We start from the raw sequence: 55,441 nt of genomic DNA, 5'->3' as shown, positions 1-55,441 counted from the left end.
TGAGGGTGGCGCGCAGCAGCCCGTCGGCCCCGCGCTCGACCTCGACCGGGACGTCCCCGGCCGCGGTCGCGAAGACGTACCGTCCGGGGCCGGTGTGCTCGGCGAGGGCGACGGCGGAGCCGACCGTCGCGTGCCCGCAGAACGGCACCTCGGCGAGCGGGCTGAAGTACCGCACCTGGTAGGTCCCTTCGGTCGGGCCGGCGGTCAGGAAGGCGGTCTCGGAGTACCCGACCTCGGCGGCGACGGCGAGCATCCGCTCGTCGGTCAGTCCGGTGGCGTCGAGCACCACGCCGGCCGGGTTGCCGCCCTCGGGGCGGGTGGCGAAGGCGGCGTAGCGGAGGATCTCGGGAGTGGCGTCGTCGATCATGACCGGACGAACGCGCCGGGTGCGCGGACTGTTCCCGCCCACCGCGGCGCTTCCCCGCACGGCAGCACTTCCTCCCGCCTCGGCGCCTCCGCTCACCGCAGCACCGCCTCCAGGAAGTCCGAGCCGAGCCGGGCGCTGCCCGCCAGGTCCAGCTCGTAGAGCATGTACCGCCCGCGCCGCCTGGTGGTGAGCAGCCCGGCCCTGCGCAGGACCGCCAGGTGCCGGGACACCTCGGGCGCGCTGAGCTGCCAGGCCGAGGCCAGTTCGCCGGTGGTGTGCGGGCCGCGGGCCATGGTGCGGGCGAGGCGCAGCCGCACGGGGTGGGCGAGCGCCTCCAGGCGCTGCTGCACGAGGGCGAGCGAGACGGGCTCGGGCAGGCCCGCCTCGGCGACGGGGTACTGGAGGACGGGCCGCCAGCCGCGCGCGTGCACCACCAGGAGGTGCGGGCGCCCGAAAGCGGTGGGGATGAAGGTGACGCCGCCGGCCTCGGTGCCGCTGGTGGTGTTGTCCTGGAGCTTGTCGATGACGATCCGGCGCCGCCCGTCCACGCTCTGGTCGAGGGAGACGGAGGGCGAGACGTCGGCGAGCGCCTCGGCGAGGCCGCGGCGGGCGAGCAGGTCGGCCTTGCGCCGGGCGTCGGCGGCGAGGTCGGGCAGGACGCGCTGCCAGGCGTCGGCGAAGAACGCGGACCGGCAGTCCTCCAGCAACCGCCGCACCAGGCCCCGGACGGCCGGCGGGTCGGCGAGCAGCCGGTCGGCGAAGGCGGCCTGCCGGGGGCCTCGGGCGAGGGCGAGTTCCCGGGCCCGCTCGTTGGCCTCCGGGTCGGTGAGCGGGGAGCCCATCCGCCGGGTGAGCCGGGAGGAGCCGCAGGTGGTGATGAGGGCGGCGGCGACGTAGAGCTCGTCGTCGATCCGGTCGACGGCGTCGAGCTCCTCCGCGAGGGTGGCGCCGGGCAGGCCGGGCACGAGGAAGTCGGCGCGCGAGGAGCGCCAGAGGAAGTCGGCCTCCAGCAGCCGCTCGGACAGCTCGGGCGGGATCACGGTGGCGGTGCAGCCGGCCCAGCCCTGCAGCGCGGGGTGGTGCGCGGGCTCGGCGAGCACGTGCAGCATGGCGTTCAGCTCGCCGAGCGGGGAGGGCGTGAAGAGCAGGCGCTCGTCGGGCAGGCCCGTGATGTCGATGGTCAAGCTCACACCGGGGATCCTGCCACCCGCCGTCGACCGGGCTCCCGCGGATTGACGGGAAGCGTCAATCCGCGTGCCCCGCGGTCCGACCCGGGCGGACGGTACCGGCCATGAGCCTGATCCGGGAGAAGTCCGTCCACGACCGCACCGCCGACCGCCGCGGCGGGCCACCCGCTCCGCCGGCCGGCCCGGGCCGCCGGAGCCCGTCCGCGCTGCTGGGCCTGCTGACCGCGGCCGGCGGGCCCCGGTACGCCGTCGCGCTGGCGGTGGACGCGGTGGGCGGCGGCCTGCTGCGGCCGTTCCTGCTGCTGTACGGCGTCGGCATGCTGCACCTGGGCGCGGGTGCGGCCGGGCTGGCGCTCTCGGCCGGGATGCTGGCGGGCCTGCTGGTGGTGCCGCTGACCGGCCGGTGGATCGACCGCGGCGCCCGGACGCTGCCCGCCGCCGCCACCCTGCTGCTGCGGGCGGCGGGCGCGCTGACGCTGCTGCTCGCGGACGGCCTGCCGGGGTTCACGGCGGCGGCGGTGCTGTTCGGGGTGGGCAGCCAGTCCTGGCCGACCACCCACGCGGCGGTGGTGAGCACCCTGACGGAGGGCCGGCTGCGGGATGCCGCGCTGGCCGCCGGGCGGTCGCTGCGCAACGCCGGGATGGGTGCGGGCGCGCTGCTGGCCACGCTGGCGGTGAGCGGCGGGGCGGGCGCGATCCGGCTGCTGGCCGGGGTGACGGGCGCGGCCTGCCTGGGCGCGGCCGTCCTGGTGGGCTCGCTGCGGGTGCGGGCTCCGCGCCTGGACCGGCCGGCGGACGCGCCGGAGCGGGCGGAGCCGCTGCGCCGGATCACCCTGCTGGGCGTCGCCAACCTGCCGTACGCGTTCTGCTTCGACGTGCTGGAGGTGGCGCTGCCCGCGCTGCTGGTGCTGCGGCTGCACGCCTCGCCGGCCTGGTCCTCGGGCATCTTCGTCGGCAACACGGTGCTGGTGATCGCCCTGCAGCTGGCGCTGGTGCTGCGGCTGGCGGACCGTCCGCGGCACGTCGTGCTCGCCGCCTCGGGGGCGCTGCTGGCGGTGTCGTACCTGGGCTTCTGGGCGGTCGGTTCGCTGGGCGGCGTGCCGGGCTCGGTGGGCATCGCGGCGGTCTCGGTGCTGTACACGCTGGGCGAGATCCTCTACACCGGCTCGGGCACGGCGCTGGTGGCGTCCGTCGCCCCGCCGCACCTGCTGGGGCGGGCGCTGGCGCGCTGGGAGCTGTCGGCGGGGGTGGGTCGGGCGGCGGCCCCGGCCGTGCTGACGGCGCTGCTGGCGGGCGGTTCCGGGGAGCTGTGGGTGCCGCTGGCCGCGGCCACCGCGCTGGGGGCGCTGGCGGTGCTGCGGCTGGGTCCGGCCCACTGACCGGAGGGAGTGCCGGGGAGGACCGGAGGAGGGCCGGAGGAGGGCCGGAGGAGCGCCGCGCCGACGGGCCGGCGCGCCGGGAACGCCCCGGTGGGATGATCGGCTGCATGGCCCTGACCCCGCACCAGCAGCACCTCCGCGACCGGATCATGGCCGCCGGGGTGACCGCCCCGCCGGAGCCGTGGCGGCCGGTCGGCCGGGGGCTGATCGCGGTCGGCGGGCTGCTCGGCATCGGCTTCGCCGTCCACCCCGAGAGCGGGCACGACCTGGTGCTGACGGTCTCGCACGGCGGCCACGGCCTGTTCGACGCGGTGACCGGCCTCAAGCTGGCCCGCGACCACGAGCCCGCCGAGGACCCGGACGGCCTGGACCTCTCCTGCCCCGGCCTCGGCCAGGTCGCGGACGTGCGCATCCCGGTCGCGGGGACGTGGGGCGGCGGGCTGCACACGGCCGCCGAGGGCGGCTGGCACATCGAGGTGGTCGCCCCGGAGTGGCCGCACCACCGGGTGCTGCTCGCCAGCGGCCGCGGGCCGTGGCAGGGCGAGCACGGCGAGAGCTGGTGGCTGGTCCTCGACTCCGACCGGTCCGTCTTCCGCGCGGCCGGCTTCTCCCCGACCGGCCGGACCCTCGCGGTGGCCACCAGCAGCGACCTCACGCTCTGGAGCCGCCAGTAGGTGTTCCGGCTCCGGATGCGGACGGGCCGCGGACCGCCGATGCTGACGGCGAGGCGTGCCCGGCCAGAGGAAGGACACCGAACGTGAGCGAACGCAGTGAGCGGACCATCGAGCGGTGCGAGGTGGGCGCATGAGTGCACTCGACTTCGAGATCGTCGACACCCCCGACAGCTCGCTCAACAAGACCTCCGTCCTGGTCACCGGCCCGGAGGACGCCCTGCTGGTGGACGCCGGGTTCACCCGTTCGGACGGGCGCCGCCTGGTGGAACGGATCGGGGCGAGCGGCAAGCGGCTGACCACCGTCTTCGTCAGCCACGGCGACCCGGACTTCTACTTCGGCGCCCAGGAGGTCCAGGACGCCTTCCCGCAGGCCCGCTTCCTGGCCACCGCCTCCACCGTCGAGCACATCCAGGAGACGTACGAGGCCAAGCTGCGCGCCTGGGCGCACCTGGGCCCGGAGCTGCCCACCCGGCTGGTGCGGCCCGAGGTGCTGCACGGGGACGAGCTGGTCTTCGAGGGCCACCGCTTCGAGCTGCGCGGCGCCGACTTCCACCTGCCGGACCGGCACTACCTCTGGCAGCACCACCACCGCGCCGTGCTGGGCGGGGTGCTGCTCTTCGAGGGCCTGCACGTGTGGACGGCGGACACCCCGACCTCCGCCCAGCGGGCCGCCTGGATCGACCTGCTGGACGGCATCGAGGCGCTCCACCCGACCTGGGTGGCGGCCGGCCACCGGGTCGCCGGCGCGCCCACCGACCTGAACGCCGTCGACCACACCCGGGCGTACCTGCGAGCCTTCGAGACCGAGATCGGCCGGGCCCCGGACGCGGCCACCGCCAAGGAGTCGCTGGAGCGGCGCTTCCCGAAGCTGGGGCTGCGGATCGCGGTGGACATCGGCACCAAGGTCGCCATGGGCGAGATGGCCTGGGGGTGAGCGGACGATGATCGAGATCCCCCGGGACGTCTCCTCCTTCGCCGAGTCGTCCGCCCCCGCCGACGTGGTGCGCCGCCAGTACCTGGCGTCCGCCCGGGGCGACCTGGCCGCGCTGCGCGCCACCCTGGCCGACGACGTGGAGTGGACCGAGATGGCCGGCTTCCCGCTGGCCGGCACCTACCGCACCCCGAAGGGCGTCACCGCCCATGTGATGGAGCGGCTGGCCGCCGAGTGGGACGACTGGACGGCCCACGACGACACCTATGTGGTGGACGGCGAGACCGTGGTGGTGCTGGGCCGCTACACGGCGGTCCACAAGACCACCGGAAAACCGCTCGCCGTCCGGATCGCCCACCGCTTCACCGTGCGCGGCGGCCGGATCGTGCGCTTCGAGCAGTTCACCGACACCGCACTGGTCAGGGAGGCCATGACCGGCTGAGGCCCGACCGGGGTCGCATTCACTCGTACGGGCGAGCGCGGCGCGGCGCGCCAGGCGCGGTCTCGACAGACCACCCGCACGGCGGCAGGCTGACCCCGATCACGGCCGGAGAACGAGGAGTCGAGCATGGCGGGCACGGACACCGGGACCACCGGAGCGGACGGCGGGCGGCAGCGCCCGGTCGTCATCGTCGGGGCGTCCCTGGGCGGCGCGAAGGCGGCCGAGGCGCTGCGCGAGGCCGGGTACCGGGGCGGCATCGTCCTGATCGGCGACGAGCACGAGCGCCCGTACGAGCGGCCGCCGCTGTCCAAGGGCTACCTGCTGGGGAAGACGCCCCGGGAGAAGATCTACGTCCACCCGCCGCAGTGGTACGCGGAGCACGACGTCACGCTGCGCCTGGGCACGGCGGTGGCCTCGATCGACCCGGCCGGGCACACTGTGACGCTCGCCGACGACGGCCGGGTGGAGTACGCCAAGCTGCTGCTGACCACCGGCTCGGTGCCGCGCCGGCTGCCGGTGCCCGGCGCGGACCAGGACGGGGTGCTCTACCTGCGCCGGGTCGAGGACAGCGACCGGATCAAGGCGGCGCTGCGGCCGGGGGCCCGGATCGCGGTGATCGGCGCGGGCTGGATCGGGCTGGAGGTGGCGGCCGCGGCCCGGGAGGCGGGCGCCGAGGTGACGGTGCTGGAGGCGCTCGAACTGCCGCTGCTGCGGGTGCTCGGCCGGGAGGTCGCCCAGGTCTTCGCCGACCTGCACCGGGAGCACGGCGTGGACCTGCGCTTCGGCGTCAAGGTGGCCGAACTGACCGGCGAGGGCGGCACGGTGAACGGCGTGAGGCTAGCGGACGGCACGACGGTGGCCGCCGACGCGGTGGTGGTCGGCATCGGCATCTCGCCCGCCACCGGCCTCGCCGAGGCGGCCGGGCTGGAGATCGACAACGGCGTCAGGACCGACCGGCACCTGCGCACCTCCGACCCGGACGTCTACGCGGCCGGCGACGTCGCCAACGCCTACCACCCGCTGTTCGAGCGGCACATCCGGGTCGAGCACTGGGCCAACGCCCTCAACCAGCCGCAGACGGCCGCCCGCGCCCTGCTCGGGCAGGAGGACGCCGTCTACGACCGCGTTCCCTACTTCTTCACGGACCAGTACGACCTCGGCGCCGAGTACGTCGGCTACGTCGAGCCGGACGGCTACGACCGGGTGGTGTTCCGCGGGGACCCTTCCACCCGCGAGTTCATCGCGTTCTGGCTGTCCGGCGGCCGGGTGCTCGCGGGGATGAACGTCAACGTCTGGGACGTCACCGACCCGATCCGCGAACTGGTGCGCTCGGGACGGGTGGTGGACACCAAGGCACTGGCCGACCCGAACGTGCCGCTCGGGGACGTGTGACCGACCGGCCGGCGGTCACCCCACCGGGACGCCGGGGTTGACCAGGCCCCGGCCGCCGGTGACGGTGTTGCCCGCGCCGATCGTGACCTTGCACGTCGCCGCGTCGTAGTCGGTCACGTCGATCGCGTACCGGTCCGGGCCGGTGGCGCCGGTGAGGTCGGAGCGGTTGCCCCGGAAGACGGTGCCGCAGCCCCAGCCCGGCCGGAGGCTGTGGGTCTGGTAGCCGTCGTCGGTGGTGCGCCGGCCGGTGTTGTTCTCGATGACGTAGTCGTTGCCCTTGACGTCGACCCAGGAGTCGTCGGAGTTGCGCCCGGTGAGGCCGTCGCCGTCGAAGGTGTTGCCGGAGACCAGGCCGCCGGTGGTGCCCTCCTTGAGGTCGACGTTCTCGCCCCCGATGTTCGGGCCGAAGGTGTTGCCGGTGATCCGCACGTGGTCGCTGCGGTCGGTCAGGGTGTTGGCGGTGCCGACGTAGACGCCCTCGCCCATGCCGTCCCGGCCGAGGCCGGTGTCGTGGATGCGCGAGTTGCGCAGCGTGCCGTAGGCGCTGGAGTTGCGGAAGTGCACGCCCTCCATGGTGGTGTGGTGGACCGTCACGTCGTCGAGGACCACGTGGTCCGCGGAGTCGGCCATGATGCCCTTCTGGGCGCCGGTGACGGTCAGCCCCTGGACGGTCCAGTAGCTCGCGCCGTCGAGGTGGAGGCCGTAGCCGCCGCCGGTGGGGGTGGTGAGGACGGCCTTCGCCGAGCCGGTGAGGGTGACCGGGGCGGCGGCGGTGCCGGGGGCGGTGGCCTTGAAGTTGCCGGAGTAGGTGCCGTCGGCGAGCTGGATGGTCCGGCCGGGCACGGCGGCGGCGAGCGCGCTCTGGAGCTGCTTGGCGGTGGTGACCTTGACGACGGCCGCGACGGCCTCGGGGGCGGCCGGGTGGGCGGCCACGGCCGCGGGGGCGGCGCAGCCGAGGGTGAGGACGGTGAGCGCGGCGAGGGCGGCGGGGCGCTTGGTCACGGACGGTGCTCCTTGCGGTGGTCGGGGCCGGGCGGGGCGGCGGGCGGCGGGCGGCCCGGTGGTGGCAGGAACATGCCGTCGCTCAGCGTGGACTGGACCATTCCGGGACGTCAAGAGCGCCCCGGCGGCGTGATACTGGAGCCCTGGGGGACTCTCGGACAGGGAGGCGGCGGTGGGCGGAACGGCCGGGTTCGCCGTGGTGGTGTTCGGTGCGCTGGGCGGCGTGGTCGCCTACCTCGCCGGGGTGGTCGGCCTGCGCGAACTGCGGCGGCTGCGCCGGGTCGGCGTTCCGGTGCGGGCGCTGGTGCGCGAACGCGCACCGGCACCGGAGGACCGCGCGCTGCCACCGCGGCCGCTGCTCCAGTTCGAGACCGAGGACGGCCGGGTGGTCGAGGTCTTCTCCCCCGTCCCCTCCACCGCCCGCCACCCGCTGCCGGACGGCGGCTTCGTCCCGGTCCGCTACGACCCGGCGGACCCGCGGCAGGTGCTGGTGGACGGGCGGGAGCGGGCCGGGCTGGAGTACGGGTTCCTCGCGCTCGGGGTGCTGGTGGTGCTCGGCTCGATCACCCTCGGCGCCGCGGTGCTCTGAACGGTCCGAACGGGGCGGCGCACACGGGCGGGCGGGCCGCACCGGCGGGCGGGCCGCGCACGGCTCCGCGGGCAGCCCGCCCGGCGCGCTCAGACGGTGGCGGCGGTGGTCGCCGCCACGGTGGCCGCGATGGAGACGGCGGCCATGGTGACTTGCACGGCCCGGATCGCCTCGCGGACGGACTCGGCCGCCCCGTCACCGGCGGCGATCTCGGCGAAGCGCGGCTCGACCTGCTTGCGGGGCAGCTCGGGGAAGGCCAGCCGGTGCAGCCGGGAGCCGTGCAGCAGGGCCACCAGGGCGGCGGTGCGCAGATCCGGTTCGGCGCCGTTCAGTACGACCGCGGCCAGCCGCCCGCGCAGCTCCCGCTCCACACTGCCGTCCGCCTCCGGGTAGCGGCGGACCGGGAAGAGGCCCAGCGCCCGGCGCCGCTCCTCGACCACCAGGCCGCGCTCGCACAGCCGCCCGACCGTGTCGGCGACCGCCGTGGACCGGTCCTTGGTCAGCCAGTCGCCCGCCTTGGCCTTGCCGGAGCGGCGGCCGGCGGCCCACGCGTCGAGCCGGGCCAGCCGGCCGTCCACCAGCGGCTCCCCGGTCGGGGTCCGGTCGGCGACGGTGAGCCGGCCGTCCTCGATCGTGACCCGCCCGGCCAGCACCAGCTCGGCCAGGATGCCGCCCGCGGCGGCCCAGGCGGCGGTGGGGGCGTCCTTCGCCACGCCGGACTCGTCGTCCAGCGAGAGCAGCATCAGCTCCTCGGCGAGGGTGACGTGCATCGGGTGTCCCTTCCTCTCTTCTCCGTGTCGCGGTTCACCGACCCGCCGGGGCCTCAGCCGCGCAGGGCTTCGACCAGACGCCGGGCCCGGGTGTCCTCCTCCAGCAACGCCCGGAGCAGCCGATCAGTGCCCTGACCTGCGATCTCGGTCAGATAGGCCTCGACCGCGCGCGGGTCGGCGGGCAGCGTCACCCCACCGGAGTCGAGCGCGGCGTGCGCCCGGGCGTAGTCGAGGCCGAGCCCGGCGAGCAGCTCGCCGGCGCCGTCCTCCGCCGCCAACCCCGGCTCGTGGCAGGCCACTTCGTGAACGGCCAGCAGCGCGAGCAGGACGTGCTCGGTGCCGGGCGTCCGGCGGCCGAGGCGCTCGGCCTGGGCGTCGGCCTCCGGCCGGATCCAGGCCGCCGGGCCGGACGGGCCCGGCTGCAGCAGGCGCTTCCAGCGCGGGGCGCGGTGGCCGCGGCGGGCCAGCAGCGTCTCCCGGGTGGGGTGGAGCAGCGGGTCGAGGCCACCGCCCTGGCGCACGGCACCGTCGAGGCGGTCCAGGACGGCCTGCGGCGCGACGCCGGCCGCGCGCAGCAGTTCGGCGGCGCGGGTCCGGTCGCCGGGCCCGGCGCCGTTCGCGCCGTTCGCGTCGCCATTCGTGCCGTTCGCGCCGTTCCCATCGCCGTGCCTGTCGCGCCCGTCGCCGTGCCCGTCGCGCCCGTCGGCGAGCAGGGCGCGCAGCAGGTGTACGGCCGTGCAGGCGGGTTCGCCGTCCCGGCGGGCGTGCTCCGTCGCCACGGCGAGTGCCCTGGCGGCGGCCCCGCTCAGCGGCCGGCCGTCCGCCCCGGCGGCGCCGGGCGTCTCCCGGTCGGGCACGACGCCGGGCACGACGCCGGGCCCGTCGTCGGCCGTCCAGCGCCCCTTCCGCTCCCGGACCAGGGCACGCAGGGTGTCCGCGCCCGCCCCGGCCGCGGCGAGGGCCGCACCGGCGGGGCCCGTCTCCCCGGCCACGGCGACCAGGAGGTGCTCCGTCCCCAGCGGCCCGTCCCCCGGCCCGCCGAGCGCGTGCCAGTCCGGCTCCAGCATGGTCGTGTCCATCGGCCCCTCCCACGACTGCGGCTTTACTCGAACTATATTCCCGCTTTTCCTTCTCTTGGGAATTTCCCGCACGTCAAGAACGCGTCAGGACGGCACCTGCGCAAGAACGCGGAAGACCGGGCGCCCGGGCGTTGTTGCCACCTGGTGCCATCGTGAGAACCACGCCCGCGAGAGGGGTGAGCACCATGGCCGACACGCTCCCCGGGCCGGGCCCGGTCCCCGAGGCCCAGGCCCCGCTGGACGCCTACTCCCTGATCGTCACCACCGTGGCCGCCACGCTGACCCCGCGGGTCGCCGCGCTGCAGGTCCCCCGGCGCGGCCGGGGCGGCTGGTTCAGCACGGCGCTGGGCTCGGCCGTGGTCTTCACCGAGGACGGGTTCCTGCTCACCAACGCCCATGTCGTCGGCCACGCCGACGCCGGGACGCTCGCCTTCGCCGACGGCACCACCTCCCCGTTCCACACCATCGGCGCCGACCCGCTCTCCGACCTCGCCGTGCTGCGCGCCGACGGGCCGACCCCGAAGCCGGTGGCCCTCGGCGAAGCGACCGGCCTGCGGGTCGGACAGCTGGTCGTCGCCGTCGGCAACCCGCTGGGGCTGGCCGGGACGGTCACGGCGGGCGTGGTCAGCGCGCTCGGCCGCTCGATCCCGGCCCGCTCCGGCAGCACCGCGCGGGTGATCGACAACGTGATCCAGACCGACGCCGCACTCAACCCGGGCAACTCCGGCGGCGCGCTGGCCACCGCGAACGGCGAGGTCGTCGGCATCACCACGGCGGTGGCCGGGAACGGGCTCGGCCTGGCCGTCCCGATCGACGCCACCAGCCGCCGGATCGTCGCCGCCCTGCTCGCCGACGGCCGGATCCGCCGCGCCTACCTCGGCCTCGCCGGAGTGCCCGCGCCCCTGCCGCCCGCCCTGCGCCACCGCACCGGGCAGCCCACCGGCCTGCGCATCGTCGAGGTGGTGCCCGGCGCGCCCGCCGACCGCGCCGGGCTGCACGAGGGCGACCTGCTGCTCACCGCCAACGACGAGCCGATGGGCAGCGCCCAGGCCCTCCAGCGCCTGATGCTGGCCGACGCCATCGGCCGCCCGCTGCCGCTGACCGTCCTGCGCGGCGAGGCCCTCGTCGACGTGCTCGCCGTCCCGACGGAGCTGCCCGTCGACGACTGACCGCGGCCCGGGACCCGGGCGGGAGCGGGGGCCGCGGTGACGGTGGGCACTACGCTCGGGCCGCACGCCGCATCACCCAGAGCGCCGGCCCGCCCTCCGGCAGCCGGACCTCCTCCAGCACCTCGAAGCCGAAGTGTCCGTAGACCGCCAGGTTCTCCTCCTTGGAGGACTCCAGATAGACGGGCAGCCCGTCCGCGTCGGCCTTGGCCAGTCCGGAGCGCAGCAGGGCGCCGCCCTGCCCCCGGCCCCGGGCGACCGGGTCGGCGCCGATGACCGCCAGGTACCAGTAGGGCTCCTGCGGCATGTTGGCGGCGGCCGCCCCGACGGAGCGCCGGAACGGCTCGGCCCGGTCGCCGAGGAGCCCCGCCAGCTCCCGGAGCGTCTCCTCGTCCGGGACCGCCTTGTCCTGCGCCCGCGGCGGCATCCAGAAGGCGGCCGCGTCCGCGGTCCGCTCGCACACGCCGTGTCGGCCGTACTGCCGGGTGAACAGCGTGGTGAAGTAGCCGCCCAGTCCCGCCTGCCGGGTGGCCCGGTCGGGGAAGAACCAGCACATCACCGGGTCGTCGGCGAAGGCCAGGGCCAGTAATCGGCTGATGGCCGAAGCGTCGTCGGGGGCCGCCGGCCGCGGCACGTTGGTCATCTGCATACGGACATCGTGCGCGCCCTTATCCCCGTCGTGGCGGCGAGGGTCGGTGGCACGGAAATCCGTTGGCACGGAAATCCGTTGGCGCCCGTGCGACCGGTGTGGTTACGCTGACGCCGTTCCGTACCGATCGACCCGGGCCACCGCCCGACCGGAGAGGGTGTCTTGATGTCCCGCCTCGCGCCGAGTGCGCCTCGCCACGCCGGCTGACGACCACCGCCCGACGAACCGTCGAGGCCACTCGGCCTGCTCTTGCTGCCATCGCAGAACCCCTCAGCAAGGAGCACCCCGGGTGTCCAGCACCTCCAGCACGCCCCCCGTCCTGAAGACCTCCACCTTCGCCTGCACCTGGTGCGGTCTGACCGTCTCCACCTGTGCCGCCGACGGCACGCGGCGCAACCACTGCCCGTCCTGCCTGCATTCACGGCACGTCCTCGACCACGTCGAGGGCGGCCCCAGTGAGTGCCTGGGCCGGATGTCGCCGATCGCCATCGCCGTGCTGCGCACCGGTGACTGGACGGTCGTCCACCGGTGCGTGCGCTGCGACGAGCTGACGTCCACGCCCGTCCGCACGGACGACAACCAGCTCGTCCTGATGCGGATGGCCGTCCGGCCGCTCGCCCAACCGCCGTTCCCGCTCGAAGCGTTCGGCACCCTCTGAACCGCGCGGAGAAGAGGGGAGCACCGAACCGTGCCACGACACAGGAACACCGGCGGCCGGGGCCGGCGGGAACGCCGCCCGCAACGGTACAAGGACGTCCTGCACGGACGGGGCGGCCACCGGGCGCGCTCCTTCCGCTGCGTGGGCTGCCGGTTGGACGTCCCGGTGGACGCCCCCGGCAGCGCCCACCGCAACCACTGCCCGAACTGCCTGGCCAGCCGTCATGTCGACGGCCGGACACCGGGTGACCGGGCGGCCGACTGCGGCGGCCGGATGACCGCGCTGAGCCTGTCGGTCCGCGCCGACGGCGAGTGGATGATCATCCACCAGTGCCTGTCCTGCGGCGAGTTGAGCGCCAATCGGATCGCCGGGGACGACAATGCCCTGACCCTGGTCCGGCTCGCCCTCAGGCCCCTGCGGGACACCACCCTGGCCCACCGCACCCTGCTCACCCTGTAGGCGCGCGCCCCGCAACGGTCCGTCCGAACGGGCGGACCGTCCATGGGCGGCGCCTCAGCGCGGGCCGTCGGGGCGCGGCGGGAACACCCGTACGGTGCGGCGCGGGAGGGCCGCGGGCAGGGCCGCCAGCAGCGCGGCGGCGGTGAACAGCGCGTAGTGCCCGACCTCCGGCCCGGGGCCCGCCCAACCGAGTTCGCCGTGGCGGTGTTCGGAAAAGGCGTTGTGGCAGAGCCAGGCGGCCAGGCCGATCAGCGGTGCGTCCACCGGCCGGGAGCGGCGGCCGACCAGAGCACACAGCACCAGGTGGGCGAGGTACGGCAGCGGGCCGGCGTGCAGTTCACCGACGGCGCCGAGGGCGAGCGCCAGAGCGCCGCCGGCGAGCAGCGCGACGGCGCCGGAGGTGCCGTCCGGGAACCGGTCGAGCACCGGGCGGCAGCGCCGCCCGCCGGGCCGGGCCGAGTACATCCGCACCGCGGACTACCGCCGCATCGAGGCGAGTTCGCGCTCGGTGGCGACCGGCAGGTGCCACCGGGTGCGCCGGTGCAGGGCCTCCAGGTCGTGCAGCAGCTCGGGCACCGGGACGGTCAGCACCGGGCAGCCCGCCCGCCGGGCGCAGTGGCCGGGCACCGATCGCCGCAGCCGGCGGTGCAGCGGGCCGCCGCTGCGCCCGAGGACCAGCAGGTCGTCCGGCCGGTCGGCGATGTGCAGCAGGGCCGGTCCGGTCTCGCCGCGGACCACGACCGGGCTCAGCGGCACGCCGGGGTCGGCGCCGCCGAAGGCCTCGTCGAGGGCATCCCGCAGCCGCCGTTCGGCGGCCTCCCGGACGGCGGCGAGCAGCGGCGGGCAGGGCGAGCGCCGGTAGCCGTGTTCGCCGCCGGGCGGCTCCCAGGCGAGCACCGGCACCAGGACGGCGCCGCGGTCGCGGGCCTCGGCGACGCCGCGGTGCAGGGCGGCCAGGCTTCCCAGCGACCCGCTGACCCCGACCACCACCCTGGGGGCGGCCTTCGAACTCCCGTTGCCGTGCATGATCCGTCCTCGTGTGGTCGTGTTCGCCGTCGTCCTCCACCCAACCGCCGCTACAGGGGCTGACCTGCTCTCCTTGACGGCTTCCTGACGTTCCGGCCGGTGTTCCCAACGCGCTCCATACGCGGCCCGCCGGGCGTCCGGACCGTCCGGGCCGTCCGGGCCTCACCCGTTCGGCCTACTCAACAGGCGAGGAGCACCGCCGGATGGGTGGATGGAGACGGCCCGCCGGGATGCGGCATGCCCGACGGGCGGTTCGATGCCGAACGTTCCAGGGAGCACGGTCTTGTACTACAGCAGCGGCAACTACGAGGCGTTCGCCCGGCCGAGGAAGCCCGAGGGGGCCGAGCGCAAGCGGGCGTGGTTCGTGGGGTCGGGGCTCGCGGCGCTGGCCGGGGCGGCCTTCCTGGTCCGGGACGGGCAGGTACCCGGCGAGCGGATCACGATCCTGGAGCGGCTCAAGCTGGCCGGCGGCGCGCTGGACGGGATCGAGGTGCCCGAGAAGGGCTTCGTGGTCCGCGGCGGGCGCGAGCTGGAGGACCACATGGAGTGCCTGTGGGACCTCTTCCGCTCGGTGCCCTCGCTGGAGATCGAGGGCGCGTCCGTGCTGGACGAGTTCTACTGGCTCAACAAGGACGACCCGAACCTCTCCCTCCAGCGGGTCACCGAGCGCCGCGGCCAGGACGCCCGCACCGACGGCCTGTTCGCACTCGACGACAAGGCCCAGAAGGACCTGGTCCGGGTCTTCCTCGCGACCCGCGAGGAGCTGGAGGGCAAGCGGATCGACGAGGTCTTCTCCCGGCACTTCCTGGACAGCAACTTCTGGCTGTACTGGCGGACCATGTTCGCCTTCGAGGAGTGGCACGGTGCCCTGGAGATGAAGCTCTACCTGCACCGCTTCATCCACCACATCGGCGGCCTGCCGGACCTGTCCGCGCTGAAGTTCACCAAGTACAACCAGTACGAGTCGATGGTCCTGCCGCTGACCCACTGGCTGATGGACCAGGGCGTCCGGTTCCGGTACGAGGTCGAGGTCACCGACATCGACTTCGACATCTCCCCCGCCACCCGGGACGCCCCCGGCCGCAAGCAGGCCACCCGGATCCACTGGCGGGAGGCCGGCCGGGAGGGCGGGGTGGACCTCGGCCCGGACGACCTGGTGTTCACCACCATCGGCTCGCTCACCGAGAACTCCGACGACGGCGACCAGTACACCCCGGCCCGGCTGGACGAGGGCCCGGCCCCGGCCTGGGACCTGTGGCGCCGGATCGCCGCCAAGGACCCGGCCTTCGGCCGCCCCGAGGTGTTCTGCGGCAGCATCGCCGAGAGCAAGTGGGAGTCGGCGACCGTCACCACCCTGGACCCGCGCATCCCGCACTACATCCAGAAGGTCGCCAGGCGCGACCCGTTCAGCGGCGGCGTGGTCACCGGCGGCATCGTGACCGCCCGGGACTCCTCCTGGCTGCTGAGCTGGACGGTCAACCGCCAGCCGCACTTCAAGCAGCAGCCCGCCGACCGGATCGTGGTCTGGGTCTACTCGCTGTTCGTCGACCGCCCGGGCGACTTCGTGCGCAAGCCCATGCAGGCGTGCACCGGCGAGGAGATCACCCAGGAGTGGCTGTACCACCTGGGCGTGCCGGTCGGCGAGATCCCCGACCTGGCCGCGAACGCCGCCCGCTGCGTGCCGGTGATGATGCCGTACGTGACGTCGTTCTTCCTGCCCCGGCACGCGGGCGACCGGCCGGACGTGGTGCCCGAGGGCGCCGTCAACTTCGCCTTCATCGGCCAGTTCGCGGAGACCACCCGGGACTGCGTCTTCACCACCGAGTACTCGGTGCGCACCGGCATGGAGGCCGTCTACCGGCTGCTCGACGTCGAGCGCGGCGTGCCCGAGGTGTTCAACTCCACCTACGACGTGCGCAAGCTGCTCGCCGCCACCACCCGGCTCCGCGACGGCGCCGAACTCGACCTGCCCGGGCCGGAGTTCCTGCGCAAGCGGCTGCTGCGGCGGCTGGAGGCCACCGAGGTCGGCGAGCTGTTGCAGGAGTTCGGCCTGATCGAGGACGAGCGGAGGTAGCCGCCGGGGCAGCGGGGAGCACCGCCCCGAGGGCAGTGGCAGTGGCAGTGGCAGTGGCCTCGGGGCGGTGGCACAAGACATGGATGGTGCTATCGTCAGTAGCACTATGTTGCTGAAGCTGGACATCGGGGACACCCGACCGCTGCACGAACAGGTCGCCGGCGCGATCAGACGGGCCGTCGCCGAGGGCGAGTGCGCCCCCGGGGACAAACTGCCCCCGGCCCGGGAGCTCTCCCGGGCGCTGGGGGTGAACACCAACACCGTCCTGCGCGGACTGCGGACGCTGCGCGACGAGGGGGTGCTGGAGTTCCGCCGGGGCCGCGGCATCACGATCGCGACCGGCGCCGACACCCGCTCCGAACTGGTGGACCGCGTACGGCAGTTGGTCGAGGACGCGGCCCGGTTCGGCTACAGCAGGAACGATCTCGTGGACATGATCAGGGGGATGTCGTGACGGACGACGGCACAACGAAGGAAGCGACCACGGCGGAGCGACCGGCGGCTCGCGGTGCCCTCTGGGCCGCGACGGCCTGGTCCGTCGGCGTGCTGGCGCTGCTGATCGCCCTGCCGCTGGTGGCGCGCCACCGGCTGCCGGACCCGCTGGCCACCCACTGGGGCGGGCGGGAGCCGAACGGCTCGATGTCGCTGACGGCGGCCGCGCTGTTCCCGGCCGCGTTCTGGGCGGTCCTGGTGCTCACCTCGGTGGCCGTGCGGCGGTACTGGGCCGACCGGTCGCCCGGGGCGGCGGCGGCCACGCTGGCGGCCGGCGGGGTGCTGCTGACGGGGGCGCAGACCTCGATCGTGCACGCCAACCTCGACCGCGCCCGCTGGCAGGACGCCGCACCGATGGGCGTCGAGGTGGTCCTGATCCTGCTGGCCACCGGCCTCGCCGGGCTGCTGGCCCTGCTGGCCGGCCGCCGCTTCGGCGGCCGGCCCGAGCGGCTCCCGGCGGCCGGGGCGGATCCGCTGGAGATGCCCGCGGGCGAGCGGTTCGTCTGGCTCTCCCGGGCCGCCAACCCGTGGCTGCAGCTGGCCGCCGCGGTGTTCGCGCTGGTGACGGTGGCGGGAGTGCTGGCCGCCGCGAGCGGGGTCGCCGAGCTGGACTGGGCGCTGGTGGTGCCGTTCGCCGTCGTCTCCCTCGCGTGCCTCGCCTGCTCCTCGGTGCGGGCGCGGGTGACCGCCGGCGGCCTGACCGTCGGATTCGGCCCGTTCGGCCGGCCCGTGCGCCACTGGTCCCCCGCCGAGCTCGAATCCGCCCGCGCCGAGCAGCGCACCGCCGCGCAGGCGGGCGGCTGGGGCTACCGGATGAACCGGCTCGGCACCACCGTGATGCTGCGCGGGGGCGTCTGCCTGGTGGTCCGCACCCGTCAGGGCTCGGACTTCGCGGTCAGCGTCGACGACGCCGAGCGCGGGGCGGCCCTGCTCAACGCGCTGATCGCGCGCGCCGGGCAGCCGGCCGGCTGAACCGGTTCGGCGGAGGCGAAGGGGCGGTTCGGCCACCACGGCCGGACCGCCCCACCGCTTCCACTGCTCGCACCGCTCGCACGGCCTGCACGGCTCGCACCGCTTGCACGGCTCGCACCGCTCGCACCGCCGTCAGGACTCCCCCGCGCGCAGTTCGGTGGCGATCTGCCGCCGTCCCGCGACCAGCGTCTCCAGCACCACCCCGAGGCAGGCCACGAGCGCCAGTCCCGCCGTGGGCAGCAGCACCGGCAGCACCGCCGGGCCCAGGCCGTCGCCGGCCCTGGCGCCGATCAGGGTGGAGAGGTCGAAGGCCGGCCCGAGCAGGACGGCGGCCACCGCCGCGACCACCGCACCGCCGACGGCCGCCGCCAACGTCCGCGGCAGTGCCTCGGCGACGATCAGCGCCAGCCCCTGACGGGGCCGCAGGCCCATGGTGCGCAGCCGGGCGAGCACCGCCGTCCGGTCGGGCGCGGCGCGCAGCAGCGTCAGCAGGACCGCGAGGACGGCGAATCCGGCACTGGCGGGCGCCGCGTACCAGAACAGCCGCCCGGCGGCCTGCTGCAGCGGGTCGTCGGCGAGCTGCGCGGCGTACTCGCGGCTGCTGCCCACCGCGTAGGCGGGCGGCAGCCCGTGGTCGCCCTTGCCGTCCGCCGCGGCGTTCTCCGAGATGAGCTTGGCGAGGCCGGTCGCCTCGACCAGGCCGCGTTCCAGGAGGAGCGACCTGATCCGCCCGGGGTCGAGGCCGTCGCCCACGGCCAGCCACCCGGTCCACCGGCCGAGCTCCGGCAGGCGTTCCACCGCCGGACCGCTGGGCACCACGACGAAGGGCAGGGCCGGCTCCGGCAGCGCCGGGGTCGCGGTGACGATCCCGGCGACGGTGGTGCGCAGCTCGCTCGCGGTGGACAGGTGCACCGTCGGCGCGCCGGCGCCCAGTCGCGCGGCCAGGTCGCGGCTGAACAGCGCGGGCACCGGGGTGTCCGGGCCGCCGGGGGTGCCGGCGAGCTTCGCCGGGTCGAACTCGCCGGCCCCGAGGGTGCGGGCGATCTCGGCGTACGCGGTCGGCTCGGCGACCACCAGGGTCACCTTGGTGTAGTTGTTCGCGTCGGCGCCGACGAACAGCGCCCGGGGGTCCACCCGGACCGCCGTCGCGCCCCGGACCTGCGGAAGGTCGCCCGCGGCCTTGAGGAACGGTTCCGGCAGGGTCGCGTAGCCCGGGACGGAGACGGCGACGTCGCCGCCGGTCGCGAGGCGCGCGGCGCTCAGCCTGCCGCGGTCCACCGCGTCGAGCAGGGTGGCGCCGAAGCCGGTCGCGGTGACGGCGATCAGCAGGGCGAGCAGCGGCAGCGCGGAGGGCCGGCGCCGGCCGGAGTGGTCGCGGGAGGCCCGGGAGAGGCCGAGGAAGCCGATCAGGCCGCGGCCCCGGCGGGCCAGGGCGGCCAGTCGGCCGATCACCACGGGCTCGATCCGTGCCAGCAGCAGCCCGCCGGCGACGGCGAGCAGCAGCGGTGCGGCCACCAGCAGCGGATCCGCTCCCCGGTCGGGGTGGCCGACGCCGCGCCGGCGGACCTCGGCCACCGCCACCGCGGTGACGGCCAGCAGCGCGCCTTCGCCGATCAGCCGGCGCCACGGCCCGGTCCGCCGGGCGTGCGTCCGGAGCAGGGCGGCGCGCACCGGGAAGGCGAGCAGGGCGAACAGCGTGGCGACCAGGCCGGCCGCCACCGCGAAGCCCCACCGGGGGGTGGGCAGCAGCACCAGGGCGAGCACCGCTCCGAGTGCTGCGGCGGGCAGGACCGTCACCGCGCTCTCGCCGAGCAGCCGCAGCAGCACCCCGCCGCGCGAGCAGCCACGGGCCCGGAGCAGCCGCAGTTCGGCGGCCCGCCGGTCGGTGCCGAGCGCGGCGGCCAGGCAGAGCACCACGGCAGCGACGCCCGCGACGCCGGCCGGGCCGACCGCGCCCAGCGCCATCGCGGCCCGGTAGCGCTCGGCCGCCCAGGTGAGGACCACGGGCAGCGTCGAGACGACCCGCAGGTCGGCGCGCCCGGTCGCGGTGACCAGGGCGTCGGCCTCCGGCCCGGCCAGGAGGGGCGCGACGGCGGCGCGGGTCCGTTCCAGCCGGTCGGCGCGCAGCGGGGCGGGGTCGACGGAGACCCGCCAGAAGTTCTGGACGGACGGGCTCCAGGCGGTCAGCGCGCCCACGCTGCCGTCGTCGACGAAGCCGGTGAGCTCCTGCCAGTTGCCGTGCTCCGGGTCGAGCCCCAGGCAGGGGCGGTTCGGGCAGCCGATGCCGACCCAGAACGGGTCCGACGGGTCGTTCTGCCGGTAGATGCCGGTCACCACGGTGGTCCGCCGGCGGTCGGGGCCGCTGCTGCCGTTGTCGAGGACGTCTCCGACCTTGATGCCGATCGCCTCGGCGGCCGCCCGGCTCACCACCGTCGGCACCGGGTCGCCGGCCGCGGCGGGGCCGGGCCAGCTGCCCTCGGTCAGAGTGACCCGGTCGGCGAGGCCCTGCAGCCGGATCAGCAGGATCCTGGGCGGGATGTCCTGGCTCACCCGGTGGTAGCCCGGGTTGTACACCGGGTTGGTCTCGGTCCTGGTGCCGTGGGCCAGGCGGTCCGGTGCCAGCGCCACCGTCGCACCGACGCGCGCCACGATGTCCCGGTCGACGGCGTCGAGGGCGGCGGCGGTGTCGGTCGGGCGGGCCTTGGAGGCGTAGTGCAGGCTGGTCGCGTGGATGCCCTTCTGGCGCACGAAGTCCCGCAGCGCCGCGTCCGCGTTCCGGTCCGTGACGCGGGGGACGGCCACGGCCAGCAGGACGGTGACGAAGGCTAGGGCGGCCGTCAGCAGGGCCGCCGAGGGGCTGGCGCGCAGCCGGGTACGGACCCAGCGGGCCGGGCGGAGGGCGGTCCCGGCGGGGTCGGCCTTGGTGGTCACGGTTCCTCCACGAGGCGCAGCGGGACGGCGGCCGCCGATCGGCCGGGGTGGACACGGCGCACGGCGGCGCACGGGTCACCGGTGCGCGGGGCTCCGGCGACCGGACAGCGGACGATGTTGTCAGATCCGATCGCCGATCGGAAGGGAATCGCATAAATCAATTCCCGCTCGGTCAGTGACGATTGGGCTGGTGGCAGCCGCCTTCCCGGCTCTCCACGAAGGAGTTGAACCGGTGGAGCCGTCGCGGCCGTGGTGAATGGTGACCCGAGGTTCTCCGGACGGTCATTGAGGGCGTAAACCGCTCAAATCGGTGGTGCTTCGAACGCCGATGCGGGTACACAAGGTGACGGTCGCTCAGGTGTGTGGCGGCGCCCGTCCGACGCCGCCCCACCCCGTCCCCCGCGACCGGAGGAACAGCGGGCCGTGGAGCCCGTGGAAAGGCAAGGAGGCGTCCGTGACGCACGACTCGCGCACGCAGAACTCCCCCGGTGTCCGGCGGAGCATCCAGGACGTTCGAACCATCGCGATCCTTCGCCTCGGCATCGGCCTGATCGGCGTCCTGCTGCCGCCGGCCCTACCGTTCGGCAACTGGCTGGCCGCCGAGGTGACGGGGCGCGGCACCGACGACTTCTGGCCGGGCTCGATGAGCGCCGCCTACTACACCGACACCCGGAACCTCTTCGTCGGCGGACTGTGCGCCCTCGGGGTGTTCCTGATCTGCTACCGCTTCGACCGCCGGGACGACCGCTGGAGCACGGCCGCCGGGTTCTTCGCGGTCGGGGTCGCGCTGTGCCCGACGGCCCCGGCGGGCGCCTCCGGCGTCCAGCGCACCGTCGGAGTGTTCCACCTGGTCTTCGCCGGCCTGCTGTTCGTCATGCTGGCACTGTTCTGCCTCCACTCCTTCCGCAATCCCCGCTCCACCCAGCCGGCCCGGGTGAGCACGGCCTACCTGGTGGCCGGGGTGGTGATCCTGGTCGCCCTGGCGCTCTCCGTCCTGGCCGGGGTGACGGGCCTCGGCTCGGGCTGGTCGGTGCGGCCGCTGTACCTGTGCGAGTGGCTGGCGACATGGGCCTTCGGCATCGCGTGGATAGGCGCCGCACTCGAACTGGCGGCGCACGGCCGGGGCGACGCCGGGTCCGCCGCCGTCCCCCGTCAGCCGGGCGCCGAAGCGCTCGACCCGAAGCACCCGGAGGCGCGGGCCTGAGGCACCTGGAGGCACGGGCCTGAGGCACCCGGTGGCGCGGGCCTGAGGGCCCGTCATTCCGCCGCACCGGTCGACCGTTACCATGCGCACCATGGGCCGCCACCTCGGCGGTCACTGACGGACGCCCAGCAGCGGGAGAACGAGCATGGCGAACGAGATCCGGGCGGAGCGCGGTCCGCACGAGGATTACCCATCGGTGGACCTGCGGATGGACGTTCCGCACTCCGCCCGGGTCTACGACTACCTCATCGGCGGCAAGACCAACTTCGAGGCGGACCGGGTCGCGGCGCACGCCTCGGTGCAGGCCTGGCCGTCGCTGCCGATCTCGATGCGCACCACCCGCGACTTCATGCAGCGCTCGGTGCGCCGACTCGCCGAGCAGTACGGCGTGCGGCAGTTCCTCGACATCGGCACCGGCATCCCGACCTCGCCGAACCTGCACGAGATCGCCCAGGCGATCGCGCCCGGGGCCCGGGTCGGGTACGTGGACAACGACCCGATCGTGCTGACCCACGCACGGGCCCTGATGGACAGCACGCCCGAGGGCCGCACCTGTTACGTGGACGCCGACTTCCGCGACCCGGAGTCGATCATCAACAACCCCCGGCTGCGCGAGGTGCTCGACTTCTCGCAGCCGGTGGCGCTGTCGCTGATCGCGATCGTCCACTTCGTGCTGGACGAGGACGACCCGCAGGGCATCGTGCGCCGCTTCATGGACGCCCTGGCCCCCGGCAGCTTCCTCGCCCTGACGGTCTTCACGGGTGACACCGACCCGGTGGGCGTGGGTGGCGTCGGCCGCGAGTACAACGCGCGCGGCATCCCGCTCCAGATCCGCGACAAGGCCGAGGCCGAGGCGTTCTTCGAGGGCTACGAGCTGCTCGACCCGGGCGTCACGCTGGTGCACCACTGGCGGCCGGACGCCGACGCCCCGCCCGTCCGCGACCGGGACATCGCGATGTACGCGGGCGTGGCGGTCAAGCGCTGAGCTCCGACTCCTCGTGATCGAGTGCTGAATCGTTTCTGCGACGGGCCCGGCCGGCCGGGCCCGTTCCAGCAAGCCCGTCAAAGGCAGGCCCGTTCCAGCAGGCCCGTTCAGGCGGACACGGAGACCAGGCCCGCCTCGTAGGCCAGGATGACCAGCTGCACCCGGTCCCGGGCGTCGAGCTTGGCCAGCAGCCGTGTCATGTAGGTCTTGACGGTCGCGATGCTGAGCACCAGTTCGGCGGCGATCTCGGTGTTGGACAGACCCCGGCCGACCAGGGTGAGGATCTCCCGCTCGCGCCCGGTGATCGCCGCCAGCCGCCGCTCGGCCGCCACCGCAGCGGCGGCGGCAGGGGCGTGCCCACCGCCCCCGGGCCACTGCGGGCGGCCGGCGACGAACGCCCCGATCAGCCGCCGGGTGACGCCCGGCGCGATCAGCGCGTCCCCGGCGGCGACCACCCGCACCGCGCCGAGGATGTCGTCCAGCGCCATGTCCTTAACCAGGAAGCCGGACGCCCCCGCGTGCAGCGCCGCGTACACGTGCTCGTCCTCGTCGAAGGTGGTGAGCACCACCACCCGGGTCGGTCCGCCGTCGGCGGTCACCAGCCGGGTGGCCTCGATGCCGTCCATGCCCGGCATCCGGATGTCCATCACCACGACGTCCGGCCGCAGTTCGGCGGCCAGCCGGACGGCCTCCGCCCCGGTACCCGCCTCACCCACCACCTCGACGTCGTCCGTCTCCGCGATCACCATCTCCAGCGCGGCGCGCACCAACGGCTGGTCGTCCACCAGCACCACCCGGATCACGCGCCCGCCCCCTCGACCGGGACCGGCCCGGAGACCGGCACCGGCACCGGCACCGGCAGCCGGGCCGCCACCCGGAAGCCGCCGCCGGGCAGCGGCCCGGCCTCGAACTCCCCGCGCAGCAGGACGGCCCGCTCCCGCAGCCCGGCCAGCCCGAACCCGGCCCCGGGTGCCCGGCCCCGGCCCCGCCCCCGGTCGGTGACCTCGACGGACAGCTCCCCCGCCGTTCGGTGGTCCACCGTCACCACGCAGGCGCCCACGTCCGCGTGCCGCACCACGTTGGTGACCGATTCCTGGACGATCCGGAAGGCCGCCAGGTCGACCTCCGGCGGCAGCGGCCCCGGCTCGCCGTGCCGCCGGACCTCCACCCGCACCCCCGCCGCCGTGGTCGCCCCGGCCAGCCGGTCGAGGTCAGCCAGGCCCTGCGACAGCGTCGCCGAGGCCTCGCCGTCGGCCCGGCGCAGCGCGACCAGCATCCGGCGCAGCGCGGCCAGGGTCTCCCGCCCGGCGGCCTCGATCTCGCCCAGCGCCTGCGCGGCCCGCTCCGGCCGACGGTCGATCACCCGGCGGGCCGCCCCGGCCTGGAGGGCGACGATGCCGAGGCTGTGCGCGACGGTGTCGTGCATCTCGCGGGCGATCCGCAGCCGTTCGGCGGTGACCGCCTCCTCGGCCGCCCGGGCGCTGAGCGCCTCGGCGTGCTCCCGGTTCTGCCGCACCGAACGGCCGACCAGCCAGGCGACCAGCGCGAGCAGCGCGGCGCCGTCGGCCGAGCCGATGTGGGTGCCGGTGAAGATGCCCACCGTGCTGCCGCGCACCAGGCCGATGTGCAGCACCAGGAAGACCATGACCAGCGCGAACGCGGCCCGGGAGCTGCGCCGGGGCCGGTCGGCGGTGATCAGGCAGAGCGCGGTGTCCACGGCCAGCAGCGCACCGGGCGGCACCTGGGCGCCGCCGGCCCAGCCGTCGGTCTCGGTGAACGCGGCGACCAGCAGCAGGGCGACCGAGAGCACCGGCAGCCGCCGCACCAGCGCCGCGCCCGTGAAGGCGAGCAGCGTGTCGGCCAGGGTGAACGCCCAGCCGCCGTGCGCGGCGGCGCCGGGGTGCTGCGCGGCGGCGCCGCCGAGCCGTACGGCGGGGTAGCCGGCGGCCGCGCACCAGGCGAGAGCGACCCAGACCTCGGGCGGGACGCGCCGGAACAGCGGCGGGGAGGGGGTCGTGGACATGGTTCGAGATCGTAGCGACGGCCGCCGCCCGCCGTCATCCAGCCCTGGTTGTACGACCGCGGGTGACCTGCGGTGTCGACGCCGGTCCGATGCGCCCGGCCGGTTCCCCCGGGCACCGTGGACCCCATGATCGAAGTTACCGAACTGACGAAGCGCTACGGCCGCGGCCGGCACGTCCGCACCGCCGTCGACCGCCTCTCCTTCACCGTCCGGCCGGGCCTGGTCACCGGCTTCCTCGGCCCCAACGGCGCCGGGAAGTCCACCACCCTGCGACTGGTCCTCGGCCTGGGCGACCCCAGCTCCGGCACCGTCACCGTCGACGGCCGCCCGTTCCGCGGCAGGCCGCGCGGCCTGCGGCACGCCGGTGCGCTGCTCGACGCGGGCGACGCGCACGGCGGGCGCACCGGCCGGGCCCACCTGCGGGCGCTGGCCCGCGCCAACGCGATCCCGGCCGCGCGGGTCGAGCAGGTGCTGGAGGAGGTCGGGCTCGCCGCGGCGGCCGGGCGGCGGATCGGCGGCTACTCGCTGGGCATGAAGCAGCGTCTGGGCATCGCCGGCGCGCTGCTCGGCGACCCGCCGGTGCTGCTGTTCGACGAGCCGCTGAACGGGCTGGACCCGGAGGGCGTGCTCTGGGTGCGCGGGCTGTTCCGGCGGCTCGCGGACGAGGGCCGCACGGTCTTCGTCTCCAGCCACATGATGGCCGAGATGGAGCACACCGCCGACCACCTGGTGGTGATCGGACGCGGCCGGCTGCTCGCCGACGAGAGCCTCACCGGGTTCGCCGCCCGGACCGGCCGGGCCGCCGTCACCGTCCGGTCCGCCGAACCCGACCGGCTGGCGGCCGTGTTGACGGCGGCGGGCGCGGCCGTGCGGCCCGGCCCGGACGGCACCCTCGCGGTGACCGGCCTGGACGCCACCCGGATCGGTGAACTCGCCCTGGAACAACGCCTGTTGCTGCAAGCCCTGACCACCCGGGGCGCCTCCCTGGAGGAGGCGTTCATGGACCTGACCGCCGACAGCGTCGAATACCTCGCCGGAGAGCCCCGATGAGCACCCTGCCCACCCGCACCGCCGCCGAGCCCACCGGCACCGCCACCGAGCCCGGCCGCACCGCCACCGAGCCGCGCGCCCGCTTCGGCGACCTGCTGGCCGCCGAGTGGATCAAGCTCTGGTCACTGCGCTCGATCCCCTGGGTACTCGGCCTCGGCGCCCTGGCGAGCATCGCCGCCAACCTCAAGTCCGCGGTGTACACCCGCGACCACTGGACGCCGGGCGAGGGCGATCCGGCGGTCATGGCGCAGACCGCGCTGAACGACGCCTTCAACCTCGCCTCCGCCGACATCCTGCTGCTGGTCGCGGGCGGCCTCGGGGCGATCGTCATCGCGGGCGAGTACGCGACCGGGCTGATCCGCACCACCCTGGCGGCCGTGCCCGACCGCCGGGCGGTGATCCTCGCCAAGGCCTGCGTGCTGGCCGCCGTGCTGTTCGGCTACGGGGTGCTCACCGTCGGCGTCTCCTTCGGCGGGAGTCAGGCGATCCTCGCCGGGACCGGCTTCGGACAGTCCGTCACCGACCCGGCCGCGCTGCGGTACGTCACGGCGGCGGTGCTGTTCGGCCCGGTCTGCGCCCTGGTCGGGCTCGGCCTCGGCACCCTGATCCGGCACAGCGCGGGCGCCGTGGTGGGCACCGTCGTGGTGCTGTTCTTCCTCCCCTCGCTGGTCACCGAGCGCTACCGTTGGAGCGCCGACCTGCTGCACGCCCTGCCGATGCCCGCCTGGCAGCGGCTGGCCCGGACCACCCTGGCGGGAATGCGCCCGTCCGAGTACCCGGCCACCGTCACGGGCGCCTGGGTCACCTTCGCCGTGTGGTCGCTGGCCTCGGTGGCGGTCGCCGCGGCCGCGGTCCACCGCCGGGACCACTGACGGCCGGAAGGGCACCCCGAGCGGAAGGCCCGCAGCGAAGCGCCCCTCCGCGGAGAGGCGCGCAGCGAAGAGCCCCGCACCGGAAGGCCCCGGGCGGGGGCGCTCAGAACGCCGCGATGCTCCCCCGCGCCCGCTCGGCCCGGCTGAGCGCCCGCAGCACCGCCGCCCGGCCGTGCCGCCGGGCGGCCAGCCGGGTCAGCAGGACGACGACGGACTCGAAGGCCTCCGGCGGGAGTTCGGGGCCCGGTACTCCGACGCTGACCGCCAGGTCGTCGCCGTGGACGGCCAGTTCCATCGTCCGGGTGGCCAGCAGGTCGTCCAGGGTGAGCGACCACGGACCCCAGAACGGCAGCCGGACCGGCCGGGTGCCGTCCGCCGCCGCGAGCGTGCCCGCGAGCTCCGGCAGCACGGCGGCCAGCCGACGGTGCAGCGCGGCCGGACCGTCGGCCGCGAAGGCCTCGCTGCCCTGCCGGATCCGCACGTTGACGTCCGCGTCGAGCGCGGCACCGACCCAGGCCGAGCGGGCGTAGTGCTCCAGCAGGCCGACCACCGGCTCGGCCGGCACGGCGGCGGCCAGCAGCTCCGGCAGGCAGAGGACCTGGTAGGCCAGGTGCCCGGCGAGCCCGCCGACGCTCCACCGCGCCAGCGCGCTCGGCCGCTGCCAGGCCCCGGCCACCTCCGGGCGGCGCAGGAGCTCCTCGGCCGTACCGGCGGCGGCCAGGAAGTCCCTCCGGGCGCCCGTCACGGCCCGTTCCCCACTCGCGGCCCGGCAGCCCGGAAGCCGCCCCGGCCCGAGGCCATGTCGGCGACCGCCACCAGCAGCGCCGTCAGCACCAGCCCGGCCGCCACCGTCACGCCCAGCTGGAAGGCCAGCGCCCAGTCCGGGCGGGGGCCGGCCGCGTGGGCGAAGAACACCGAGCCGACGACGGCGATGCCCACCGCCGAGCCGACCCGCTGCGCGGTCTGCATCACCCCGCCCGCGCTGCCCGCCCGGGCCACCGGCACCTGCTGGAGGGTCAGCGTCTGGTTCGGGGCGATCACCAGCCCGCTGCCCACCCCGGCGACCAGCAGCGGCAGCGCCGTCGTCCAGCCCACCCGGGGCCCCGACCACAGCTGCACCGCCAGCGCCGAGGCCAGCAGCCCGGCCAGCACCAGCACCAGTCCGGCCACCACCAGCCGCCGCCCCAGCCGGCTCACCAGGCGCCCGCCCACCGCCGCGGACACCCCCGAGCCGACCGCGAACGGCGTGATCGCCAGGCCCGCCGTCAGCGCCGAGTAGTGCAGGCCCGCCTGGAGGTAGAGCGTGAAAATGAAGAAGATCGCGGTGAACCCGGCGAAGTACACCAGCGACAGCAGCGTGCCCGCCGCGTACGGCCGCACCGCGAACAGCGCCATGCTCACCAGCGGTTCGCGCCGCCGCCCGTAGTGCAGTTCCCAGCCGGCGAAGGCCGCGAGCAGCACCGCCGCCAGCGGCAGCAGCAGCCAGCGGGCCGAGCCGTGCCACTGCTGCGCCTGGACGAACGGCAGCAGCAGCGCGACCGTCCCGGCGCCGAGCAGCAGCACGCCTACCGGGTCGAAGTCCCGGTGCCCGGCCCGCTGGTCGGCGGGCGGGGGCGCCGGGAGCAGCCGGCGGGCGATCGGCAGCAGGGCGACGCCGATCGGCAGGTTGACCAGGAACACCCAGCGCCAGCCGTCCTGCGGGCCGACCAGGTGGATCAGCAGCCCGCCGAGCAGCGGCCCCACCGCGGTGGACAGCCCGATGGTGGCGCCGAGCGCGCCGAAGGCCCGGCCGCGCTCGGCGCCCTGGAACAGCACCTGGATGAAGCCGGACACCTGCGGCACCAGCACCCCGCCGGCCGCGCCCTGGAACAGCCGGGCCAGCACCAGCCACTCCTGGCTCTGCGCCGCCCCGGCGAGCGCGCTGGCCACGGTGAACAGCGCCAGCCCGGCGAGGAAGACGGCCCGTCGGCTGCGCGCGTCGCCGAGCCGCCCGGCGGGCACCAGCACCAGGCCGAAGGCCAGCGCGTAGCCGCTGAGCACCCACTGCAGGCCGCTGTCGGACATGTGCAGCCCGGCCCGTACCGTCGGCAGGGCGACGTTGACGATGCTGACGTCCAGCAGGGTCATGAAGCCGGCGACCAGGCAGACGGTGAGCGCCCGCCAGCGCCGGGTGGCGGCCCGGGCGCCCACGGCGGTGGCGCCGGGCCGGGGCGGGTGCACGCTGCTGCGCGGGGGGTCGGCGTTCATGGGGAGCCTCTTCCCGGGGCCGGGGCGTCCGGGTCGGTGGATGATCGCCGGTCGGCTTCGTTCGGCCCGTCGTCGGTCGGCTTCGTTGGCCCGTCGTCGGTCGGCTTCGTTCGGCCCATCGTCGCCCGGGCCTCCCGGGGCCGCCACCCGGGCCACCGCCCGCGCCCCCGCTCGGGCAGGCACTCGGGCCGGCACTCGGGGCGCCGCCCGGGCCGTCGCCGCCCGTCCTCACCCGAACGGCCGAACCGGATCGCGACCGCCGTCCGCACCCCGGAGGCTGACGGCATGACCGTCGCCACCGAGACCCCGCCCTCCGCCCCTCCGGTGCTGGACGTCCGGCAGCGGAACGTCGTCTTCGCCACCATCGTGCTCGGCATGCTGCTGGCCGCCCTCGACCAGACCATCGTCGGCACCGCCCTGCCCACCATCGTCGCGGACCTCGGCGGAGCCGCGCACATGTCCTGGGTGGTGACCTCCTACCTGCTGGCCGAGACGGTGGCCACCGTGCTGGCCGGCAAGTTCGGCGACCTGTACGGGCGCAAGCTGCTGTTCCAGGTCTCGGCAATCGTCTTCGTCGGCGGCTCGTTCCTGTGCGGGCTGGCCACCGACATGACCCTGCTGATCACCTGGCGCGCCGTGCAGGGCTTTGGCGCGGGCGGCCTGATGGTCACCTCCATGGCGCTGATCGCGGACGTCATCCCGCTGCGCGAGCGCGGCAAGTACCAGGGCGCGATCGGTGCGGTGTTCGGCGTGGCCACGGTGATCGGGCCGCTGCTGGGCGGGCTGTTCACCGACCACCTGTCCTGGCGCTGGGCGTTCTACGTCAACGTGCCGATCGCGGTCGTGGTGGTCCTCCTGGCCGCCCGGACCATCCCCTCGGTCCGCTCGGCGACCCGCCCGGTCGTCGACTACCTGGGCATCGTGCTGGTCGCGGTCGGCGCCGGCGCGCTGATCCTGGCGACCAGTTGGGGCGGCAACCAGTACGCCTGGAGCTCCGGGGTGATCATCGGCCTGTTCGTCGGCGGCGCGCTGGCGCTCGGCCTGTTCTGCTGGGTGGAGACCCGGGCCGTCGAACCGATGCTGCCGATGCGGCTGTTCCGCAACCCGGTGTTCACGGTCTGCTCGGTGCTCAGCTTCATCGTCGGCTTCGCCATGCTCGGCGCGCTGACCTTCCTGCCCACCTTCCTCCAGTACGTGGACGGCGACTCGGCGACCGTCTCCGGCGTGCGGACGCTGCCGATGGTGATCGGTCTGCTGATCGCCTCGATCGCCAGCGGCAACGCGGTCAGCAAGACCGGGAAGTACCGGGTGTTCCCGATCGTCGGCACGGCGGTGATGGCGCTCGGCCTCTACCTGCTCTCCCGGCTGGAGCCCGACACCGGCTCCGCACTGGCCTCGCTCTACATGTTCGTGCTCGGCGTCGGCATCGGGCTGAGCATGCAGGTGCTCACCATCGCCGTCCAGAACACCGTCGACTACGCCGACCTCGGCACCGCCACCTCCGGGGTGACCTTCTTCCGCACCATCGGCAGCTCCTTCGGCACCGCGGTGTTCGGCACCATCTACGCCAACAGCCTGCAGACCGAACTCGCCGAGGGGATCGCCACCGCCGCCCGGCTGACCGGCGCCGACCCGGCCGTGCTCAGCCAGGCCGCGCAGAGCCCCCAGGGCCTGCACCAGCTGCCCGCCGACCAGGCCGCGCCGATCGTCCAGGCCTACTCCGACGCCCTGCACACCGTGTACCTGTGGACCATCCCGGTGGCCGTGGTCGGCTTCGTGGTGGCGCTCTTCCTCAAACAGGTGCAGCTGCGCGACACCGCCCGGGCGGGCTCCACCGACATGGGCGAGGCCTTCGCCCAGCCGACCACCGCCGACTCCGACCCGCACCTGGAGTACTCGGTCTGCCGGATCGTGCGCGGGGTGGACCTCGACGCCGTCCGGACGATCGTCGCCGGCGCCGGCGCCCGGGTGGACCTGGCCGGGGCCTGGGCGCTGATGGAGGTGGCCGGCCACACCAGGGCCGTCGGCCACGCCTCGCTCGACCTCATCGCCGCCCGCAAGCGGGTGCCGCCCGAGGTGCTGGAGCCGGTCTTCGACCGGATGGCCTCCGAGGGCTACCTCCTGCGCGAGGGCGACGCCCTCTCCCCCACCGAGGCCGGCACCCACGAGGTCCGCACCCTCGCCCACGCCTGGTCCGACTGGCTCAACGCCCGCCTCGACGCCGACGCCGGCCGCCCCCGCAGCCCCCAACTGCGCGCCGCCGCCGACGCCATCGCCTGGCGCCTCCTGGTCGAGGACCTCACCAACGGCCTCCCCGCCCACGCCCGCCCCAAGGACGACGCGAAGGTCTAGCCCTACAGCCGGGAGGTGTCGAGCTCCAGGTCGAAGGGCGCCGGGAGGGGAACGGGCGTGCCGAAGGGGTGCGGCCCGCTCTCTGCGGCGTAGCCGAGACGGGTCGGCTCGCTGTACAGGGTGCAGCTGCGGTTCTGCCGGTCGATGAGGAGGTAGAACGGGGCGCCGTACTGACCGTAGCGGCGGCGCTTGACGACGCGGTCGGTCTCCGCGTTCGACGGAGAACTGACCTCGACGATCAGGAGGGTCTGATCGGGCAGCAGCGCGCCCTCGGTCTTCATCGCGAGTTCGGCGGGCACGATGGCCAGATCCGGGATGTACCAGTTCTCGCTACCGGGCAGATCGAGATTGCCGGAACCGGACACCAGGTCGAGTTCGTCCATCCGAGGCCCGAGCTGACGACGGACGAACTCGGCAGCGGACTCGTGCGCCCATGACGGCGACATAGGAGTGATGACTCCCTCGATGATCTCGGTCCGGTCGCCCGCGATGTGCCGGATCGCATACTTCAACGCCTTCTCGGGGTCGCTGACGGTGCTGTAGTCGCCAGGGACATGGGGTGCCGTACTCACAACGTGTCTCCTTCCTCCGTGATTCTCCCTCAGACCATGCCACCCTCCGGCCGACCGACCGGAATTGGACGTGCCCTGACCGCTCATGTCCGTGGGTTTCCGGTTCGCAGAGCGTTCTGCGCCCCCGCCCTGGAACGGGCGGGGGCGGCGGCGGTGGTGGGGTCAGCGGGAGGCTTCCGCCGGGATCGGGGCGGGGGCGGTGCGGCGGGAGGAGAAGGCGATCACGGCGAGGCTGGCGAGGGCGAGGGCGGTCACCGCCGAGAGCATCACGGTGTAGGAGGCCAGGGAGGAGAGCGCCGCGAGCACGGCGGGCAGCAGGAAGCCGGAGTAGCAGAGGGCGTAGTAGACGCCGGTGATGCCGGCCAGGTCGTCGGGGGTGACGAGGCGCTGGATCTCCAGCAGCCCGGAGACGACGCCGATGCCGTAGGCGGCGCCGAGGAGGACCGCCCCGCCGAGGCCGAGCAGCGGGGAGCGCACCGCCGCGTCGCCGGCGCAGACGGCCATGCCGCAGGCCATCAGCACCATGGAGACGACGACGCCGCGCGCCGAGTTCAGCGAGTCCAGGCGCTTGGCGAGGGGCTGGACCAGGGCGCCGGTGCCGAGGGTGAGGACGGTCAGCAGGGTCGCGTAGGCCAGCGACCAGTCGCCGAGCCGGTCGCCGACCAGCTGCGGGGTCACCGCGTACGCGACGCCGGCCGAGCCAAACACCCACGGGGCCATCGGCAGGACCACCCGCAGGAAGCGCCGGTGCCCGGCCGCCGGGACCTTGAGGTCGGCCCAGAGGCTGCGGACGGCGGCCGAGCGGGCCCGGGTCTCGACGGCCTTCGGGAGCAGGAACAGCGCGGGCAGGGTGACCAGCAGGTGGGCGAGGTACGGGGTGACCATCGGCCAGGGGCCCCACTGGGCGAGCGCGCCGGCCACGCCGGCGCCGAGGCCGAAGCCGACGGTGAGGGCGAGGGAGGCGCGGCGGGCGCCGGCGCCCTGGTCGGCGGCCGGGTCGTGCGGGGCCTGGGAGAGCTCCTTGACCCAGCTGGTGCCGACGGCCATCGCGATGCCGACGGCTGTGCCGGTGAGGAACCGCCCGGCGTAGATGGGGAGTTCGCCCGTGACGCCGCCGCACAGCACACCGCTGGCGGCGAGCGAGGCGACGACCGCGCCGATCATCAGCGGACGGCGCCCGTAGCGGTCCGAGGCCGCGCCGCCGACCAGCAGTCCGGGGACCAGCCCGAGGACGTAGGCCCCCAGGAAGGCGTCGACGGTGACCTCGGAGTAGCCGCCGAGGTGGCGGTACATCAGCAGCAGCGGGGTGAACTGGTTGCCGCCCCAGCCGCAGCAGAGCATGGCCAGGGCCGCGACCAGCCAGGGCCTCCCCCGACCGGTGGGCGCGACGGGACCGGCGGACGGTGGCCGGGTGGTGCTCATGGTGGTGCTGCTCCTTGTCGGATGGTGGTCCCGGCGGTCCGTCGGGGTGCGCGGCCGTCGCCGCGCGGGGGAAGAGAGGGAGGAGTGGCTCGGCGGTGCGGTGGCTCAGCGGTGCGCGTCCAGGTGGGCGCGCAGCGCCTCGGTGAAGCCGGCGGCGTCGCGGGCCGCGATGCGCTCGACCAGCGCGGTGTGCTCCTCGACCAGCGCGGCCAGCCGCTGCGGCCGCCGCTCCGGCCGCACCTGGAGCAACTGCACGGCCATCCGCCGCTGGCGGTCGCGCAGCGTCTCGTAGAAGCGCTCGGCGAGCGCGTTGCCGGAGGCCGTCACGATGCCCCGGTGGAAGGCCTCGTCGGCGTCGGCGAAGGCGCCGAGGTCGGCCCGGCGGGCGGGTTCGCGCTGCTGGTCGATCAGGTCGGTCAGCTGCCGCAGCAGGTCGTCGAGCGGCTCGGCGCGGCGGGTGATCCGGCGTACCGCGGTGCTCTCCAGCGCCTCGCGCAGCTCCAGCACGTCCTCGGCCTCGCCGGGGCCGACCGGCACCACGACGGCTCCGCGCTTGGGGAAGAGCTGGAGCAGTCCTTCGGCCTGGAGCCGCAGGAAGGCCTCCCGGACCGGGGTGCGGCTGAGCGAGGTGCGCTCGGCGATCTCGCCCTCGCTGATCAGCGTCCCGCCGGGGAGGCCGCCGCCGAGGATGAGGTCCTTGGTCAGTTCGTACGCGCGGTCCGCGGCCGGGACTCGGGCGGGGACCGGGACGCGGGCGGGAGGCGGGGTGTCGGCCATGGAGCACACCGTAGCACCATAGATGCAAGCTTAGATGCAAGGCCGCGGACGGGGCCGCCCGCGGGACGGAGCATCGGTTTCCGTACTGCTCAGGGCCGGAAGAATGCGCTTTCTCACCCCCTCCGCAGGACCGAGGATGGGCGGGGCCAACCAGCTCCTCGGGAGGAAAGCCGTGTCCCCTGTGTCGCCAGCCCTGTCGCCCGTCGACCCGGGCCTGCTGCCGCTCACCGCCGAGTTCCGCCCCGAGGGCCTGTCCGTCGGCGGGGTGCTCCTGGACGAGGCGGCCCGCCGGTACGGCACGCCGCTGTTCGTCTACGACGAGGAGCACCTGCGCCGCCGCTGCCGCGAGGCGGTGGCCGCCTTCGGCCGGGGCAACGTCGCCTACGCCTCCAAGGCCTTCCTGTGCACCGCGATGGCCCGCCTGGCCGCCGAGGAGGGCCTGCTGCTGGACGTCGCCTCCGGCGGCGAACTGCGCACCGCCCTGTACGCCGGGGTCGACCCGGACCGGATCGTGCTGCACGGCAACAACAAGGACGAGGCCGAGCTGCGCACCGCGCTCACCGTCGGCCTGCGCCACATCGTGGTGGACAGCTTCGACGAACTGGACCGGATCGAACGGCTGCACCACGAGGAGGGCCTGCCCCCGGCCCGGATCCAGCTGCGGGTGGCGCCCGGCGTCGCGGCCGGCGCCCACCAGGCCATCCGGACCGGCGGCCACGACTCCAAGTTCGGCTTCGGCCTGGCCGACGGCGCCGCCGCGGCCGCGGTGCGCCGGGCCGGGGCCTGCGCCGCCGTACGGCTGGAGGGCGTCCACGCCCACGTCGGGTCCCAGGTGCTGGACCCGGCCGAGCTGGCCGACGGCGCCGCCGCGGTGGCCCGGTTCGCGGTGGAGCACGGCCTGCGCCGGCTGACCGTCGGCGGCGGCCTGGGCGTGGCGTACCTGGGCGGGCAGAGCGCCCCCTCCTTCGCGGACTGGGCCGAGCGGGTCCGCGCGGCGGTGCGCGGCGCCGGCTGGAACGGCCCGGTGGGCGTCGAGCCCGGCCGGTCGATAGCCGCCCGGGCCGGGCTGACCCTGTACCGGGTCGGCACCGTCAAGCGGATCGAGGGCGTGCGCACCTACGTCAGCGTGGACGGCGGGATGAGCGACAACCTGCGCCCCGCCCTGTACGGCGCCCGCTACGAGGCCTTCCTGCCGCGCTGCCCCGAGGCGCCCCGCCCGCGGCGCGCCCGGCTGGTCGGCAAGCACTGCGAGAGCGGCGACGTGATCATCGACGACGCCGCGCTCCCCGTCGACCTCCGGGTCGGCGACCTGCTGGCGACCCCGGTGACCGGCGCCTACGGCTACGCCATGGCGTCCAACTACAACAAGCTGCCGCGGCCTGCCGTGGTCTTCGTCCGCGACGGCGAGGCCCGCGTGGTGGTGCGCCGGGAGACCGAGCACGACCTGCTCCGGCTGGACACCGCCGCCGACGGGACGGCGCGACCGACCGGGGAACCGGTGGCCGCCCTCCCGGCGCACACGGCCTAACCTGGGCCGATGCTGAACAGCGCCCGACTGCACGTCCTCCTGGAGATCGCCCGCCGGGGCACCATCGTGGCCGCGGCACAGGCCCTGCACCTGAGCCCGTCCGCCATCTCGCACCAGCTCGCCCGTCTGGAGCAGGAGCTGGGTGTCGCGCTGGTGGAACGGGCCCCGCAGTCCCTGCGCCTGACGCCCGCGGGTGTCCGGCTGGCCGAGCACGCCCAGGCGATCGCCGATCTGATGGCCGTCGCCCAGGACGACCTGCGGGCGCACGCCCAGGCCGCGGCCGGCGTGCTGCGGATCGGCTTCTTCGCCTCCGCCGGGCTGGACCTGCTGCCCCGGGCACTGGCCGCCTTCGCCGCCGGGCACCCGCAGGTGGAGCTGGAACTCATCATGGGCCAACCGCACGAGCTGGTCCCGGACCTGGAGGCCGGCCGGCTGGACGCGGCCGTCGTCTTCGAGCACCCGCTGGACCCGTGGTGCCGCCGGGCGGCGGTGGACGTGCGGATGTACTTCGACGAGCCGCAGCTGGTCGTGGTGCCGCTGCGGCACCGGCTCGGGCGGCGCTCGGTGGTGCGGCTGGCCGAGCTGGAGGGCGAGAGCTGGATCGGCACCCACGGCGGCAGCACCGGCGAGCCGGTGCTCGAACGCGCCTGCGCCGCCGAGGGGTTCCGCCCCCGGGTGCGCTGCCGCAGCGACCACTACCAGGTGACCATCAACCTCGCACGGGCCGGCATGGGCGTCGCGCTGATCCCGGCGCTCGGCCTGGCCGACAGCGCCGGGGTGCACGTGTGCCGGCTGGACCATCCGCAGCTGTACCGCCGGATCGGGGTGGCCACCCGGCCCACCAACCGCAATCCGGTGCTGCGCGCCTTCCTCGCCGAACTCGGCTCTGCCGCCGGGGAGATCAGGTCGCTGCTGGACATGCGGTGGGGCGCCTGACCTCCCCCGCGGCGCTGTACGGTTCCCGGCTCTGTGCGGCGGGCCGCGGCTGTGCGATGCTGCACCCGCCAGCACCCGTCCACCGAGGGGGAACCCGTGATCCGCCGGATCTCCGCACTCCTGGTCGCCGCCGCGGCCCTGCTGTCCGTCGCGGCGACGGCGGCGACGACCCACGACCGGCACGCCTCGACCTCCGTCGTCGCCGAGGAGGCCGAGGACTCCACCGCGGGCGGACACACGCCGAACCGCTCGGAGCCGACCGGCCGTTGAGCCCACCCGCTGGCTCAGGCGGGTCGGCTCAGGCCGGCCGGCTCTGGCGGTTCGGCTCAGGCCGGCCGGTTCAGGCGGGTCGCTGGGCCCAGGCCGCGAGGGCGCGGCCGACGTCCCGGATGGCGTGCACGGCGGCCCGTTCGGTGCTGGGCCCGAGCGCCACGTCCCAGTGCGCGACGACCGCGTAGGCCACCCGGCGGGCGCCCACGATGACGCCCGCGTCGGCCCGTACCCCGGTGTCCGTGCCGGTCTTGTTGGCGACCAGCAGGCGGCCGGGCAGCGGCTCGGGGAAGCCGGGGGCGAACGGGTCGTGGTCGATCAGCGCGGGCACCAGGCCGTGGTCGGTGTTGGCGCGCATCCAGCCGAGCAGCCGGGCCGAGGCGGCCGGGCCTGCCATGGTGCCCCGGACCGCGAGGGCCACCAGCCGGGCCAGGTCGCGGGCGGTTCCGGTGGCGAAGACCGGCGGGACGTCCGGCCCGCGCTCGTCGCGCACCCGGTCGTGCAGGGTGAGCCGTTCCAGTCCGAGCTCGCGTGCCAGCCGGGCGGTGGCCGGCAGGCCGACCAGCCGCAGCAGGGCGTTGGTGGCGGTGTTGTCGCTGACCGCGGCGGTCAGCCAGGCCAGATCCTCCACCGTCCAGTCGGGGCGGCTCAGCCGGCCGAGCAGGCCGGTGCCGCCGGTGACGTCCTCGGGGAGGATCTCCACCGGCTGTCCGGCCGTCAGTTCCCCGGATTCCAGCCGCCGGGCGACCTCGGCGAGCAGCAGCAGCTTGGAGGCGCTGGCGACGGGCAGGACGACGGTGTCGTCCACCCCGACCGCGCCGGCGTCGACTCCACGGTCCGCCTCGGCGGCGTCCACGTCGACGGCGGCCACCGCGAGGGTCAGCGGCAGCGCCGCGGAGCTGCGCGCGGCGGCGGCCACCTGGGAGAGGCTCATCGGACCCGCACCACCTCTCCGGCCCGGATCGCGGTCGGCCGGCCGCCGCGCACCGCGACCCGCCCGGCCACCACGACGGCCTCCACGCCCACCGGCGGCAGCAGCGGCCGCTCGAAGGTCGCGCCGTCCAGGACGGCCGCCGGGTCGAGCACCACCAGGTCCGCGACGGCGCCGTCCCGGACCACGCCGCGCCCGGCCAGCCGGAACCGTTCGGCGGGCAGGCCGGTCATCTTGTGCACCGCGAGCTCCAGCGGCAGCAGCCCCTGCTCGCGCCCGTAGTGACCGAGCACCCGGGCGAAGCTGCCCGCCCAGCGGGGGTGCGGGCGGCCGGGTTTGGGCACCCCGTCCGAGCCGATCATCGACAGCGGGCTGGCCAGCACCCGGCGGACGTCGTCCTCGCGCATCGAGTGGCTGATGATGGTCACCTCGCCCTGCGCCTCCAGCAGCAGGTCGCAGACGAGGTCCACCGGGTCGGCGCCGCGCTCGGCGGCCAGGTCGGCGATCCGGCGGCCCTCGGCCGTACGGCGGGCGGGCGCGGCGGCCACCGAGATCAGGTCCCAGCCGCCGTTGCCGACGGTGTTCTCCCAGCCCTCGACGCCGTGCGCGATGTCCGCCCGGATCCGGTCCCGCACCTCCTTGCTGCGCAGCCGCTCCAACAGCGCGGCCGGCCCGCCCTCGCTGGTCCACGGCGGCAGCATGGCGTGCAGCACGGTGCTGCCGGCGGTGTACGGGTAGACGTCGCAGAGCACGTCCACGCCCTCGGCGCGGGCCTGCTCCAGGCGCGGCAGGGTCCGCAGGGTGGCGCCCCAGGCGTGCCGCCCGGCGGTCTTGTGGTGGGAGACCTGGAGCGGGGCGCCGGAGCGCACCGCGATCTCCAGCGCCTCCTCCAGCGCCTTCTCCACCTGGGACATCTCGTCGCGCAGGTGCGTCACGTACGGCTTGCCGTGCCGCGCGGCGACCTTCGCCAGGGCCACGATCTCCTCGGTGTCCGCGTAGACGCCGGGCGGGTAGATCAGCCCGGTGGAGAGTCCGGCCGCGCCCTGGGCCAGTGCCCGGTCGAGCAGCCCGCACATGGCGGCCAGCTCCTGGCCGGTGGGCGGGCGGTCCTCGAAGCCCATCACTCCGGCGCGCAGCGTGCCGTGGCCGACCAGCGAGGCGATGTGGTTGCGGCGCAGTTCGGGCCGCTGGCCGGCGGCGAAGGCGTCGAAGTCCTCGGCGGGCAGCACCGGTCCGAGGCCGAAGGAGACCCGCAGGTGCTCGGCCAGTTCGGGCAGCCGCCCGGGCAGCGCCGGGAACAGGCTGATCCCGCAGTTGCCGCTGATCTCGGTGGTGACGCCCTGGAGCAGCGGGGCCAGCCGCAGCTCGTCCAGGGCGTCGCCGTCGGTGTGGGTGCCGCCGCCGAAGGGGGCGGCGAGCGCGTCCGAGTGGGTGTGGACGTCGATGAAGCCGGGGGTGACGACCCGCCCGGTGACGTCCAGGGTCTCGGCCGCGGTCACGGCGGTGCCGGGCGGCAGTACGGTGACCCGGCCGTCGGCGACGGCGAGGTCGGCCGGGCGGGCGGGCGCCCCGGTGCCGTCCACCAGGGTGGCGCCGCGCAGCAGCAGGTCGACCGGGGTCGTGGTCACGTCCGCTCCCATCAGTCCCATCGCTCCCATCAGAGCACCGTCGAGAGGAAGGCCCGGGTGCGGTCGTGCCGCGGGGCGGTGAACACCTCGGCCGGGCTGCCGGCCTCCACGACGGCGCCCTGGTCCATGAAGACGACCCGGTCGGCGACCTCGCGGGCGAAGCCCATCTCGTGGGTGACGACGATCATCGTCATGCCGCTGCGGGCGAGGTCGCGCATCACCCCGAGCACCTCGCCGACCAGCTCCGGGTCGAGCGCGGAGGTGGGCTCGTCGAAGAGCATCAGGGTCGGCTCCATGGCCAGCGCCCGGGCGATCGCGACCCGCTGCTGCTGGCCGCCGGAGAGCTGGGCCGGGTAGTGGTCGGCGCGGTCGGCCAGGCCGACCCGGGCGAGCAGTTCGCGGGCCCGGCGCTCGGCCTCCCCGCGGGGGCGGCCCTTGACCGCGATCGGGCCCTCCATGACGTTCTGGAGCGCGGTGCGGTGCGGGAAGAGGTGGAAGCGCTGGAAGACCATGCCGATCCGCTCGCGCTGGTGGCGGATGTCGCGCGGCCGGCGCTCGCGCAGCCTGCTGCCGGAGGCGCCGTACGGCTCGTAGCCGACCGGTTCGCCGTCCACCTCGATCCGCCCGGCGTCGATCTTCTCCAGGTGGTTGAAGCAGCGCAGCAGGGTGGACTTGCCGGAGCCGGAGGGGCCGATCACGCAGAGCACCTCCCCCGCCCGGACCTCCAGGTCGATGCCGCGCAGCACCTCCAGGTCCCCGAACCGCTTGCGCACCTTCCGGGCCGACAGGACCACCTCGGCGGCCGGCTTCCCCAGGTCCGTGGTCGTCACTTGACCTCCCCCTTCTTCACGCGCTTTCCCGCTCCGCCGCGCCCCGGGCGCAGGTTGGCCAGCACCCGGCGGTGCAGCGCCGGCGGGGCGCCGGCCGGGTTGAACCTCCGCTCCACCGCGTGCTGGGCGACGCTCGCGACGGTGGTGAGCACCAGGTACCAGATGGACGCGACGATCAGCAGCGCGATCACCTCGAAGTTGGCGAGGTAGAGGTGCTGGGAGACGGTCATCAGGTCGGCGCCGGCGATGACGGAGACCAGTGAGGTGGTCTTCAGCATCGAGATGAACTGGTTGCCGAACGGCGGGATGATCACCCGCATCGCCTGCGGCAGCACCACCCGGGTGAGGATCTGCCGGTTGGACATGCCCAGCGAGGCGCCCGCCTCGCGCTGCCCGGGGTCGACGCTCTGGATGCCGGCCCGGACGATCTCGGACATGTAGGCGCCCTCGTTGATCGACAGGCCGAGCAGCGCCGCCACGAAGCCGGTGATCAGGGAGTTGGACTGCCAGCTGACCAGCTTGGGCCCGTCGAACGGGATGCCGATGCTGATCTCCGGGAAGAGCAGCGCCAGGTTGAACCAGAAGATCAGCTGGACCAGCAGCGGGGTGCCGCGGAAGAACCAGGTGTACGCGCCGGCGGTGGTCCGCAGCACCGGGCTGTCGGACAGCTGCATCACCGCGGCCACCACGCCGATGACGATGCCCACCACCTGGGAGATCAGGGTGAGTTGGACCGTCACCCAGAGCCCTTCCAGGATCACGCCGTCGAACTGGTACTTGGCGACGATGTCCCAGTGCAGGTTGGGGTTGACGATGACGGTCCAGGCGAGCCAGACGGCGACGAAGGCGGCCGCCAGCACGGCGAACCAGCGTGCCGGGCGAGGCCGGCCGGTCACCTCGAAGGCCAGGTCGTCGTCGACGGGGCCCGCGGCGGCCGTTCGGGGTGCCGGGGCGGGCGTCGCGGGCTCGGCGGGCGTCGCGGGGCCGGCGGGGATCCCGGGGTCTCTCATGTCGGTGCTCATCTCGTCGGTGCCGCCGTTCTCACTGCGCCGCGTTGACGGTGGCGCGCTCCACCGCGCTGCCGCCGACCTGGTAGGTGTCCAGCACCTTGCGGTACTCGCCGCTCTCGATCAGCTCCTGGAGCGCCTTCTGCACCGCGTCGCGCAGCCCGGCGTCCTTCTTCGCGACCGCGATGCCCCACGGCGCCGTGCCGTACTGCTCCGGCAGCACCTCGTAGGAGCCGCTGTTCTGCACGAACATCTGCGCCACCGGGTAGTCCACGATCGTGGCGACGGCCCGCTCGCTGTCCAGCTGGAGCAGCCCGGTCGGGGCGTCCTCGCTCTGCGAGATCGCCATCCTGGTGGCGCACTTGGCGTTCTGCTGCTCGCCGATCTCCAGGTTGGAGCTGCCCTTGGCGAGGACCACCTTCTTGCCGCAGAGGTCCTCGATGGACTTGATGCCCTCGGGGTTGCCCTTCTTCGTCATGATCACGCCGCCGGTGCGGAAGTAGTCGACGAAGTCGACGGCCTGGCGGCGCTGCGCGCTGTCCGTCATGGAGGACATCACCAGGTCGTAGCGGCCGGCCTGGAGGCCGGGGATCAGGCCGTCGAAGGAGGAGTTGGCGAGCTCCAGCTTCAGCCCGAGCCGCCCGGCGACGGCGGCGGCGAGGTCCGGGTCGACCCCGGTCAGCTCGGTGGTGCCGGTCTTGTACATCTCCATCGGCGGGTAGCCGACGGAGGTGGCCACTCTGAGGACGCCGCTCTGCTTGTTCTTCGCCGGGAGCAGCTCGGCGGCGCTCTTCCCGGAGTTCTGTCCGGCCTGCGCCGCGCCGGCGGCCGGGGAGCCGCCCTGGTCGGAGCGCCCGCAGGCGGTGGCGGCCAGGACGACCAGGGACAGTGCGGCCAGACAGCGCAGGGAACGGGGGCGGTTCATCGGCTACTCCCTCGGGCGGTGACGGTGCGCCGATGCTGGCAGCCGGGTCCGGGTGAACGGAAGATGATGAAGCCATTGCTGCCTCACCAACGATTTTGGTACGGCTGACCGCCCTGTCCTGCGGACTTCCGGCCGTGCCCGGCCGTGCCCGACCGACCGGGTCAACCGGTCAACCGGTCAGCCGGTCAGCCGGTCAGCCGGTGAGCCACGGGGCCTCCGGCAGCTTGGCGTCCGCCTGCCGTCCGGTGAGCTCGACGGTGGTGGGGGTGCCCAGCCCCGGCATCCGCATCGTCACCCGGCGCAGCCCGCCGTCGCCGTCGACCCAGTAGGTCAGCGGCGAGCGGGCGCCGTCGGGCGCGGAGCCCTGCGCGCGCGGACCGGCGAAGCGGTCGTAGCCCTTGCCGTCGATCCGGTCCCGGCCCAGCCAGCGGGCCCCGGACTGGGCGAGCAGCAGCGGGTTGTCGGGGCGGTCCGCGCCGAGCTGGACCAGCAGGTTCAGTCCGGCGTCCAGCGGGTCCGCCGTGTAGGTCCGCGGTGACCAGCCCTGGCGCGGGATGCGCTCGGCCTGCTGCCAGGCCGGGGCATCGGTGGCAGTGGCGGTGGCGGTGTCGGTGCCGGCCCGGTCGGGGGCCAGCCCGAGGCCGCCGGTGTCCCAGACGATCAGGCCGTGGTCCAGCGGTCCGCTCGCGCCGGTGGTCCGGTAGCGGCCGACCCCCCGGTGGCTGCGGTAGTCGACGACCCCGTCGACCCGGATGGTGACGCCCCCGCCCTCCTCGGCCGTGAGCGTCACCGCCACCGGGCTCGCCTGGTAGAGGTTCAGGCGCGACAGGGCGAGCCGGCCGGCCTCGTCGGTGGTCACCGGGCGTTCGACGGCCTCGTCGGAGACCGTCCGGTAGACGGCCACGCCGCCCGCCGCGGCGCCGCACACCACGATCGCGATCAGGGCCTTGAGCCAGTGGGACCGCCGTGGTCCGCGGCCTTCGGCCTTCGTCCTGCGGGGCATGCAGCCGCTCCCTTTCCTCGGTCGGACACGACAGTCGGGCGGGCCCGGGGACCAACGGTCCCACGAACCCGCCCGATCGGGCCCGCTGCCAGGCCCCCTTCACGTACCCCGCGCGGGGCTAGCCGCGCCGGGCGGCCTTGCGCCTGCGGGCCATCAGCACCGTGGCGGTGCCGAGGGCGATCAGCGCCGCCGCGCTGGTCAACACGATCGGCATCCCTTCACCCGCACCGGTGTTGGGCAGGTGCCCGGACACCGGGGGCACCGGGGCCGGGGGCACCGGAGCCGCCGACGTCGGCGCCGGGGTCGGCGTCTCGGTCGGGGTGGGCGTCGGGGTCGGCGTCGGGGTGGGGATCAGCTTGTTGACGGCCGTCACCTCCACACCGGCGTCGAGGTTCGCCGAGGTCAGCTTGAGCGGCCCGAGGACGGTGACCTCCGGCGCCGCGTAGCCGTCCGGCGGGCTCAACTCCTGCCAGTAGTACGTCCCCGGCACGCCGGTGCCCTGGCAGATGCCGTCGGCACCGGTCGTGCAGGGCTCACCGACCTTGGTGTCGGGCTTGTCGCCGGTCGGCTGGAGCCCGTCGGTCCCGTTGGTCTCGTGCCACAGCTGGAACTTGGCGCCGGCCAGCGGTTTGCCGTCCTGGTCGTGCTTGACCAGGCGCAGCGCGCCCTCCTGCAGCCGGAAGCCGAAGTCGTAGGTGTGGTCGTTCTCGCCGGGGCCGCCGGTGGTCAGCGCCCGCTCCGGGAACCTGCCGTCCTTCGGAACGATGCCCTTGGAGTCGATGAAGTGGTTGTCACCGACGTCGTGGTCGGTCGGCACCCACTGGAAGAGGGGGCCGTCCTTGGCGTAGTCCGCCGGGTTGTCCAGCTTGATCGTGTACTTGGTCCTCGGCTTGAGGCCGCCCTCGACGTTGCTGTCGTCGAAGTAGTACTCGCCGCGCTTGGTCGTCTTCGTCGTACCGACGAGCTTCCCCGTCTCGTCGTACAGGTGGACGGTGGCACCCGGAACCGGCTTCTGGCCCGGCAGTTGGAGGCCGCTGCGCTCGGGGTCGTACCAGACCCGGTTGCCGATCTGGAGCGGAGCCTGGTCGCAGAGCACCTCCAGGTCGCCCATCGCGGCGCCCTTGCCGAACGGCGGGACGCCCGGGGCCGTGTTGAGCCGCACGCCGCCGTCCGCCTTGCCGTCGCGCTTCTGGAAGGCGCTGCCGTAACCGAAGGCCTTGCTGTCGCTGTCGTAGCCCGAGATCGCGATGGAGTCCTCGACCTTCGAGAACGCCATCCCGGCGTTGGCGGGGTTGTTGTGGCCGATCCGGCTGTTGTCGAAGAACCGCTGGCCCCGGGCGGTGGACCCGCAGCCCAGGTTGGTGTCCAGCACGTAGGTGCCGTTCACCGGGCAGGCCTTGAGGAGGTCACCGCCGGGCAGGACCATGGAGCCCTGGCCGGCCGTCGGGCCGGCCGCCGACTGGTCGCCGAAGCGGTCCCGGAAGGCGAGCAGCATCGAGCCGTCGGTCTCGAAGGCGATCTCGGCCACCGCCGGCTCGGGGTTGGCCAGGTAGTTGGCCCCGCAGGCATGGCCGTTCTGGGCGGTCGGGAAGGTGTCCTGCCACGGGAACCAGCTGGAGCCGGGGCACGGGGTGCCGACCGTGTTGCCGCGCGGGTAGTCGAGCGGCTGGTTCAGCACCGCCGACTTGAACGCGCCGGTGGCCAGGTCGAACGGCAGCACCACGGCCCGCAGGTCCGAGGCCTTGCCGGTGGACTCGCCCGAGCAGACGCCGCCGAGGAAGCCGGCGCCGTCCTGGATGCCGAGGCCGTACGGACGCCAGTCCCCCGGCGCCGGGCAGCCCGGGTCCGGGATGGCGTAGGCGGCCTTGGGCGTGGCCGCCGTCGCCGCGGTGGCGTCGTAGCGGTAGAGCTTGCGGTCGTGCAGGTTGACGACGAAGAGGTCCTTGCCGTCGTCGGTGATCTTGATGCCGCCGAGGCTCTCCTTGCCCGCCGCGGCCAGGAAGTCGTCGTCGTTGCCCGGGCTGTGCGGGGTGGTGCCCGCGTCCGGGACGGTGGCGAACAGCGTGGTCTTCTTCGTCGCCCAGTCGGTGACGTAGATCCCGCCCGGGCCGCCGGGACCGTAGCTGGTGGTCCGCTTGGCCTGGGCCGAGGAGAACACCCGCCGGTCGGCCTTGTTCCAGGCGATGCCGTACAGGTTGCCGGTCTGCCCGGCCGTGGCCACGTCGGTCAGGGTGAAGTCGGTACCGGCCGTTCCGCGGGAGTCGTACGGGAAGGACACCAGCGTGTGCTGGGCGTCGCCCTCCCGGGGCGGGTTCTGGCAGGTCGACACCAGCGGCGCGTTCTTCTGGCAGTAGTCACCCGGGCTCCAGAGCCCGGTGGTGATCTCCACCTTCTTGCCGCCGGAGAGGTCGACGAACTCCTCGTTGGAGCTCAGCTTGTTCGCCCCGCCGTCCAGGCCCTCGCGGGAGGCGAAGGCCGGGTAGAGCACGCCCGGCTTCGGATTCACCACCTGGACCCGGTACTTGCCGCCGGTCAGCTTAGTGGCGGCCGGTGCCAGCGTCACCGTGCCGTCCGCCGCCGTGGTGCCCTCGATGGAGACCCCGGCCTCGTCGGTGAGCGTCACCTTCACGCCCGCCATGCCCGATTCCAGCCCGGGCGTCCACACACCGTCGGTGTCCACGGCCCGGATCACATGGACCGCCACCGTGCCGTCACCGGTCTGGGGGAAGGCCGGAGGGGCCGCCGCCAGGGACCAGGAACCGGCCAGCACGGCCAGCGTCACCGCGCCGCCCGCGGTGCGAAGGCCCGTGGCACGGCGGCCGGGCGGGCCCGTCCGCCGCCCGCCGGGGCCGCGCGCGGCACCGGCGGTTCGTTCACTTGTCGTCGTCATCCCTGCTCTCATCGTCAAGTTGGGCCTGCCGCCCGACCTCATAAGCGAGTTCGAGAGTGGCGGAAAGCCGCCATTGTTAACGGGAGCCTAAAGGGACTTCACACAAGTTCGCCGGGGAACAAGGAACTTTGACCCGTCATCAGGCGTTACGAGACCGTCGCGGCCGTTCGGCCGGCCCCCGCCCGCACCCGGCTGACCAGCGGGGACCGTCCCACCACGCCCCGCCGCCGGCGATCGCCGCCCTCCCGCGCCGTTGACCGTCGAACACGCTTCCCGCCGGAACCCCGCACATCCGCCCCGACTCACCCACCCCACGCACAACTTGAGCAACGGTCGCGCACCGATTGGCCCCGGCGCGGGGCGGGCTGGCACGATGTCCGAATGCGCATTCTGGTCATCGGCGGCACCCGCTTCATCGGTTTCCACTTCGCCGAGGCGGCCCTGGCCGCCGGGCACGAGGTCACGGTGCTGCACCGCGGCCGCTCCGGCCCCGGACTGCTCCCGGACGCCACCCACCTGATCGCCGACCGCGACGCCGACCTGTCCGCGCTGCGCGGCCGCAGCTGGGACGCCACCGTCGACCTCTGCGCCTACTTCCCACGCCAGGTACGGGAGTTGGCCGCCGCTCTCGATCCCGGCGCGGCCGGGCGCTACCTGCTGGTCTCCTCGCTCTCGGTGTACGACACCCCGGCCGCCCCGGGCTTCGCCGAGGACTCCCCGCTGCTCCCCGCCGACGGCCCGGAGGCCGCGGAGGTCACCGCCGAGACCTACGGCGTCCTCAAGGTCCAGTGCGAGCGCGCCGCCCGGGAGGCCTTCGGCCCGCAGACGCTGCTGATCCGCCCGACGTACGTGATCGGCCCCCGCGACTACACCCACCGCTTCGACCACTGGGTGCAGCGCCTCGCCCGGGGCGGCGAGGTACTCGCCCCGGGCCGGCCGGACGCGCCGCTCCAGGTGGTCGACGTCCGCGACCTCACCGCCTGGATGCTCGGCCTCCTCGCACAGGGCGCCCGCGGCGCCTACCACGCCGCCACGCCCCCGCCGTTCGGCATGGGCGACCTCCTGGACGCCGTCGCCGCCGCGGTCGCCCCGCCCGGCACCACCCTCACCTGGGTGTCCGAGGACTTCCTGCGCGCCGCCGGCGTCCCGGAGCGCGCCCTGCCGCTGTGGCCCGCCGCCCCGGAGATCCGCGCCACCAGCACCGCCGATCCGGCCGCCGCCCTCGCCACCGGGCTGACCCTCCGCCCGGTGGCCGAGACCGCCCGCGACATCCGGCCGTTCGAGCCCCTGCCGGACGCCCTGGCCCCGGAGCGGGAGGCCGAACTCCTCGCCGCCTGGCACCGGCGGCAGGCCTGAGGGCCACCGCCACAGCCATCGCAGCCACAGCCGCCGCAGCCACCACCGCAGCCACCGGCACGGGGCCGACCGCCGCCCCGCAGCAGCCGGTCCGGCCCCGGCCCGGACATCTCCCGGGCCGGGGCCCACGCGCCGCCTCGCCCCCGTCCCGCTTCGCCCCCCGCGCCGCTCGGCCTGCGGGGCCGCTCAGCCCGCGACGGGCGGGTTGAGCCGGGCGAAGGCCTCCTGCCGGCGGTACGGGAAGTACGGGTACGGCGCGGTGCGCACGCTCGCCGCGTCCAGCCGGGCCACCTGGTCCTCCGTCAGCGCCCAGCCGACCGCGCCGAGGTTCTGGCGCAGCTGCTCCTCGTTGCGGGCTCCGATGATGACCGAGGAGACGGTCGGACGGCGCAGCAGCCAGTTGATCGCCACCTGGGGGACGGTGCGGCCGGTCTCGGCGGCGACCTCGTCCAGCGCGTCGACCACCCGGTACAGCAGCTCGTCCTCCACCGGCGGGCCGTAGTCGGCGGTGTCGTGCAGCCGGCTGCCGTCCGGGAGCGGCTGCCCGCGGCGGATCCTCCCGGTGAGCCGGCCCCAGCCGAGCGGGCTCCAGACCAGGGCCCCGACGCCCTCCTCCCGGGCGAGCGGCATCAGCTCCCACTCGTAGTCGCGGCCGACGAGCGAGTAGTAGACCTGGTGGGCGGCGTACCGGGGGCGGCCGTGCCGGTCGGCGAGGGCGAGGGACTTCATCAGCTGCCAGCCGGAAAAGTTGGAGACGCCGGTGTAGCGGATCTTGCCGGCCCGGACCAGGTCCTCCAGGGTCGCGAGCACCTCCTCGATCGGGGTGCCGGCGTCGTAGGCGTGCAGCTGGAAGAGGTCCAGGTGGTCGGTGCCGAGGCGGCGCAGCGCGTCCTCCACGCTCCGCACCAGCCGGGCGCGGGAGGTGCCGGCGTCCTGCGGGCCGTCGCCGGTGGGCAGTCCGGCCTTGGTGGAGATCAGCACCTGGTCGCGGCGGCCGCGGATCGCCTGGCCGAGCACCTCCTCGGAGGCGCCGTCGGAGTAGACGTCGGCGGTGTCGAAGAGGGTGACACCGGCGTCGATGGCGATGTCGAGCAGCCGACGGGCCTCCTGGACGTCGGTGGTGCCCCAGGCGCCGAACAGCGGGCCGCGGCCGCCGAAGGTGCCGGTGCCGAGGCTGAGCGCGGGCACCTTGAGCCCGGACGCGCCGAGCCGGCGGTACTCCATGTCGGTGGCGATGGTCATGGTGGTTCTCCCCTCGGAGCCCCTAATGGGACTCCCGTTCCTTTAGGATGTCCTGAACCTAGCAGACTCCCACCTTCTAATGGAACAGGAATCCCGTTAATGGTCGTCGAGCCCTCCACGCCCGAGCCCTCCACGCCCGGCACCGTCCGCCCCGGCGGCCGGACCGCCCGGGTCCGCGCCGCCGTCCTGCGCGCCGCCGAGGACGCCCTGGTCGAGCACGGCTTCGGCGGCCTCGACCTCGGCGACATCGCCCAGCGGGCCGAGGTCGGCCGCACCACCGTCTACCGCCGCTGGGGCAGCACCACCGCCCTGGTCGCGGACCTGCTCGCGGACATGGCCGAGCAGTCGCTGCCGCGCACCGACAGCGGCTCCCTCGCCGGGGACCTGCGGGCCAACGCCCGGCTCGTCCAGCGCACCCTGGCCGACCCGCGGCAGGGCGCGCTCTTCCGCGCCGTCATCGTGGCGGCGACCTGCGACCCGGACGCGGCCGAGGCCCTGCGGCACTTTTACCGGCGCCGGGTCGAGGAGTGGGCGCCGTGCGTCACCGCGGCCGTCGAGCGCGGCGAACTCCCGCCGGACACCGACGGGTGCGAGGTCGTGCGGGCGGTCTCGGCGCCGCTCTACTACCGCATGCTCACCACCGCGGAGCCGCTGGACGAGGCGGCCGCCGACCGTGCGGCGGAGGCCGCCGAGGCGGCGGCCCGGGCCGGGGCGTACCGGCGCCGGGACGCGTAGGGCCGGTACGCCCCGGACGCGAACGGCCGCACAGCGCCGAAGCGTTGTGCGGCCGTCGGCCCCGGTGGGCCGAGGTGGGCCCGGGTGGGCCCGGAAAAGGCCGGGAGGGCACAGGAAGGGCCGGGAAGGCCCCGGGGCGTCAGCCCTCGTCCAGGTCCTCGTACTCCTCGCGCAGGTTCTCCAGCAGGCCCACCCAGAGGTCCGACTCGTCCGGCCCCTGCCCCGCCGCGGCCACCAGCGCGGCGAACTCGTCCAGTGCGGCCCTGGCGTCCCCACCGCGGATCCGGCCCTCCAGGCGGGCCAGCAGCGCCAGCGCGCCGATCACCCCGGGCAGCGAGTCGGCCGCCCGGCCGCCGCAGCCGCTCCCGTGGTCCCAGCCGTTCGGGTCGTAGATCCGTACGGCGCCGGTGTCGCCGGCCACCATCAGGTGCTGGTCGTCGAATGTGCCGACGCAGTACCCCCAGTTGCTCGGCGGGGTGTCGTCGTCCGGTGTGCGCTCGCCGAACAGCTCGTCCAGGTCCGCCTCCCACATCCCGCGCTCGGGCAGCTTCGTGGCGTCGAAGCCGAGGAATTCCAGTTCGACGGCCGGCACGCCGACCTCGCTCAGGAACGCCCGGGCCTCCTTCGACGTCAGCCGCCCGGGCAGCGCCGCGGGCTCGGGCCGCCACAGCGTGCCGGGACCGAAGCAGGACTCCAGCCAGGCCGCGTCGGGGTTCCGGACGGCGGCCGTCAGCTCGGCGTCGGTCGTGGTCATCGGTGCGTCTCCCCCGGTCGGAACGGTACTCCGGCGCCATTCAAGCGCACCGCTCCGACAGCGAGGGCCGCCGGGGACGGCCCTGACGGCCCTTCCGGGGCTCCGGCCCGACGGCCTAGAAGAAGCCGTCGTCCTCGTAGTAGTTGTTGACGACGACCTGCGGGTCGTCGTCGAAGGCCTCGTTCAGCAGCGCGCCGCCGACCAGGCCGGCCGCGCCGGCACCGATCAGCGCGCCGGTGCCGAAGCGACGCCCGCCCTGGGCCTGCTGGCCGGGCACCTGCGGCTGGCCCTGCTGGACCGGCTGCTGGACCGGCTGCGGGTAGCCGGCCGGCTGCGGGGTGTAGAACGGCGGCACGTTGGTCTGCACCCGCTGGGCGCAGGCCACGCAGGCCTCGATCTGGCGCGGCACGCCCCACTGCGGCGACCAGTACACCGCCGTGGTGCCGGCGCCGTGCGAGGGGTCGAAGAAACACGTCACGGGGGAACTCCCTGGTCCTGGCGGGGTCGTCGGAACGGCGGGTACGGCGGCGGGCAGCACGGCCGGCACCGCGGCCGCGACCGGCGGCGCGGGCGGCGCTACGGGCGGCGCGGGCGGCGCTACGGGCGGCTTCACCGGGGCGGGCGCGGCGGCGGGCGCCGGCTGCAGGACGTCCACGCCGAAGTCGGCGGCGATGCCCGCGAGCCCCGCGGCGTACCCCTGCCCGACCGCGCGGAACTTCCAGTCCGCGCCGTGCCGGTACAGCTCGCCGAACACCATCGCCGTCTCGCTGCCGGCCTCCGGCGCCACGTCGTACCGGGCCACCTCGGCGCCGGTGTCCGGGTCGACGACCCGGATGTGGGCGCCGCGGACCTGCCCGAAGGACTGCCGCCGCTGCGCCGCGTCGTAGATCGCCACCGCGAAGACGATCTTCTCCACCCCGGCGGAGACCTCCGCGAGCCGGACCTCGATCTGCTCGCGGTCGGAGCCGCCGCCGGACCCGCCCTGGTGCCGAACCGAGCCGTCCGGGCTCTGCAGGTTGTTGAAGAAGACGAAGTGCTGGTCCGAGGCGACCTTCCCGTCCGCCCCGCAGAGCAGCGCGCTGGCGTCCAGGTCGTACCCGGCTCCGGCCGTCCAGCCGAGGCCCACCCGGACCACCCTCAGCCCGGGGGCCTGCTTGCCCAGGGAGACGTTGCCGCCCTTCGTCAGGGCCACGCTCATGGAACTCCTCCACCACCGTACGAGTACCGCTGTTCGACCACGACAACGCTGTAGAAGTTGCCTCGGTTCCCGGTCGAACCATCAGTTTTCCGTCAAGGCCGGAACAGCGCCCCACCAGCGGCGGAACACCGTCCGGCCGCCCCGACGGCAGCCGTCCCGGCAGCGGGGGACGCCGGGTCGGCGCTCTGGCGGGCCGTCAGGTCCGGACCTATTGTCAGCGGACATGACATATCTACGCCGCGCCGCCGGACTGGCCGCCGCGCTCACCGGAACGCTCGCCGCCCTGCTGGCCCCGGCCGCCGCCCAGGCCGCCCCGGCCGACTGCCGCACCTCCACCACGGTGCCGCTGGACGCCGAGCAGGCCCGCCTCCAGGACGCCCGCACGACCGGCTTCACCGAGCGCTCCGGCCTGGGCGAGCTGCCCGGGGGCTTCCCCTCCGCCCTGTGCGAGGCCCGCAACGCCCGGCAGGCCGAGCGGGTGGTGACCGCCTGGGGCCGGACCCTCTGGCAGGCCGGCCTGGACCGCGCCCAGGGCCGGCGGCCGAGCGGCGAACTGCCCGCCCGGGACGACCGCCCGCTGTACTGGACCAGGCTCGCCATGACCGTCCAGCTCGCCCGCTGGCAGCCCCGGTTCGGCGTCGACCACGCCGCGCTGCGGTCCCGTTTCGAGGATGCCTCGCGCGGTCTGGACGACGGTTTCGACTCCGCCCGCGGCGTCCGGCGGATCTTCGTCAGCGGCTTCGACCCGTTCGGCCTGGACACCGAGCCGCGCCGCGCCAACCCCTCCGGCTCGGCCGTTCTGCAGTTGCACGGGCAGCGGATCACGCTCGCCGACGGCAGCACCGCGGAGGTCCGGGCGGTCGTGCTGCCGGTGCGCTACGGGGACTTCGACGGGGGCATCGTGGAGCGCGCCTTCGCCCCGCACCTGCGGCCGGGCCGGCAGTCCGCCGACCTGATCACCAGCATCAGCCAGGGCTACCCGGGCAAGTTCACCCTGGAGGAGTGGGCCGGGCGCGCCCGCTCCGCCGACCCGGCGACCGACAACGTCGCCGCGCTCTCCGGCGGCACCACCCAGCACCCGGTGGACGCCCCGGGGCTGGCCCCCGGGCCGCAGTTCGTCCGCACCACCCTGCCGACCGATGCCATGAGGGCCGTCCAGCAGCCCTACCCGGTGCTGCTCAACACCTTCGTCACCGAGATCCCGGCGGGCGCCACCGCCCCCGTGTTCCGGCCGGACGGCCCCACCCCCGGTTCCCGCGCGGTCTCCGGTGGCGGCGGCGGGTACCTCTCCAACGAAGTCGCCTACCGTTCCAACCGGCTGCGCACGATCCTCGCCCCGGGCCTGCCCGGCGGCCATCTGCACACCCCGGTCCTGACCGGCCTGCCGGCCGACCCGAACCTGCTCACCGCACCGGAGTTCGAGCGGAACGAGACCGCGATCGGCGACGAGGTGCGGGCGATCCTGAGCGCCGCCCGGCTCTGACGGACCGTCCGGGGGCGGGCGCCGGCGCACCGGCCCGCCCCCGGACGCCCGTTCAGACCGGGTCGGCGAAGCGGGTGCCCACCGCGCGGGCGCGCGACTCGGCGATCTCGGCGTAGGCGGCGTCGCGCCCCGCCCAGTGCGAGCCCTCGACGGACTTGCCGCGCTCCAGGTCCTTGTAGACCAGGAAGAAGTGGGTGATCTCCAGCAGGTCGAACCCGCGCAGGTCGTCGATGTCCCGCAGGTCCGCGTAGCGCGGGTCGCGGGACGGGACGCAGAGCACCTTCTGGTCCGGGCCGCGCTCGTCGCGCATCACCCACATGGCCACCGCCCGGCAGGTCCGCACGCAGCCGGGGACGGCCGGCTCGCCGCCGAGCACCAGGGCGTCCAGCGGTTCGCCGTCGCCGCCGAGGGTGCCCTCGACGAAGCCGTAGTCGGCCGGGTAGCGGGTGGCCGTGAAGAGGGTGCGGTCCAGGCGGATCCGGCCCGCCGCGAAGTCCATCACGTACTTGTTCCGCGACCCCTGCGGGATCTCGATCATGACCTCGAACTCCACCGCGGCCTCCTCCTCGGCTCCTGGGGGAATTGTCCGCCGTCCGGACGGCCATCGAAAGCACCCCCGCCGTTCGACCGGCGCCGCCACCCCCCGGCGCGAACGCCCCCCCGCCCCGGACGGGCACCCGCGCCACCCGCACCCGGACCCGCACCCGCACCCGCACCCGCCGCAGCGGCCCGTATCGGCCCAGGTCTCGATTGTGCGGCGGAACCGACGGCCCGACAGTTCTTCGTCCACGATTCCCCTACCGTGACGCCTGCAACAACCGTCACCACGCAAGAGGGGGCACGCCCATGTCCCGGAGCCGGAAGCTCCACCGCCTCAGCAACCCCGACGCCGACGAACGCCGCGCCCAGCGCGCGCTGTTCCGTCACCTCCGCGACGACACCAACGCCAACCGCGGCCGGATGGCCAGGCGCGTCCGCGAACTCCAACTCCTACTGGCGATGGACCCGGTCGAGTTCGAGGGCCTCATCGGCCGGCTGATGGAGGCGATGGGCATGAAGGTCGAGCTCACCGCCCGGTCGCGGGACGGCGGCGTGGACGTCCGCGGCATCGACCCGGACCCGTTCCGGGGCGGCAACGTCATCGTGCAGGTGAAGCGGTACCGGGACACGGTGACGCCCTCCGCGGTGCGGGACCTGTACGGGACGCTGCGGCACGACCGGGACGCGACCAAGGCCGTCCTGGTCACCACCAGCAAGTTCGGCCCCAGCTCGCACCAGTTCGTCGCGGGCAAGCCGATCAGCCTGATCAACGGCTCCGAACTGGTCGGGCTGCTCAGGCACCACGGCTTCGACGAGGTGTTCGCGGACGCCCAGGACGAGGCCTCCGCCACGGCCGGCGCCCTGGACCACCTGCCCGCGATCGAGGTGGCCACCGAGCCCTCCCGGCTGCTCCTGCACTGGACCGGGGAGGAGGAGTACGACATCGCCGCGCTGGTCTGCACGGGCAACGCGGCGCTCTCCGACGACCACCTGGTCTTCTACAACAACGGCTCGACGCCCGACGGTTCGGTGCGGCTGGTGACCGGCTACGGAGACGCGAACGCCTGCCTGATGGTCGACTTCGACGCGCTGCCCGCCGAGGTCGACCGGCTGGTCGTCATCGCCGCCGCCGACACCGAGAACCACCCCGGGGCCACCATGGGCGGATTCGCCGGGCCGGCGCTGATCCTGGAGGCGGGCTCCGGGCAGGACGCGGCCGTGGTGCACCTGGCGGACGGCGCGGAGACCAACACCGCGATGCGGCTCGGCCGGTTCGACCGCGATCCCTCCGGGGACTGGGAGTTCACCCCGGCGCTCGCCGGGTACCCGGGTGGGCTGCGCCAGGCCGTGACCGCGTACGGGCTCGAGGTCGTGGACGCGTGACGGGGCGGGGCACCCGGCCGCCACCGGGTGCCCCGCCGTTCAGCTCTCGTCGCAACTCTCGTCGCAACCCCCAGCGCAACTCTCAGCGCACGACGGGCAGTTCCAGCACCGACCCCCGGTCGCCGCCCCAGCCGATCCGGTAGCCCGCCTGCCCGTCGGCGGGGAGGAGCTGGAAGGAGTCGGGGTTGGCGGCGGCGACGGTGAGCCTGATCCGGTCTCCGGGTCGGAACAGCACCGAGACGGGCTGGAGGTCGATGGTGACGCGTTGGGCGCGGCCCTGCGGGAAGTCCTCGGCGTCCTCGGCCGCGTAGCTGCGCGGGGTGCGCAGCCGGCGCCAGTCCGGGTTGTCGTCGCGGTCGGCCACCGCCCGCTCGGTCAGGGCCAGTTGACCCTCCGTCAGATAGGTGACCCGGCCGTCCGGGGCGACGTCCTCCAGGTAGACGTGCAGGGCGCCGCGCGCCGAGCCGGCCAGTCCGGTGACGTCGAGGGCGACCTTGCCGTTGCCGGTGACCCGGGTGTCGGCGGTCAGCGGTGCGGTGGTGTAGCTGAGCAGTTTGGCGTCGACGGCGGCGCGGTCGGGGTAACTGACCTCGTCTCCGCTGAGGTTGGTGTTCCAGCGGTCCAGCGGGCCGGTGCCCGCGGTCGGGTCGAGGCGCAGCAGGTCGGAGCCGCCGCGGCGGTCGTCCGCCAGGCCGCCGAGGGTGCCGCCCGCGCCGAGGGGGAACCGCTGGGTGCGGGTGCCGGGCACCGGCCAGCGGGTGGTGGTGCGCCAGACGCCCTCGTTGAAGGTGTAGTAGTGCACCTGCCGGCGGCCGTCGGGGCGGGCGTTCCCCCGGACGTAGCGGTCGAAGAAGTCGACCACGCGCCGGTCGTTCTCCTCGTGTTCCCGCGCGGTGAGCGGGCGGGCTGGCTGGAACGGGTCGGCGAGCCAGCCGGCGCCGTGGTTCCACGGGCCGATCCAGTCGTCCTGGGTGTTGGACAGGCCGGTGAACTGGGAGAGCACCCCGTTGGCGGTGCCCGCGTCGAGCCAGCCGGCGCGGGTGAGGACGGGCACCCGGC

The 55,441-nt window shown here is 74.8% G+C and carries 52 protein-coding genes (2 of these 52 cut by a window edge); 24 read left to right on the top strand and 28 right to left on the bottom strand.

Annotated features, from left to right (window positions below):
• Positions 1-367, bottom strand: the 5' portion of a protein-coding gene (locus ACFVVA_RS27800; RefSeq protein WP_387693554.1) for a PhzF family phenazine biosynthesis protein. It extends 491 nt beyond the left edge of the window; the window shows 367 of its 858 coding nt (coding positions 1-367); it begins with the start codon at positions 365-367; the stop codon falls past the left edge of the window.
• A gap of 92 nt (positions 368-459) precedes the next feature.
• Positions 460-1,557 (bottom strand): DUF5937 family protein, encoded by a 1,098-nt coding sequence (locus tag ACFVVA_RS27795; RefSeq protein WP_387693553.1) that lies wholly within the window; start codon positions 1,555-1,557, stop codon positions 460-462.
• Positions 1,558-1,658: 101 nt separating this feature from the next.
• On the opposite strand from ACFVVA_RS27795, the gene ACFVVA_RS27790 reads away from it, so the two are divergent.
• The 5 genes from ACFVVA_RS27790 to ACFVVA_RS27770 all read left to right on the top strand — a co-directional run bounded on the left by ACFVVA_RS27790 (position 1,659) and on the right by ACFVVA_RS27770 (position 6,372).
• Positions 1,659-2,933, top strand: a complete 1,275-nt coding sequence (locus ACFVVA_RS27790; RefSeq protein WP_387693552.1) for an MFS transporter — start codon at positions 1,659-1,661, stop codon at positions 2,931-2,933.
• Between the two features lie 107 nt (positions 2,934-3,040).
• Positions 3,041-3,607, top strand: coding sequence for a hypothetical protein (locus ACFVVA_RS27785; protein WP_387693551.1), 567 nt, complete (start codon positions 3,041-3,043; stop codon positions 3,605-3,607).
• A gap of 130 nt (positions 3,608-3,737) precedes the next feature.
• Entirely contained in the window at positions 3,738-4,541 is an 804-nt protein-coding gene (locus tag ACFVVA_RS27780) for an MBL fold metallo-hydrolase (RefSeq protein WP_387693550.1), read from the top strand.
• Between the two features lie 7 nt (positions 4,542-4,548).
• Positions 4,549-4,980, top strand: coding sequence for a nuclear transport factor 2 family protein (locus tag ACFVVA_RS27775; RefSeq protein ID WP_387693549.1), 432 nt, complete (start codon positions 4,549-4,551; stop codon positions 4,978-4,980).
• Positions 4,981-5,106: 126 nt separating this feature from the next.
• Positions 5,107-6,372, top strand: coding sequence for an NAD(P)/FAD-dependent oxidoreductase (locus ACFVVA_RS27770; RefSeq protein WP_387693548.1), 1,266 nt, complete (start codon positions 5,107-5,109; stop codon positions 6,370-6,372).
• A gap of 15 nt (positions 6,373-6,387) precedes the next feature.
• Here the strand turns inward: ACFVVA_RS27770 and ACFVVA_RS27765 are convergent, their stop codons facing one another.
• A complete protein-coding gene (locus ACFVVA_RS27765; RefSeq protein WP_387693547.1) occupies positions 6,388-7,374 on the bottom strand; it encodes a right-handed parallel beta-helix repeat-containing protein in 987 nt (328 codons plus the stop codon).
• A gap of 172 nt (positions 7,375-7,546) precedes the next feature.
• Between ACFVVA_RS27765 and ACFVVA_RS27760 the strand changes: the two genes are divergently transcribed.
• Positions 7,547-7,963, top strand: a complete 417-nt coding sequence (locus ACFVVA_RS27760) for a DUF3592 domain-containing protein (RefSeq protein WP_387693546.1) — start codon at positions 7,547-7,549, stop codon at positions 7,961-7,963.
• A gap of 89 nt (positions 7,964-8,052) precedes the next feature.
• Here the strand turns inward: ACFVVA_RS27760 and ACFVVA_RS27755 are convergent, their stop codons facing one another.
• A complete protein-coding gene (locus ACFVVA_RS27755; protein ID WP_387693545.1) occupies positions 8,053-8,733 on the bottom strand; it encodes a GPP34 family phosphoprotein in 681 nt (226 codons plus the stop codon).
• Positions 8,734-8,786: 53 nt separating this feature from the next.
• Positions 8,787-9,812, bottom strand: a complete 1,026-nt coding sequence (locus ACFVVA_RS27750; protein ID WP_387693544.1) for a Clp protease N-terminal domain-containing protein — start codon at positions 9,810-9,812, stop codon at positions 8,787-8,789.
• A gap of 185 nt (positions 9,813-9,997) precedes the next feature.
• On the opposite strand from ACFVVA_RS27750, the gene ACFVVA_RS27745 reads away from it, so the two are divergent.
• Entirely contained in the window at positions 9,998-10,981 is a 984-nt protein-coding gene (locus tag ACFVVA_RS27745) for a S1C family serine protease (RefSeq protein WP_387693543.1), read from the top strand.
• Positions 10,982-11,030: 49 nt separating this feature from the next.
• On the opposite strand, the gene ACFVVA_RS27740 is transcribed toward ACFVVA_RS27745, so the two are convergent.
• Positions 11,031-11,627, bottom strand: a complete 597-nt coding sequence (locus tag ACFVVA_RS27740) for a GNAT family N-acetyltransferase (RefSeq protein WP_387693542.1) — start codon at positions 11,625-11,627, stop codon at positions 11,031-11,033.
• A gap of 289 nt (positions 11,628-11,916) precedes the next feature.
• Here ACFVVA_RS27740 and ACFVVA_RS27735 point away from each other — a divergent pair, with 289 nt between their 5' ends.
• Both ACFVVA_RS27735 and ACFVVA_RS27730 read left to right on the top strand, forming a co-directional pair.
• Positions 11,917-12,285 (top strand): RNHCP domain-containing protein, encoded by a 369-nt coding sequence (locus ACFVVA_RS27735; protein WP_380549823.1) that lies wholly within the window; start codon positions 11,917-11,919, stop codon positions 12,283-12,285.
• A gap of 30 nt (positions 12,286-12,315) precedes the next feature.
• Positions 12,316-12,744 carry an RNHCP domain-containing protein gene (locus ACFVVA_RS27730; protein ID WP_387693541.1) on the top strand — a complete coding sequence of 143 codons (429 nt, stop codon included), beginning with the start codon at positions 12,316-12,318 and terminating at the stop codon, positions 12,742-12,744.
• 54 nt (positions 12,745-12,798) lie between these two features.
• On the opposite strand, the gene ACFVVA_RS27725 is transcribed toward ACFVVA_RS27730, so the two are convergent.
• Positions 12,799-13,215: a hypothetical protein gene (locus ACFVVA_RS27725; RefSeq protein ID WP_387693540.1), complete on the bottom strand. Its 417-nt coding sequence runs from the start codon at positions 13,213-13,215 to the stop codon at positions 12,799-12,801.
• Between the two features lie 6 nt (positions 13,216-13,221).
• A complete protein-coding gene (locus ACFVVA_RS27720; RefSeq protein WP_387693539.1) occupies positions 13,222-13,770 on the bottom strand; it encodes a universal stress protein in 549 nt (182 codons plus the stop codon).
• A 283-nt stretch (positions 13,771-14,053) separates the two neighbouring features.
• Between ACFVVA_RS27720 and ACFVVA_RS27715 the strand changes: the two genes are divergently transcribed.
• The 3 genes from ACFVVA_RS27715 to ACFVVA_RS27705 all read left to right on the top strand — a co-directional run bounded on the left by ACFVVA_RS27715 (position 14,054) and on the right by ACFVVA_RS27705 (position 17,308).
• Positions 14,054-15,844 (top strand): oleate hydratase, encoded by a 1,791-nt coding sequence (locus tag ACFVVA_RS27715; protein WP_387693538.1) that lies wholly within the window; start codon positions 14,054-14,056, stop codon positions 15,842-15,844.
• Between the two features lie 106 nt (positions 15,845-15,950).
• Positions 15,951-16,298, top strand: a complete 348-nt coding sequence (locus ACFVVA_RS27710) for a GntR family transcriptional regulator (RefSeq protein ID WP_359900298.1) — start codon at positions 15,951-15,953, stop codon at positions 16,296-16,298.
• Positions 16,295-17,308: a DUF1648 domain-containing protein gene (locus tag ACFVVA_RS27705; protein WP_387693537.1), complete on the top strand. Its 1,014-nt coding sequence runs from the start codon at positions 16,295-16,297 to the stop codon at positions 17,306-17,308. Before ACFVVA_RS27710 ends, ACFVVA_RS27705 begins: the two co-directional genes overlap by 4 nt.
• 132 nt (positions 17,309-17,440) lie before the next feature.
• Here the strand turns inward: ACFVVA_RS27705 and ACFVVA_RS27700 are convergent, their stop codons facing one another.
• Positions 17,441-20,239, bottom strand: a complete 2,799-nt coding sequence (locus ACFVVA_RS27700) for a hypothetical protein (RefSeq protein WP_387693536.1) — start codon at positions 20,237-20,239, stop codon at positions 17,441-17,443.
• A 454-nt stretch (positions 20,240-20,693) separates the two neighbouring features.
• Here ACFVVA_RS27700 and ACFVVA_RS27695 point away from each other — a divergent pair, with 454 nt between their 5' ends.
• Complete coding sequence (locus ACFVVA_RS27695; protein ID WP_387693534.1) at positions 20,694-21,443, top strand: hypothetical protein; 750 nt, start codon at positions 20,694-20,696, stop codon at positions 21,441-21,443.
• Between the two features lie 145 nt (positions 21,444-21,588).
• Positions 21,589-22,428, top strand: coding sequence for an SAM-dependent methyltransferase (locus tag ACFVVA_RS27690; RefSeq protein ID WP_387693533.1), 840 nt, complete (start codon positions 21,589-21,591; stop codon positions 22,426-22,428).
• A 107-nt stretch (positions 22,429-22,535) separates the two neighbouring features.
• On the opposite strand, the gene ACFVVA_RS27685 is transcribed toward ACFVVA_RS27690, so the two are convergent.
• Positions 22,536-23,177 (bottom strand): response regulator, encoded by a 642-nt coding sequence (locus tag ACFVVA_RS27685; protein ID WP_387693571.1) that lies wholly within the window; start codon positions 23,175-23,177, stop codon positions 22,536-22,538.
• 50 nt (positions 23,178-23,227) lie between these two features.
• A complete protein-coding gene (locus ACFVVA_RS27680; RefSeq protein WP_387693532.1) occupies positions 23,228-24,451 on the bottom strand; it encodes a sensor histidine kinase in 1,224 nt (407 codons plus the stop codon).
• A 126-nt stretch (positions 24,452-24,577) separates the two neighbouring features.
• Between ACFVVA_RS27680 and ACFVVA_RS27675 the strand changes: the two genes are divergently transcribed.
• Positions 24,578-25,501: an ATP-binding cassette domain-containing protein gene (locus ACFVVA_RS27675; RefSeq protein ID WP_387693531.1), complete on the top strand. Its 924-nt coding sequence runs from the start codon at positions 24,578-24,580 to the stop codon at positions 25,499-25,501.
• Positions 25,498-26,373, top strand: a complete 876-nt coding sequence (locus ACFVVA_RS27670) for an ABC transporter permease subunit (protein ID WP_387693530.1) — start codon at positions 25,498-25,500, stop codon at positions 26,371-26,373. The genes ACFVVA_RS27675 and ACFVVA_RS27670 overlap by 4 nt, the downstream gene beginning before the upstream one ends.
• 103 nt (positions 26,374-26,476) lie before the next feature.
• Here ACFVVA_RS27670 and ACFVVA_RS27665 read toward each other — a convergent pair whose 3' ends face one another.
• Together ACFVVA_RS27665 and ACFVVA_RS27660 are read right to left on the bottom strand one after the other, a co-directional pair.
• Complete coding sequence (locus ACFVVA_RS27665) at positions 26,477-27,118, bottom strand: maleylpyruvate isomerase N-terminal domain-containing protein (RefSeq protein ID WP_387693529.1); 642 nt, start codon at positions 27,116-27,118, stop codon at positions 26,477-26,479.
• On the bottom strand, positions 27,115-28,620 hold the full coding sequence (locus ACFVVA_RS27660; protein WP_387693528.1) for an MFS transporter: 1,506 nt from the start codon (positions 28,618-28,620) through the stop codon (positions 27,115-27,117). Before ACFVVA_RS27660 ends, ACFVVA_RS27665 begins: the two co-directional genes overlap by 4 nt.
• Positions 28,621-28,905: 285 nt before the next feature.
• Between ACFVVA_RS27660 and ACFVVA_RS27655 the strand changes: the two genes are divergently transcribed.
• A complete protein-coding gene (locus ACFVVA_RS27655) occupies positions 28,906-30,972 on the top strand; it encodes an MDR family MFS transporter (RefSeq protein WP_387693527.1) in 2,067 nt (688 codons plus the stop codon).
• Between the two features lie 2 nt (positions 30,973-30,974).
• Here ACFVVA_RS27655 and ACFVVA_RS27650 read toward each other — a convergent pair whose 3' ends face one another.
• The 3 genes from ACFVVA_RS27650 to ACFVVA_RS27640 form a co-directional block, all read right to left on the bottom strand.
• Positions 30,975-31,544 (bottom strand): Uma2 family endonuclease, encoded by a 570-nt coding sequence (locus ACFVVA_RS27650; protein WP_387693526.1) that lies wholly within the window; start codon positions 31,542-31,544, stop codon positions 30,975-30,977.
• Positions 31,545-31,706: 162 nt separating this feature from the next.
• Complete coding sequence (locus ACFVVA_RS27645) at positions 31,707-32,966, bottom strand: MFS transporter (protein WP_380547076.1); 1,260 nt, start codon at positions 32,964-32,966, stop codon at positions 31,707-31,709.
• Between the two features lie 105 nt (positions 32,967-33,071).
• Positions 33,072-33,743 (bottom strand): GntR family transcriptional regulator, encoded by a 672-nt coding sequence (locus tag ACFVVA_RS27640; protein WP_387693525.1) that lies wholly within the window; start codon positions 33,741-33,743, stop codon positions 33,072-33,074.
• Positions 33,744-33,915: 172 nt separating this feature from the next.
• Here ACFVVA_RS27640 and lysA point away from each other — a divergent pair, with 172 nt between their 5' ends.
• From lysA to ACFVVA_RS27625, 3 genes are all read left to right on the top strand, one after another.
• Complete coding sequence (lysA, locus tag ACFVVA_RS27635) at positions 33,916-35,271, top strand: diaminopimelate decarboxylase (RefSeq protein WP_387693524.1); 1,356 nt, start codon at positions 33,916-33,918, stop codon at positions 35,269-35,271.
• A 9-nt stretch (positions 35,272-35,280) separates the two neighbouring features.
• Positions 35,281-36,207, top strand: a complete 927-nt coding sequence (locus tag ACFVVA_RS27630; RefSeq protein ID WP_387693523.1) for a LysR family transcriptional regulator — start codon at positions 35,281-35,283, stop codon at positions 36,205-36,207.
• Positions 36,208-36,303: 96 nt separating this feature from the next.
• Complete coding sequence (locus ACFVVA_RS27625) at positions 36,304-36,477, top strand: hypothetical protein (protein WP_387693522.1); 174 nt, start codon at positions 36,304-36,306, stop codon at positions 36,475-36,477.
• Between the two features lie 70 nt (positions 36,478-36,547).
• On the opposite strand, the gene ACFVVA_RS27620 is transcribed toward ACFVVA_RS27625, so the two are convergent.
• From ACFVVA_RS27620 to ACFVVA_RS27590, 7 genes are all read right to left on the bottom strand, one after another.
• The gene (locus ACFVVA_RS27620) at positions 36,548-37,411 is read right to left on the bottom strand and encodes a serine hydrolase (protein ID WP_387693521.1); all 864 of its coding nucleotides are present in this window, start codon (positions 37,409-37,411) and stop codon (positions 36,548-36,550) included.
• A complete protein-coding gene (locus ACFVVA_RS27615; RefSeq protein ID WP_387693520.1) occupies positions 37,408-39,066 on the bottom strand; it encodes an amidohydrolase family protein in 1,659 nt (552 codons plus the stop codon). Before ACFVVA_RS27615 ends, ACFVVA_RS27620 begins: the two co-directional genes overlap by 4 nt.
• Positions 39,066-39,866 carry an amino acid ABC transporter ATP-binding protein gene (locus tag ACFVVA_RS27610; protein ID WP_387693519.1) on the bottom strand — a complete coding sequence of 267 codons (801 nt, stop codon included), beginning with the start codon at positions 39,864-39,866 and terminating at the stop codon, positions 39,066-39,068. Before ACFVVA_RS27610 ends, ACFVVA_RS27615 begins: the two co-directional genes overlap by 1 nt.
• Positions 39,863-40,876, bottom strand: coding sequence for an amino acid ABC transporter permease (locus ACFVVA_RS27605; protein ID WP_387693518.1), 1,014 nt, complete (start codon positions 40,874-40,876; stop codon positions 39,863-39,865). The genes ACFVVA_RS27610 and ACFVVA_RS27605 overlap by 4 nt, the downstream gene beginning before the upstream one ends.
• Before the next feature lie 31 nt (positions 40,877-40,907).
• Entirely contained in the window at positions 40,908-41,798 is an 891-nt protein-coding gene (locus ACFVVA_RS27600) for an ABC transporter substrate-binding protein (protein ID WP_359900259.1), read from the bottom strand.
• 193 nt (positions 41,799-41,991) lie between these two features.
• Positions 41,992-42,801, bottom strand: coding sequence for a hypothetical protein (locus tag ACFVVA_RS27595; RefSeq protein ID WP_387693517.1), 810 nt, complete (start codon positions 42,799-42,801; stop codon positions 41,992-41,994).
• Positions 42,802-42,919: 118 nt separating this feature from the next.
• Positions 42,920-45,691, bottom strand: a complete 2,772-nt coding sequence (locus ACFVVA_RS27590) for an SdrD B-like domain-containing protein (protein ID WP_387693516.1) — start codon at positions 45,689-45,691, stop codon at positions 42,920-42,922.
• A gap of 381 nt (positions 45,692-46,072) precedes the next feature.
• Between ACFVVA_RS27590 and ACFVVA_RS27585 the strand changes: the two genes are divergently transcribed.
• Positions 46,073-47,047, top strand: a complete 975-nt coding sequence (locus ACFVVA_RS27585; protein ID WP_387693515.1) for an NAD-dependent epimerase/dehydratase family protein — start codon at positions 46,073-46,075, stop codon at positions 47,045-47,047.
• Positions 47,048-47,233: 186 nt separating this feature from the next.
• Here the strand turns inward: ACFVVA_RS27585 and ACFVVA_RS27580 are convergent, their stop codons facing one another.
• Positions 47,234-48,271: an aldo/keto reductase gene (locus ACFVVA_RS27580; RefSeq protein ID WP_387693570.1), complete on the bottom strand. Its 1,038-nt coding sequence runs from the start codon at positions 48,269-48,271 to the stop codon at positions 47,234-47,236.
• A gap of 117 nt (positions 48,272-48,388) precedes the next feature.
• Between ACFVVA_RS27580 and ACFVVA_RS27575 the strand changes: the two genes are divergently transcribed.
• Positions 48,389-49,024 (top strand): TetR/AcrR family transcriptional regulator, encoded by a 636-nt coding sequence (locus tag ACFVVA_RS27575; RefSeq protein ID WP_387693514.1) that lies wholly within the window; start codon positions 48,389-48,391, stop codon positions 49,022-49,024.
• A 139-nt stretch (positions 49,025-49,163) separates the two neighbouring features.
• Here ACFVVA_RS27575 and ACFVVA_RS27570 read toward each other — a convergent pair whose 3' ends face one another.
• Positions 49,164-49,778, bottom strand: coding sequence for an SUKH-4 family immunity protein (locus ACFVVA_RS27570; RefSeq protein WP_387693513.1), 615 nt, complete (start codon positions 49,776-49,778; stop codon positions 49,164-49,166).
• 115 nt (positions 49,779-49,893) lie between these two features.
• The gene (locus ACFVVA_RS27565) at positions 49,894-50,976 is read right to left on the bottom strand and encodes a TerD family protein (protein ID WP_387693512.1); all 1,083 of its coding nucleotides are present in this window, start codon (positions 50,974-50,976) and stop codon (positions 49,894-49,896) included.
• A gap of 223 nt (positions 50,977-51,199) precedes the next feature.
• Here ACFVVA_RS27565 and ACFVVA_RS27560 point away from each other — a divergent pair, with 223 nt between their 5' ends.
• Positions 51,200-52,459, top strand: coding sequence for a pyroglutamyl peptidase (locus ACFVVA_RS27560; RefSeq protein ID WP_387693511.1), 1,260 nt, complete (start codon positions 51,200-51,202; stop codon positions 52,457-52,459).
• A gap of 52 nt (positions 52,460-52,511) precedes the next feature.
• On the opposite strand, the gene ACFVVA_RS27555 is transcribed toward ACFVVA_RS27560, so the two are convergent.
• Positions 52,512-53,012, bottom strand: a complete 501-nt coding sequence (locus ACFVVA_RS27555; RefSeq protein ID WP_387693510.1) for an inorganic diphosphatase — start codon at positions 53,010-53,012, stop codon at positions 52,512-52,514.
• A 293-nt stretch (positions 53,013-53,305) separates the two neighbouring features.
• On the opposite strand from ACFVVA_RS27555, the gene ACFVVA_RS27550 reads away from it, so the two are divergent.
• Complete coding sequence (locus ACFVVA_RS27550) at positions 53,306-54,382, top strand: restriction endonuclease (protein ID WP_387693509.1); 1,077 nt, start codon at positions 53,306-53,308, stop codon at positions 54,380-54,382.
• An 82-nt stretch (positions 54,383-54,464) separates the two neighbouring features.
• Here the strand turns inward: ACFVVA_RS27550 and ACFVVA_RS27545 are convergent, their stop codons facing one another.
• A protein-coding gene (locus tag ACFVVA_RS27545) for a CocE/NonD family hydrolase (protein ID WP_387693508.1) crosses the window boundary here: on the bottom strand, positions 54,465-55,441 show its 3' portion. The gene runs 892 nt beyond the window's last position; 977 of the gene's 1,869 nt are visible here — the last part of the coding sequence; its start codon lies off the right edge, out of view; it ends in the stop codon at positions 54,465-54,467.

It is taken from the genome of Kitasatospora sp. NPDC058048, assembly GCF_042885555.1.
Classification (GTDB): Bacteria; Actinomycetota; Actinomycetes; order Streptomycetales; family Streptomycetaceae; genus Kitasatospora; species Kitasatospora lactacystinica.
Note: the sequence above shows the minus strand (reverse complement) of the source record. Positions and strands in the feature narration are given on the sequence as shown.

What these genes read in the sequence shown, in the direction of transcription:
- ACFVVA_RS27685 (WP_387693571.1), bottom strand. Translation starts at nt 23,177, where the DNA reads ATGGTGATCGCGGAGACGGACGACGTCGAGGTGGTGGGTGAGGCGGGT.
- ACFVVA_RS27670 (WP_387693530.1), top strand. Translation starts at nt 25,498, where the DNA reads ATGAGCACCCTGCCCACCCGCACCGCCGCCGAGCCCACCGGCACCGCC.
- ACFVVA_RS27570 (WP_387693513.1), bottom strand. Translation starts at nt 49,778, where the DNA reads ATGACCACGACCGACGCCGAGCTGACGGCCGCCGTCCGGAACCCCGAC.
- ACFVVA_RS27680 (WP_387693532.1), bottom strand. Translation starts at nt 24,451, where the DNA reads ATGTCCACGACCCCCTCCCCGCCGCTGTTCCGGCGCGTCCCGCCCGAG.
- ACFVVA_RS27660 (WP_387693528.1), bottom strand. Translation starts at nt 28,620, where the DNA reads ATGAACGCCGACCCCCCGCGCAGCAGCGTGCACCCGCCCCGGCCCGGC.
- ACFVVA_RS27550 (WP_387693509.1), top strand. Translation starts at nt 53,306, where the DNA reads ATGTCCCGGAGCCGGAAGCTCCACCGCCTCAGCAACCCCGACGCCGAC.
- ACFVVA_RS27720 (WP_387693539.1), bottom strand. Translation starts at nt 13,770, where the DNA reads ATGCACGGCAACGGGAGTTCGAAGGCCGCCCCCAGGGTGGTGGTCGGG.
- ACFVVA_RS27605 (WP_387693518.1), bottom strand. Translation starts at nt 40,876, where the DNA reads ATGAGAGACCCCGGGATCCCCGCCGGCCCCGCGACGCCCGCCGAGCCC.
- ACFVVA_RS27745 (WP_387693543.1), top strand. Translation starts at nt 9,998, where the DNA reads ATGGCCGACACGCTCCCCGGGCCGGGCCCGGTCCCCGAGGCCCAGGCC.
- ACFVVA_RS27775 (WP_387693549.1), top strand. Translation starts at nt 4,549, where the DNA reads ATGATCGAGATCCCCCGGGACGTCTCCTCCTTCGCCGAGTCGTCCGCC.
- ACFVVA_RS27770 (WP_387693548.1), top strand. Translation starts at nt 5,107, where the DNA reads ATGGCGGGCACGGACACCGGGACCACCGGAGCGGACGGCGGGCGGCAG.
- ACFVVA_RS27675 (WP_387693531.1), top strand. Translation starts at nt 24,578, where the DNA reads ATGATCGAAGTTACCGAACTGACGAAGCGCTACGGCCGCGGCCGGCAC.
- ACFVVA_RS27755 (WP_387693545.1), bottom strand. Translation starts at nt 8,733, where the DNA reads ATGCACGTCACCCTCGCCGAGGAGCTGATGCTGCTCTCGCTGGACGAC.
- ACFVVA_RS27560 (WP_387693511.1), top strand. Translation starts at nt 51,200, where the DNA reads ATGACATATCTACGCCGCGCCGCCGGACTGGCCGCCGCGCTCACCGGA.
- ACFVVA_RS27750 (WP_387693544.1), bottom strand. Translation starts at nt 9,812, where the DNA reads ATGGACACGACCATGCTGGAGCCGGACTGGCACGCGCTCGGCGGGCCG.
- ACFVVA_RS27710 (WP_359900298.1), top strand. Translation starts at nt 15,951, where the DNA reads ATGTTGCTGAAGCTGGACATCGGGGACACCCGACCGCTGCACGAACAG.
- ACFVVA_RS27630 (WP_387693523.1), top strand. Translation starts at nt 35,281, where the DNA reads ATGCTGAACAGCGCCCGACTGCACGTCCTCCTGGAGATCGCCCGCCGG.
- ACFVVA_RS27620 (WP_387693521.1), bottom strand. Translation starts at nt 37,411, where the DNA reads ATGAGCCTCTCCCAGGTGGCCGCCGCCGCGCGCAGCTCCGCGGCGCTG.
- ACFVVA_RS27740 (WP_387693542.1), bottom strand. Translation starts at nt 11,627, where the DNA reads ATGCAGATGACCAACGTGCCGCGGCCGGCGGCCCCCGACGACGCTTCG.
- ACFVVA_RS27615 (WP_387693520.1), bottom strand. Translation starts at nt 39,066, where the DNA reads ATGGGAGCGATGGGACTGATGGGAGCGGACGTGACCACGACCCCGGTC.
- ACFVVA_RS27600 (WP_359900259.1), bottom strand. Translation starts at nt 41,798, where the DNA reads ATGAACCGCCCCCGTTCCCTGCGCTGTCTGGCCGCACTGTCCCTGGTC.
- ACFVVA_RS27645 (WP_380547076.1), bottom strand. Translation starts at nt 32,966, where the DNA reads ATGAGCACCACCCGGCCACCGTCCGCCGGTCCCGTCGCGCCCACCGGT.
- ACFVVA_RS27585 (WP_387693515.1), top strand. Translation starts at nt 46,073, where the DNA reads ATGCGCATTCTGGTCATCGGCGGCACCCGCTTCATCGGTTTCCACTTC.
- ACFVVA_RS27565 (WP_387693512.1), bottom strand. Translation starts at nt 50,976, where the DNA reads ATGAGCGTGGCCCTGACGAAGGGCGGCAACGTCTCCCTGGGCAAGCAG.
- ACFVVA_RS27580 (WP_387693570.1), bottom strand. Translation starts at nt 48,271, where the DNA reads ATGGAGTACCGCCGGCTCGGCGCGTCCGGGCTCAAGGTGCCCGCGCTC.
- ACFVVA_RS27690 (WP_387693533.1), top strand. Translation starts at nt 21,589, where the DNA reads ATGGCGAACGAGATCCGGGCGGAGCGCGGTCCGCACGAGGATTACCCA.
- ACFVVA_RS27590 (WP_387693516.1), bottom strand. Translation starts at nt 45,691, where the DNA reads ATGACGACGACAAGTGAACGAACCGCCGGTGCCGCGCGCGGCCCCGGC.
- ACFVVA_RS27640 (WP_387693525.1), bottom strand. Translation starts at nt 33,743, where the DNA reads ATGGCCGACACCCCGCCTCCCGCCCGCGTCCCGGTCCCCGCCCGAGTC.
- ACFVVA_RS27780 (WP_387693550.1), top strand. Translation starts at nt 3,738, where the DNA reads ATGAGTGCACTCGACTTCGAGATCGTCGACACCCCCGACAGCTCGCTC.
- ACFVVA_RS27785 (WP_387693551.1), top strand. Translation starts at nt 3,041, where the DNA reads ATGGCCCTGACCCCGCACCAGCAGCACCTCCGCGACCGGATCATGGCC.
- ACFVVA_RS27655 (WP_387693527.1), top strand. Translation starts at nt 28,906, where the DNA reads ATGACCGTCGCCACCGAGACCCCGCCCTCCGCCCCTCCGGTGCTGGAC.
- ACFVVA_RS27595 (WP_387693517.1), bottom strand. Translation starts at nt 42,801, where the DNA reads ATGCCCCGCAGGACGAAGGCCGAAGGCCGCGGACCACGGCGGTCCCAC.
- ACFVVA_RS27575 (WP_387693514.1), top strand. Translation starts at nt 48,389, where the DNA reads ATGGTCGTCGAGCCCTCCACGCCCGAGCCCTCCACGCCCGGCACCGTC.
- ACFVVA_RS27790 (WP_387693552.1), top strand. Translation starts at nt 1,659, where the DNA reads ATGAGCCTGATCCGGGAGAAGTCCGTCCACGACCGCACCGCCGACCGC.